Here is a 57,671-nt window from a genome sequence, read left to right on the forward strand (position 1 = left end):
CAGCATCAGATTGTGCAGCCATTGAGTGAGTTAATGGATGAAGATCCTGCTTATCGTTTTGATGTGCAGGAAGCCCGAATTATTTTAGAGGGTGGCACCGCTTGGCATGCGGCTTTGCGTGCTACCCCTGAAGATATTCAGCACATCCGCGATTGTTATGACCAAATTACCCATTTTCAGTCTTTGGGTGATGATGAGCAAGCGGCACGTGCCGATGCCAATTTCCATCTGGCGATTGCAGAAGCTTCGCACAATCTGGTGCTGATTCAAGTCATGCGTGGCGTGTTCGATTTATTGCAATTTAACGTGGCATTAGGACGACGCAAAGTCTATTCCGAAGCCCACCGTTTTGACCAATTGCATGAACAGCATTTACAAGTGATTGATGCCATTGAGCGCCGAGACCCCGAAGCCGCACGCAAGGCTGTGTGTGGGCACATAGAGTTTGTAGTTCAGCAAGTACGTTCGATTGATGAGGAAGAAGCTCGTCGACAACGTTCGAGCCGTTTAAACAGGATATAACCATGATTATTTCTTCTGCAAATGATTATCGCGAAGCTGCGCGACGTCGTTTACCGCCATTCCTTTTCCACTACATTGATGGTGGGGCATATGCAGAATATACCCTGAAGCGAAATGTAGAAGATCTTTCTAAAATTGCCTTAAGGCAACGTGTTCTGAACGATATGTCAGCGCTGAGTCTTGAAACCAAACTGTTTGATGAAACCCTGTCGATGCCGGTGGCTTTATCGCCTGTCGGTTTAACAGGGATGTATGCACGTCGTGGTGAAGTGCAGGCGGCTGTCGCAGCAGATAAAAAAGGTATTCCATTTACTTTATCGACTGTATCGGTGTGTCCGATTGAAGAAGTGGCACCCGCGATTCAACGTCCAATGTGGTTCCAGTTGTATGTGCTGCGTGACCGTGGTTTCATGAAAAATGCCTTGGAACGTGCCAAAGCAGCAGGCTGTTCAACACTAGTATTTACCGTGGATATGCCAGTTCCAGGCGCGCGTTATCGTGATGCGCACTCAGGGATGAGTGGTCCGAATGCTGCGATGCGTCGTTATATGCAGTCTTGTTTCCACCCACATTGGGCGTGGAATGTAGGCTTGATGGGACGTCCGCATGATTTGGGTAATATTTCTAAATACTTGGGCAAACCGACAGGTTTAGAAGACTATATCGGTTGGTTAGGCACCAACTTTGACCCATCGATTTCATGGAAAGACCTTGAGTGGATTCGTGAGTTCTGGGATGGTCCAATGGTGATCAAAGGCATTCTTGACCCAGAAGATGCCAAAGACGCAGTGCGTTTTGGTGCCGATGGTATTGTGGTATCGAACCACGGTGGTCGTCAACTCGATGGCGTTTTATCTTCTGCACGTGCCTTGCCACCAATTGCCGATGCCGTGAAGGGTGATATTAAAATTCTGGCTGACTCAGGCATTCGTAATGGTCTAGACGTGGTGCGTATGCTGGCAATGGGTGCGGATACCTGTATGCTGGGTCGTGCTTTTGTTTACGCATTAGGTGCAGCGGGCGGTGCGGGTGTTTCCAATCTTTTAGAACTGATTGATAAAGAAATGCGTGTTGCCATGACTTTAACTGGCGCGAAAACCATTGCGGATATTACTGAGGATTGCTTGGTACGTTTAGAGCGCGAATTGGCTTAGCCCTTAACTTTTAAATATCAAATTCGAGTCGTTTCTTTAGTTTGATACGCGTAAATGTCATCTGCAATTGTTCGATGCAGGCTTACATATATAAAGTAATGTTTCTGCGAGGATAATATTTTTCAGAAAGTATTTGACGAGTTTTGAGGATCTTACGTTGCTTTAATCGCACCTCAGGTTTTGCCTACTTTTCCCAAAAGAAAAGTTGGTCGAACCTGAGCAAGATTGAAATATATTTCAATCGAAGTGCAAGACAAAGTAGGTTAATTCCTAAATATAAATAAAACTGAAATTACTCCGCCGCTATGAATGCTTTAAAGCCTGAACTGCATAAGCATTCATCCATAGGATAACCAATATGCAATCCCATTCAGATTCACAACAAACCATTCAAAAACTCATCCAGATTGTTGGTAAACAACACGTTTTGACTCAAGAAAGTGAAACGCGCTTGTACCGCCAAGGACGCCGCTATGGTGCAGGTCAAGTGCTTGCAGTGGTGGTGCCCGGGACGTTATTAGAACAATGGCAAGTGTTACAAGTGGCTGTGGCGGCAGACTGTATTGTCATTATGCAAGCTGCCAATACAGGATTGACAGGAGGCTCGACTCCATTTGGTGATGATTATGATCGTCCTGTCGTACTGATGAGCACGCGACGTCTGGCAGGCATTCAAATTATCCGTGATGGGCAGCAAGTGATTTGCCTACCTGGAGCGACATTAGACCGATTAGAAAAAGAACTAGCACCGTTTAATCGTGAACCGCATTCAGTCATTGGGTCTTCTTGCATCGGGGCATCGGTCTTAGGTGGGGTGTGTAATAACTCAGGTGGTGCGTTGGTACGTCGTGGTCCTGCATATACCGAATTGGCACTGTACGCGCGAGTGAATGATGCTGGACAATTGGAACTGATCAACCATTTAGGCGTGGACTTGGGACGTACACCTGAAGAAATTCTTTCACGTCTGCAAAATCAGCAATATCAAACGGGCGATGTGCAGCATAACCCAAGCTGTTGTGCTTCTGATCAGCGTTATGCACATGATGTGAAGCAGGTGGATGAAGCCACGCCAGCACGATTTAATGCTGATCCATCCCGTTTGTTTGAAGCATCGGGGTCGGCAGGAAAAATCTGTGTGTTTGCGGTTCGGCTAGATACTTTTGAGAAGATCCCAAGTCAGGTGTTTTATGTCGGCACGAATGCGCAGGATGATCTGACCGAAATTCGTCGTTTTCTGTTGACTGATTTACCACGCTTGCCGATTGCAGGTGAATATATTCACCGCGTGGCGTATGACATTGGTGCTGAATACGGTAAAGATACTTTTGTCTTTATTGAAAAATTTGGCACCGCCAAAGTGCCTGCGGCTTTTGCCATGAAAGATAAAGTCGATGGCTATTTAGAAAAAATCGGCATGAAAGGATTGTCGGATAAAGTCCTGCAATTGATTACCAAGTTTATGCCGAATCATTTACCTGAACGCATGAACCAATTTCGTGATCAGTATGAACATCACCTGATTTTACGCATTGAAAATCAGGATGTGGAGCAAGTACAGCAATTCCTCAGCGGCTATTTCGCGCAGCGTGCGACGGGTAGTTTCTTCCACTGTACGGATGAGGAAGGTCGTAAAGCCTTTTTACATCGTTTTGCGGTAGCAGGTGCAGCCATTCGCTACCGTGATACCCATCGGAGTGAAGTCGAAGATATTGTGGCGCTGGATATTGCTTTGCGCCGTAATGATCGTGAATGGGTGGAAACTCTACCTCAAGAAATGGACGAGCTGATCGTGCATAAACTGTATTACGGTCATTTCTTATGTCATGTGTTCCATCAGGACTATATTGTTAAAAAAGGCGTTGATCCTTTGGCGATGGAGCATCAGATGTGGCATTTGCTGGATGGTCGCGGTGCTGAATATCCTGCGGAGCACAATGTCGGACATTTATATGTGGCGAAACCTGCTTTAAAACAGCACTATCAAAAACTTGATCCAACCAATAGCTTTAATGTCGGCATTGGACAAACTTCGAAGTTAAAATACTGGAAGTAAACACAGCAGATTTAAAGTTGTGATAAAAGTGTAGTCAACTCGCAATAGAGTTTGGCTACACTTTTTTATTGGCTGATTATTTAGAGAATCAGCCACATACAGCCATAAACAAAATAAAAAATCACGTTAAAGTATTATGCAACAAGTTGCAAAGCTAATAAATGATAAGGATTCGCCATGACAACACCATATGCAAATCTTTTAAAACCCCTGCATTTGGGTTTTACCACCATCAAAAACCGTGTGGTGATGGGATCCATGCATACGGGTTTAGAAGACCGATTTTATAACTATCCTAAACTGGCTGCCTATTTTGGTGAACGAGCGAAAGGCGGGGTCGGACTGATTATTACCGGCGGGATTTCGCCAAATCGTCAGGGCTGGTTACTGCCCGCAGGCGGCACCATGAATACCATGGGGGATATTGCTCCACATCGCTTGGTGACGCATGCTGTGCACAAGCATGGCGCTAAAATTCTGATGCAAATTTTGCATTCAGGGCGTTATGGTTATCAGCCTTTTGTGGTGTCTTCTAGTCCGATTAAATCACCAATTTCACCATTTAAACCGCGTCAAATGAGTGAAAAGCAAATTTTGGCGACCATTCAAGATTATGCAGAATGTGCACATTTAGCCAAACTGGCAGGCTATGATGGTGTGGAAATTATGGGTTCAGAAGGCTATTTGCTGAATCAGTTTTTGAGTCGTCATGTCAATCAGCGTCAAGATCGCTGGGGCGGTTCGATTGATAACCGTATGCGTTTTGCTGTTGAAATTGTCAAAGCCATGCGTCAAAAAGTCGGTGAAAACTTCATTATCTGTTTTCGTCTGTCTTTGCTAGATTTAGTACATGATGGTAACACCATGCAAGAAGTGGTGACCGTCGCACAGGCGCTAGAGAAGGCAGGGATTACTTTGCTGAATACAGGGATTGGTTGGCATGAAGCGCGTATCCCGACCATTGTTACCTCAGTACCACGTGCAGCCTTTGCTGACTACACCGCAGAGGTGAAAAAGCATGTTACGGTTCCTGTGATTGCTTCCAACCGCATTAATATGCCTGAGACTGCAGAAGAAATTTTGGCTCAAGGCAAAGCCGATATGGTGCAGATGGCGCGCCCATTCTTGGCAGATCCGTATTGGGTGAATAAAACCGCCACCAATCGGGTGGATGAAATTAATACCTGTATTGCCTGTAATCAGGCATGTTTGGACCATACTTTTAAAAATCAACGTGCAACATGCTTGGTCAATCCGCGTGCGGCATTTGAAACAGAATTGGTTTATGTCAAAACCAATAAGCCGAAACGCGTTGCGGTAGTCGGTGGTGGTGTTGCAGGTATGTCTGCGGCAACCGTAGCAGCAGAACGCGGGCATCAGGTCACATTATTTGAAGCCAGTCATGAAATCGGTGGTCAATTTAATTTAGCCAAGGTGATCCCAGGCAAAGAAGAATTTCACGAAACCATTCGATACTTTAAAGTGCAATTGCAGAAAACAGGGGTAGAGCTGCGTTTAAACACCAAAGCCAACCGTGAGCAATTAGAGCGCGAAGGCTTTGATGAGGTGATTATTGCGACAGGTGTTGTACCACGTGCCTTAAAGATACAAGGCAGTGATGCACCGAATGTGCTGTCTTATGCTGAAGTGTTGCGTGGTGCTGCGGTGGGTCAACGCGTTGCGGTGATTGGTGCGGGGGGAATTGGCTTTGATGTTTCGGAGTTTTTACTGAAACCTCCACATCAGCCTCAGCCGCAACCTTTAGCGGATTGGAAGCGAGAATGGGGCGTCGATGCTGAAGCCAACTACAGAACTGAAGGGGGGTTACAGCATCCTGAAGTTGAAGCCCCTGTGCGTGAAATTTATTTATTACAACGTAAAACCACGCCATTAGGGATTGGACTGGGGAAGACCTCGGGGTGGGTGCATCGTGCACAATTGAAAAAGCATGCAGTACGCATGTTACGTGGTGTGCAGTATAAAGCGGTGACCAGTGAAGGTTTATGGGTGGAGATGAACGGGCAAGATCAATTGCTTCGTGTCGATACGATTGTGGTGTGCGCAGGACAAGAATCTGTTAAAGATTTAATGCCGCAACAAGCACAAATGACTTTAGCCAACTACCATATTATTGGGGGAGCAAAACTTGCAGCAGAGCTTGATGCGAAGCGTGCAATCCGTGATGGTGCTGAAATTGCAGCCAAACTTTAAGGAATTGATGAAACAATATGCACTTGAGTACTTTAACGCTATTTTTTACTTGTCTAAACTGAAAAAGCTTAGTATTCTTGCGCACATGGAAGCGTGGCAGAGCGGTTTAATGCACCGGTCTTGAAAACCGACGAGGGTGTGAGTCCTCCGTGAGTTCGAATCTCACCGCTTCCGCCAAATTCGAAAAGCCCCTGTATTTACAGGGGCTTTTTTTATGCCTACTGTTTTAAGTGAATTGCTGGGAGTTGAAGAGTTCGGCTTATTCACGATTATTGCTGAATGAATTTTATGGGTTGTGAAAATAATGAAGAGGGCAAACCTAGACATACGGCTTGAGGTTATAAACCATCATCCATAATAAGAATTTAAGCCACAATTGGCACTCTTTCACCATCATTAAATGGCTCTCGTATCTCTACATAAAAAAGTTAAATTAGCAGCATAGAGCAGAGTTCCATGCTTCTAAAGGTCTGAAGGGGAGGACCCATCTCTTCAGACCTTGTTTTATTTCCAATCAGCAGTTTATCAAAACCGACAAATTGAAAAGAATAAAATAAGAAAATTAAAATGGTTGGTTCTAATGATTTCTATTTGTTGAAAACATGAAAATAGCGCTGATATTTTTCAAAACAGGAAACAATTTCTGTTAAATGTATGTCGATCTACCAATCAATCTTAGCTTCACAGAGTCACGCATTTGGATATTTTAATGAAGCTGTTTCAACAGCAGTGATAGATGGTTTAGTGAAAAAGGCGACTGTAATTAGGGTATGTAAGCTAAGCTAAAAATAGGAAGTGAGTCCTTTGTAATTTTGATATGATCAGCATGAACATTGTGAGATTGCGTAATCAGGGAGGTCAGCATGAGATCAAATGTTTTACTGGACAAATGTAATTGGTCTTTGCTGCGTATCTTTCGGGTGATTGTTCAAGAAGGTAGCTTAAATAAAGCGGCAGTTAAATTGTTTTTAACCCAGTCTGCGATTAGCCAAAGTTTAAAAAGACTAGAAGAGCAGATTGGTGAAACACTGATTATTAGAACAGGGGGGAAATTCTATTTAACCGCTACGGGCGAAATTGTGTTTGAAGCCAGTATGATGATTTATAGTCAATTGCTGGATTATGAAGAGCGCCTTAATACGGAAAAAAATAGCTTATCAGGTACCATTAAACTGTTGGTTTTAAGTCGTATTGAATCAAGACGTTATGATCAGTTATTGCATGATTTTCATCAGAGATATCCATTGGTGGATTTTCAGGTCGATGTATTAAAAAGCAAGGAAATTCAGCAGCTGTTATTACAAAAGATTCCCGCACTTGGAATAGGAATTAATCAAGTATTACATCCAAAATTAAACTATCACACCTTAATTAATCAAAAATATGCATTGTTTTGTAGTGAGAAACACGCGTTATATACAGAGGATGTTCAAACCATTGATCAAATTAAGGGGCATGGATTTATTTCTTTCCAAAGTGAACAATTAAATAATCCCAGTTCACCATTAAGTGAAGTGCGAGAAACGATTTTAAAAAATAATAAACTACTGGTTACCACCAATAATATGGATGAAGTGATTCGTTTTATTAAAAGTGGTATAGGTATAGGCTTATTACCTAAAAATATTATAGAAAAAAATGAAAACTATCATTTATTTAAACAACTGCCACCATTTCCTTATGTCTCTATTATTCCTATTTCATTGGCATGGCATAAAGATAGAGAATTGTCCTTAATCGAGCAATATTTTATCAATGAACTCAGAAGTGTATTTGCAGCGCACCAATCGAAGCATAATGCGTAATCTTTGATGATCAAATTAGTTTAGGTCAGTTTTTTGATGATTTATTTTGAGCTCGTCACGAACTCTTGCGATATGTTTTGTATGAATCATAACAATACAGTCCCTTAAATATATTCTGCTTAAATATCGATCATTATTTTCTTAAAATAAAAGTAAGCTTTAAGAGTTTATAAAAAAGCCTGTTTTGACTGAGCATTACACCCTTAAATTGGGCTTTATTTTTGTCATAGAAGATCAATTCATCAACACTTTTTCATGAAAATGGTTCCTGTGGTTTTATCGAAATTGGTTCTATGCTTTTGCAAAAAAAGACTGAGAATGAAAAAGCAATATAAAAATCATGGAATTGATTGGAATAAAATGATGAAAAACAAGCTTGTATATGGTTTATTGGCAGCACTTGCGGTTTCTCAAGCGCAGGCAGAGACGGCTGCTGAACCCAGCTTTTTGAATAGTTTCTCTAGCAGTGGTAGCGTGGCTTTGTTAACAGATTACTATTCACGGGGCTATTCACAGAATCAGGGCAATCCAGCAGTACAAGGCTTTTTAAGACTGGATCATACTTCGGGATTCTATGCACAACTGTTCGCCTCTAATATCGATTTAGATATTGGCAGCAGCTTAGAGTTGGATTATTACTTGGGTTATGACTACTTGGTGAATGATCACTTTAAGTTGAATGTCCAGTATTTGGATGTGAACTATCCTGGCGCAGATAAAACGATACCAAGTCCAGATTATGAAGAATATTCCGTCAGTGCGATTGGGATGGGGTTGCTCAAAGAAGAGGATGAGCTGAATTTCTCGTTCTATTATTCGCCTGAATATTCCTTCCAGACGGGTAAGGAGTTACGTTACGAACTGAGTTATTTCTACCCAGTGGCAGAGAGCTGGAGTGCTTATGCCCAAGTCGGCTATAACCAATTTTCCAGCAAGGATGCTTATGCTGTGCTGTGGGCAACGGATAAAAAAGAGTCTTATACCGATTACAAAATCGGTGGAAACTATAGCTATAACGATTTTATTTTTGACTTGTATTATGTTGATTCTAATATGAATAAGGATCTATCTAATGCTGATGATGCAGTGATTTTTAGTATAACTAAGGAGTTTTAATCGCGACATCATGATTTAAAGATTGTATTTCGAATTTTAAAAAGGATTACGCTGGAATATTCAGGGTAGTCCTTTTTTAATGAAAAATTTATGATTTTAATCAAGGGTTTTATTGAATTGAGCTGGATGGATATGGAGTATATGTGAGTGATATTAGATTAAAATTTCAGCATTTTTAATTTGAGATGTGCCATTTTGTAACAATTGAAATAGTGCTCTAAAATTATCCAGAGATGTTTTTAAATGTTTCAGTGGTGGATTTTATTCCATTTTTAATTTTTATATATTTCAGTTGTTTGAATAATTTTGAATGTGGCGTTTATCTATTTTACTTTGGTTTATTGGATTATTTCTTTAGCATGCGGTAAGCATGCAAGTGCTATTCAATTTAAGGGTATTAGTTTTTCTAATGTCGCGCTTAAAAATATATCGCTTGTTGCTGTTCGGTTTTTTTTCTAGAGTGAATTTACGAAATTAGGTGTCATTCATGACACATAAAAGTATTTATAAAATGGATGTTCTAGTAATGAAAGCGAATGCGGAACGGTTGTGGCAAATGCTGATGGAAATGGCAAAAATTGGCGCAACAGATAAAGGTGGAAACACACGTTTGGCGTTATCTGATGAAGATGTTGCTGGGCGTTCCTTGTTGATTGAATGGGCAAAAAAGATCAATCTTTCAATTCATTATGATGAAATTGGAAACCTGATTTTAAGACGTGCAGGTCTTTCTGCAACTGCTTTACCGATTGTGATGGGCAGCCATTTAGATACACAGCCTAAAGGTGGTCGTTTTGATGGTATCTATGGTGTATTGGCAGGTTTGGAAGTCTTGCTGCGCTTGAGTGAAGAAGAGATCGAGACTTACCATCCGCTGGAAGTAGTGGTGTGGACCAATGAAGAAGGCGCACGTTTTACCCCAGCCATGATGGGTTCTGCTGTATTTACAGGCTTATTATCTAAGCAAAAGGTTTATGAAAGTACAGATAAACAGGGGGTTACTGTTTATTCCGAATTACAACGTACTGGTCAACTGGGCGAAACACCTTTAGCACGTCCGTTCAAGGCATATTACGAAGCGCACATTGAACAAGGTCCAGTTTTAGAACAAAACCATGTAGCCATTGGTGTGGTCACAGGTGGACAAGCGATTCTCTGGTTAGATGTTGAAACCAAAGGTAAAGCAGCGCATGCGGGCACAACCCCAATGTCGATGCGTAAAGATACCATGGTCGGTTCAGCAGCGATGATTGTGGAATTGGAACAAAATATCCGCAAACGCTTCCCTGAGGGATTGGTCACTTTTGGTGAAATGCAGGTAGCGAATTCATCACGCAATACTATTCCAGGTCAAATTCAATGGACCATTGATTTGCGTAATCCGAATGATGCGGCTTTGAAAGAAATGGAAGTGGAAACACGTAAAATTCTGCACACCCTTGCCGAGCATCATGATTTAGATATCAGCATTTCGGAGCACTGGTTCAGTCCTGCGACATATTTCGATAAGGCCTGTGTCGAGACCGTACAAAAAGCTGTAGATAGTTTGGGGTATTCCAATCAGAAAATCGTGAGTGGTGCAGGACACGATGCAATTAATATTGCCAAGCACTGCCCAACGACCATGATTTTTATTCCATGCATTGATGGTTTAAGTCATAACGAAGCCGAAGATGTCTATGCGCTAGATGCGGCTCAAGGTGCAGATGTGCTATTAAATGCCATCCTCAATTATGATGCCATGCAGGCGGAAACCAGCGAAACTCACTGCGCGCAAGCAGTTTAAACAGCAAGATCAACGAATAAACCGTAGAATGCAGCCGCCAGGATTGGTGTGCCGCACAGCGTAAGGAAGGAAACGTATGAACTCGAAATTACCAGTAGAAGTTGATATTCAAGATATTTGGCAAAAAGACAAAGACCATGTGATTCATCCATGGACAGATTTCACGACATTTAAAGAAGAAGGTTCTTTAATTATGTCGAAAGGTGAAAATGTCTTTGTTTATGATGCACATGGCAATAAGTACCTCGATGGTATTGGTGGTTTGTGGTGTGTCAACGTGGGTTATGGTCGTCAAGAAATTGCTGATGCTGTATCTGCACAAATTATGGAACTTCCATACTTCTCACCATTTGGTCATCAAACCACTGCACCAGCTGCAAAATTAGCTGCAAAACTGGCTGAACATGCACCTGAAAGCTTAAATCATGTGTTCTTTGGTTGTGGCGGTTCAGTGGCGAATGATACGGCAGTCCGTTTAATTCACCATTATTTCCATCAAATTGGTCAGCCTTCAAAGAAAAAATTGATTGCGCGTAAAGATGCGTATCACGGCAGTACTTACATCAGTATGAGTCTGACAGGCATTGAAGCAGATCACATTGGTTTTGAAATTCACAACCAATTGGTACATCACGTTTCATGTCCGAACCCATACCGTAAGCCTGAATCGCAATCGATGGAAGATTTCTGTAATGAAAAAGTACAGGAACTAGAAGATACGATTTTAGAACTGGGTCCAGACAATGTTGCAGCATTCTTTGCTGAACCAATTATGGGTGCTGGTGGCGTGATTGTACCGCCTGAAGGCTACCACGCGAAAACTTTAGCGGTATGTAAGAAATACAATGTGTTGTATGTGTCGGATGAAGTGGTGACTGCATTTGGTCGTTTAGGTCATATGTTTGCTTCTGAAGAAGTGTTCGGCATTGTTCCAGACATCATTACTTGTGCCAAAGGTTTGTCCTCAGGTTATCTACCTTTGGGTGCAACCATTATTTCTGATGAAATTTATGAAGCAATCAGCAAACCGCATCACAAGGGTGGTTTATTGACACATGGCTTTACCTATTCAGGTCACCCTGTGAGCTGTGTTGCGGCGCTGAAAAATATTGAAATCATTGAACGTGAAAAAATTTGTGAGCACGTGCAAGATGTCGGTGTGTATTTCGAAGAGCAGCTTAAAACTTTAGCTGACTTGGAAATTGTCGGTCAGGTACGTGGCAAGAAATTCATGATGTGTATTGAAAACTTGCGCAACAAAGAAACCAAAGAATTGTTTGATGGTTCAGTGGGTGTAGGTAAGCGTATTGCTAATCATTGCCAAAAATTAGGTTTGATTGTACGTCCAGTCGGACACATGAATGTACTTTCTCCACCGTTAATTTTAACGCGTGAACAGGTTGATTTTACGGTCAAAACATTACGTCATGCGATTCAAAATACCATCCAAGAGTTAAAAGCTGAAGGTCATTTATAAGTTTTACTGTCATTCACTTAAGCACAACCTGATTCAACAGAATCAGGTTGCTCGGAAGTTGTCAGTCTGAGAAACAGGCTAGGACAGAAATAAGATTAAAAATAGTCAAAAGCGAAATGGAACAAGAGTTGTGCTGTGCTGAAGAGACTGAATCAGTCTTGGAAAATGCCATCATGCTAAAGCGAGTAGGAAGATGAAAAATTATATCAATGGACAATGGGCTGCAACGACAGGTTCTACTGAAATTGCGGTGATCAATCCGCGTAGTGAACAAGCACTCGCGCATTTCATTGCAGCGTCACCCCATGATGTAGATGCTGCGGTTGAAGCAGCAAACCAAGCTTTGGCAAGCTGGAGCAATACCAGTGCAGCAGAACGTGCAGCATGGCTGAATAAAATTGCAGATGCGATTGAACAGTCAAAAGATAAATTGGTTGAACTGTCACATCACAATAATGGCAAGTCAATCAGTCAAGCCAAAGTTGATGTCGATAACAGCATTAAATGCTATCGCTACTATGCCGATTTAGTACAAAAATTTGCCTTTAGCAAAACCAGTCAAACCGATCATGGTACCGAACTCACGCATCAACAAAACCCAGTGGGTGTAGTGGCTTTAATTACCCCGTGGAATTTCCCTTTAATTACCAGTGCATGGAAAATTGCACCTGCTTTGGCTGCGGGCTGTACACTGGTATTTAAACCTTCTGAATTGGTGCCATTACCAGAACTTGAATTCATCAAACTGCTCAATCAAATTGATTTCCCGCAAGGCGTATTTAATTTGGTGTTGGGTGATGCGGTTGCAGCTGAACATTTGGTGCGTCATCCAGAAGTACAAAAAGTCTCTTTCACGGGCAGTACCGAAATTGGCATTCAAGTGATGCAAGCCGCTGCAAGTTCAGTTAAACGTGTGACCTTAGAATTGGGCGGAAAATCAGCATTCTTGGTGTTAGATGATGCCGATATTGATGATGCGGTTGAAAAAGCCGTGGGCGGGATGTTCTATAACGCAGGTCAAATGTGTTCTGCCATGTCGCGTGTGTTGGTGCATGAATCAATTGCTGAACCGTTTTATCAAAAACTGAAGCAAGCCACTGAATCCATTTTATTGGGTCAAGAAGCCGAGGGTCAGTTCAGCATGGGTCCAATGACCACGCACAAACAATTCAAAAAAGTGCATGAATATTTAGCCATTGCAGAGCAAGAACAACTCACAGCATTGATTGATGCGGAAAACATTCAATGTCCTGCACAAGGTTTCTATATTCGTCCGCAAATTTATATCAATGTTCCGACAGACAGTCGTCTGTGGAAAGAAGAAATTTTTGGTCCAGTCATGTGCTGCCGCACATTTAGCACCGAAGATGAAGCAGTCGCTGTGGCGAATGATTCGGAATTTGGTTTGGCGGCAACCATCATGACGGGATCTGTCGATCACGGTAAAACGATCGCGAAACGACTCCGTGCAGGACATATCTGGATTAACTCTTTCCAAATGATTCACCCAAGTTCTTTATGGGGTGGGTTTAAAAAGAGTGGTACTGGGCGCGAGCTAGGTGAATCCGGTATGCAAAGCTATTTAGAGGAAAACGTGATTACGATTTAGCTGTAATTTTCAAGGTTATTGAAAAGGAAATGGATGTCCTTTTTCAATAAGTGTGCTGTTTGGTGGAACAACTATTGCACGAAAAAAAGTGCTTGCATTGCTACAGGAGTAAAAGCATGGAAGGCGAGAATCATCAAAGGAGTCTCTCCCTTTGGCAAGTTGTTGTCATTGGGGTTGCCTATATGGCACCAGCGACGGTATTTGATACCTTCGGTATTATTTCAAGAGTCACCAATGGTCAGGTGCCATTAGCTTATTTGCTGGCACTGTTCGCCATGCTGTTAACCGCATTAAGTTATGCGCGTTTTAGTCGACTTTCACCTAAAGAAGGTTCGGCATATACCTATACCACTGAAACCTGCGGTAAAACCATGGGCTTTTTTGTCGGCTGGTGTTCATTATTAGATTACATGTTGCTACCGCTGATTAATGCTTTGTTGGCTGGTTTTTATTTAAATTCACTGTTCCCTGATGTGTCCTATACCGCTTGGGTGCTGATCATGGTGGGACTGGTGACACTGATTAACAGCTTCCGCATTAATATCCTTGCCAATTTCAGCTTTGTTTTTGTCCTCGCGACCTTGGTCATGATGCTGGTATTCATCTATTTAGTCGTGACAGGAATGGGGAATGCTCAAGGCTATAATGATGTGATGACCATAAAGCCGATGTTCAGTGGTGATCCAGAATTGGCAACATTGGTTGCTGGTGTGTCTTTGGTCTGCTTCTCTTATTTAGGTTTTGATGCGGTATCGACTTTGGCGCATGAAACCAAGGATCCGACCAAGACCATTCCTAAAGCAATTATTTGGACCACATTGTTAGGCGGTGCGATTTTCATCACGGTGTCTTGGTTTGTTACGCTGAAATTTCCGACCTTGGCGCAATTTAACAATCCAGATGAAGCTTTGCCTGAAATTGCCTTGATTGTGGGTGGTGCAGCATTTCAAACTGCGTTATTAAGCGTACAAATTATGAATGCCTTTGCTTCTGGTTTGGCAACGCATGCCAGTGCTTCACGCTTGATGTACATTATGGGACGTGATGGTGTCTTCAATAAGAAGGTTTTCGGCTCAGTGAGTCAGAAACTCGGAACACCGCTGTATTCAATTTTCTTTGTTGGCTTAATTTCTTTACTCGCAATTTATGTCGACTTGGCAACAGTAGTCAGTTTCGTCAGCTTTGGCGCCTTGATTGCCTTTACCATGGTGAATTTCTCGGTATTTATGAAATTCTATGTGATCCGAAAGGAACGCTCAGGCTTTAAGAATGTGTTTATGAACCTGTTCTTACCACTGGCTTCTGTATTTTCACTGTTGGGTTTATGGATTAATCTGGAAATGTCAGCGTTAGAGTTTGGTGGTATCTGGTTATTCGTGGGCGGTGTCTTGGTTGTATACAAGAAAATTAAAAAGCAGCCGATTTCCTTAACGTCACCTGCGGAAGAAATTTCAAACGGTTAATTAAGTGTCAGTGAACAACTTTAATTCACTAAAGCAAATATTTGGAAACATGCAAGATTAAAGAGAGTGTAAAAATGGAACTTGTGGTAGAAAAGCAACACGCAATGAAATCGCCTAAGCAACAAGGCTATAGCATGCCAGCAGAGTGGGCTGCTCAAGAAGCAGTTTGGATGATTTGGCCGTACCGTACCGATAACTGGCGTGATAATGCCCAACCAGCACAACAAGCATTTGCTCAAGTTGCAGCAGCGATTGCACAAAAGACCCCAGTCTTTATGGCAGTTCCTGTGACTGAAATGGAAAAAGCACGTCAGATCATGCCTGCTGAAGTGACCTTATATGCGATGGAAAGTGATGATGCGTGGACGCGTGATACAGGTCCATCGATTGTGAAAAATGCACAAGGTGAGCGTATCGGCATTGATTGGATTTTCAATGCGTGGGGCGGAGAAAATGGCGGTTTGTATTTCCCATGGGATCAAGATCAGCTGATTGCCAAGCAAATTTCTGCAATGCATGAACTTGACACCTATTCAGCACCTTTGGTGTTAGAAGGTGGTTCAATTCATGTCGATGGTGAAGGCACGTTGTTAACCACAGCAGAATGCTTACTCAATCCAAATCGTAACCCTGATTTAACCCAAGAAGAAATTGAAGAGATTCTGCAAGAATGCTTAGGCGTGACCAATTTCATCTGGTTACCTGAAGGGGTATTCAACGATGAAACAGATGGACATGTCGACAACATGTGCTGTTTTGTTCGCCCAGGTGAAGTGGCATTGCACTGGACTGACGATGAAACAGATCCACAATATCCTCGTTCTTTGGCTGCACTCAAGGTCTTGGAAAATACGGTTGATGCGCAAGGTCGTCGTTTGAAAGTCTGGAAATTACCAGCACCAGGTCCACTGTATGCACGTGAAAATGAAACCAACGATGTACAAAAGGGCAATGCGATTGAGCGTGTCGAAGGCAATCGTTTGGCAGGTTCTTATGTGAATTATCTGATTAGTAACCAGCAGATTATTTTCCCGTTATTCGATGAAAGCACAGATCAGCAAGCACAAGAACTGTTCCAGCAAATGTACCCTGACTATTTAATTACAGGTGTACCTGCACGTGAAATTTTATTGGGTGGTGGCAATATTCACTGTATTACCCAGCAAATTCCTGCTTAATATTTGGGGGGATATCCTCCCGTATAGAGCAAAAAAAGCCATGCATCAGCATGGCTTTTTTATGTGTGGAGATCGAGAAAGCTGGAATCTGTTTATAGGTTTGCATATTTAAAAAATGTGCTATTTGTATGGACTTGTATATACAAATATATGTGGGGTAATATAAGATAAATTTGATTATTTTGTATGGGTTTAGCAAATGCCAAGAGGGAAGACACAACACGATTTAGAATTGTCTTTACAAGATGATAGTCCAGTACCCTTATATTTACGTGTCAAACAAATGATTTCGCAGAAAATCTATGAAGGCACATGGGCAGTCAATAAAAAGATTCCTTCTGAAAGTGAATTGGTGAATTTGCTGGGCTGTAGTCGCATGACTGTGAATCGTGCTTTACGTGAACTGACCACTGAAGGCTTATTGGTTCGAATTCAAGGCGTGGGTTCTTTTGTCGCCGAAGGTCAGGGGCGTACCGCATTATTTCAGATTAACAATATTGCGGATGAAATTATTGCCCGTAACCACAAGCATCATGCCGAAGTGTTGGTACTGGAACAAATCCAAGCCAACCCTGAACAAAGCCTGTTGATGCAGGTGCGAGAAGGTCAGAAACTCTTTCATTCGATTATTGTGCATTATGAAAATAATGTACCTGTACAGATTGAAGACCGCTTGGTTGATCCGAACATTATTTCGGATTATTTAAGCCAAGATTTTACTAAAATCACCCCAAATGCTTATTTAATGTCGAAAGCCCCTGCAACGGAAGGTGAGCATGTGGTTACCGCCATTCAAGCTGCTGCACAAGAATGCAAATGGCTGAAAATCAATAAAACAGAACCTTGTTTATTGATTCGTCGTCGCACATGGTCGAATAAACAACTCATCTCCAGTGCCCGACTGATTTATCCGGGCAGTCGTTATTATCTGGAAGGTAAATTTACCCCATGATTCAGTTGCTCACGCCAAGCGACTACCGAAAAATGCGCTGGAAAAATGGGGCAGGCTACACCTTAGAACTGGCACGCAGTACAGGGGAAAATCTGGCTGAATTTGATTGGCGCATTTCCATGGCAGATGTCACTACATCAGGTGCATTTTCCCCATTTCAAGGCATGCAGCGCATACTGACTGTATTAGAGGGCGCAGGTATTGCCTTACAGGTCGATGGAGAACGTCATACCCTTCAGACCTTGCAGTCGCTCCCCTTTAGTGGAGACAGTATGGTCAGTTGTGAACTATTGGAAGATCCCATCCGAGATTTTAATTTAATCTATCAGCCCGAGCGCTATGCTGCCCGTTACCAATGGGTTGTCAGTCATGAAGCGACTGAATTTTTTTCCTCGGCAGATATCATCTTCATTTTTAACCCAAGTGTAGAACCTTTAGCCGTCCGTATCGATGGTAAAATTTTCCAGCTTGGGCAACAACATAGCCTCTATCTTCATTCCAATATAAACGTGAAACACCTTATATTGCCAAGGTCGACTTTGCGGCAATGTTGTCTGATTGAACTCACGAAAATATGATCTATTCTGTGTCAATGAAACACATACAATTTGTGGTTGTATGTGTTTTTTTATTTTTATAAAAAATAAAACCAATAAATACATATGGTTATTTTAATTTTGATAAAAAATATTAAAAAGCATCTTTTCAATCATTTTGTTTTGTATAGTATATGGATGTATATACAAGTTAGTACATTATTGTACAGATAAGGCAGAACAAATCTGCTGAAAAAATTAAAGGAAGGAGTCCGATTGTGACAGCAGCAACAACAAAATTTCGTGATGTAGAAATTCGCGCACCACGCGGTACAAAACTGAATGCGAAAAGCTGGTTAACTGAAGCACCACTGCGAATGTTAATGAATAATCTTGATCCTGATGTTGCAGAAAATCCAAAAGAATTGGTGGTTTATGGCGGTATTGGTCGTGCTGCGCGTAACTGGGAATGCTTTGACAAAATCGTTGAAACTTTGAAAAATTTAGAAGATGACGAAACCTTATTGGTGCAATCGGGCAAACCAGTCGGTGTATTTAAAACGCATAAAGATGCGCCACGTGTTTTGATTGCCAACTCAAACTTGGTGCCACATTGGGCTAACTGGGAACACTTTAACGAACTTGATGCCAAAGGCTTGGCTATGTACGGTCAAATGACCGCAGGTTCGTGGATCTATATTGGTAGCCAAGGCATTGTACAAGGTACTTATGAAACTTTTGTTGAAGCAGGTCGCCAACACTACAACGGTGACTTAACAGGTCGTTGGGTGTTAACTGCTGGTTTAGGGGGTATGGGCGGTGCGCAGCCATTAGCAGCAACTCTTGCAGGCGCATGCTCACTCAATATCGAATGCCAACAGGCGAGCATCGATTTTCGTTTACGCACTCGCTATGTCGATGAGCAAGCGACGGATTTAGATGATGCTTTAGCGCGTATTGAAAAATACACCAAAGAAGGTAAAGCGATTTCGATTGCTTTACACGGTAATGCAGCAGAAATTTTACCTGAATTGGTTCGTCGTGGTGTTCATCCAGATATGGTGACGGATCAAACCAGTGCACATGACCCACTGAATGGTTACTTGCCAATTGGTTGGACATGGGAAGAATATCGCCAACGTGCGAAAACTGAGCCTGAAGCTGTAGTAAAAGCAGCGAAACAATCGATGGCAAAACACGTACAAGCCATGTTGGATTTCCAAAAAATGGGCGTACCAACTTTTGACTATGGCAACAACATTCGTCAAATGGCACAAGATGAAGGCGTAGAAAACGCTTTTGATTTCCCAGGCTTTGTTCCAGCGTATATTCGTCCATTGTTCTGCCGTGGCGTAGGTCCATTCCGTTGGGTGGCACTTTCAGGTGACCCTGAAGACATCTACAAAACAGATGCCAAAGTTAAAGAATTGATTCCTGATGATGAACATTTACACCGTTGGTTAGACATGGCACGTGAACGTATCAACTTTCAAGGTTTACCAGCACGTATTTGCTGGGTCGGTCTAGGCTTACGTGCAAAACTCGGTCTGGCATTTAATGAAATGGTACGTAGTGGTGAGCTTTCTGCGCCAATCGTAATTGGTCGTGACCATTTGGACTCGGGTTCGGTATCTAGTCCGAATCGTGAAACTGAAGCAATGCAAGATGGTTCAGATGCAGTATCAGACTGGCCTTTACTGAATGCCTTGTTAAATACAGCGGGTGGTGCAACTTGGGTGTCGTTACATCATGGCGGTGGTGTCGGCATGGGCTTCTCGCAACATTCAGGTGTAGTAATTGTATGTGATGGTACGGATGAAGCAGCAGCGCGTATTGCACGTGTATTGACTAATGATCCAGCAACTGGCGTGATGCGTCATGCAGATGCTGGTTATGACATTGCAATCGACTGCGCAAAAGAGCAAGGGTTACACTTGCCAATGATCACTAAATAACATCATTCTTGAACATTAGTTACGATGCTTTTTCACCAAGATAAAAGCATCGTAATACAAAAATATTAAGCATTACAGGACGCCAAAATGGAACTTTTAATTCAACCAGGCAAACTTACTCTCGCAGAACTTCGCCATGCCTATTTAAATCCGATTAAAGTCAAACTGGATGAAAGCGCAGCGCCAGCCATTGAGGCTAGTGTGGCGGTTGTCGAAAAAATTGTGAATGAAGGACGGACTGCTTACGGCATCAATACCGGTTTTGGTTTACTGGCATCTACGAAAATTGCACCAGAAGATTTAGAGCAGTTGCAACGTTCATTGGTACTTTCGCATGCGGCGGGTGTGGGTGAACCACTTGATGATGCGATGGTACGTTTAATTATGTTGCTGAAAGCGAATAGCTTGGCACGTGGTTTTTCAGGCATTCGTCGTAAAGTGATTGATGCCATTTTGGCTTTAATCAATGCAGAAGTGTATCCGCATATCCCACTAAAAGGCTCAGTGGGTGCATCAGGTGACTTGGCACCATTGGCACACATGTCTTTGGTATTACTGGGCGAAAGCAAAGCACGTTATAAAGGCGAATGGTTACCAGCGGTTGAAGCACTGAAAATTGCTGGCTTAGAGCCAATTTCATTGGCGGCTAAAGAAGGTTTAGCATTATTAAATGGTACGCAAGTATCGACAGCTTATGCCTTACGCGGTTTATTTGAAGCAGAAGATTTATTTGCTGCGGCAACTGTTTGTGGTGGTTTAAGCGTAGAAGCAATGCTGGGTTCTCGTGCTCCATTCGATGCGCGTATCCATGCGGTGCGTGGTCAGCGTGGTCAGATTGATGTTGCAGCGGCTTATCGTGATTTATTGACTGAATCGAGTGAAATTGCGCACTCTCATGAAGATTGTAGCAAGGTTCAAGATCCATACTCACTCCGTTGCCAACCACAGGTGATGGGTGCGTGTTTAACCCAAATTCGTCAAGCCGCTGAAGTGTTAGAAATTGAATCCAATGCAGTCTCGGATAACCCATTGGTATTTGCTGTTGAAGGGGATGTGATTTCAGGGGGGAACTTCCACGCTGAACCTGTAGCAATGGCGGCAGATAATTTAGCTTTGGCGATTGCAGAAATTGGTTCACTTTCTGAACGTCGTATTTCGATGATGATGGACCGTCATATGTCACAACTTCCGCCATTCTTGGTGGCAAACGGTGGTGTAAACTCAGGCTTCATGATTGCACAAGTTACTGCGGCAGCTTTAGCAAGTGATAACAAAGCTTTGGCGCATCCTGCAAGTGTGGACAGTTTACCGACGTCTGCCAACCAAGAAGACCACGTTTCTATGGCACCAAATGCGGGTAAACGTTTGTGGTACATGGCAGATAACGTGCGTGGCATTTTGGCGGTGGAATGGCTAGGGGCATGTCAGGGCTTGGACTTCCGTGAAGGCTTAAAAAGCTCACCTAAACTCGAGCTTGCACGTAAAATTTTACGTGACCAAGTACCGTATTACAGTGAAGACCGCTTCTTTGCTCCAGACATTGAACAGGCGAGTGAATTATTGGCAAGTGGCTGTTTAAATGAATTGCTTCTACCAGAGTTATTACCAAGTTTGTAAAAATGTGATGAACAAATACGGCCACATGATGTGGCCGTAACTTAATAAATTTCCTCAAGGATTGGAGATAAGAATGTCACAACAGGCATTATTATGCTCCAGCATTTGCCATTGTATTCATGCTGTTCATTGTAGCGAAGATGGGGTATTTCCCAGTTGCCCGTCCTGCAATTAATGTGGGTGCTGGCTGGCTGTTTTTACTGTGGATTGCTGACATCACTTGGGTGAAACCAAAGCAAAATACAGTCAAAGTTGAGCAGCAAGACTTACCAAATAACCTTGAAATGGAAAGCTAAACACGATGCGACCCAATTTGTCACGCTTGGGTCGTTTGAGGAATGACGAATGAAAAAACTTTGGCACAACTGCCACATTGCAACCATGCAAAATGGACAATATTCCAGTATTGAACAGGCAGCCATGGTCACTTCTGGACAGCACATTCACTGGATTGGCGCTGAGCAAGATCTACCTGAGGATGATTATGCCGAAAGAATCGACCTGAATGGTGCCTGGGTAACGCCGGGTTTAATCGATTGTCATACCCACAGTGTTTTTGGTGGCAACCGCAGCGTAGAGTTTGAAAAACGTTTGCAAGGTGTGAGTTATGCTGAAATTGCAGCTAGTGGAGGCGGTATTGCCAGTACTGTGCGTGCAACCCGTGAAGCGACAGAAGAACAACTATTGGCTTCAGCGTTAAAGCGCATTCGTTGCATGCAACGAGATGGGGTCACCACCATTGAAATCAAGTCTGGCTATGGGCTGGACTATGTCAATGAGCGCAAAATGCTGCGTGTGATTCGACAGGTGGCAGAAGTATTACCGATGACGGTGAAAAGCACCTGCTTAGCAGCACATGCTTTACCGCCTGAATATAAAGATCAAAGTGATGCCTATATTGAGCACATTTGTACCGAGATGTTGCCTAAACTACATGCCGAAGGTCTGGTCGATGCGGTCGATGCTTTTTGTGAATATTTAGCTTTTTCACCAGAACAAGTAGAACGCGTGTTTAAAGCAGCCCAAGCTTTGAACCTGCCAGTGAAACTGCATGCTGAACAATTGTCTGCCTTGGGTGGTTCAAGTCTAGCTGCACGTTATCACGCGCTTTCGGCAGATCATTTGGAATATATGACCGAAGATGATGTGAAAGCCATGGCAGCTGCAGGCACGGTCGCGGTGTTATTGCCGGGGGCATTCTATCTGTTAAGAGAAACCCAATTGCCACCGATGCAAAGCCTACTGGAACATGGGGTGCGTATTGCCTTATCCAGTGATTTGAATCCAGGCACATCACCTGCATTGTCATTGCGCTTAATGCTGAATATGGGCAGTACCTTATTCCGTTTAACCCCTGAACAGGCTTTGGCAGGAGTGACTATTCACGCTGCACAAGCATTGGGCTTACAAGATACACATGGCAGCCTAGAGCAGGGCAAAGTCGCGGACTTTGTGGCTTGGGATATCGAGCATCCATCAGAAATTGTTTATTGGTTAAGTGGCGATTTACCGAAACGTATTATCCAACATGGTACAGAAGTTCAATTCTAAACCAATGACCCTATATGAAATAGAGTAAGTAAAATGAATGCAAACTTTACATGGCAAGGTCGACATGATGGGGATGGGGAGGAACATTTACGTATTCACCAAATCATCAATCGTCATCCAAAGGCTGAATATGCCCTGATTGGTTTTAGTTCAGATGAAGGGGTAAAACGCAATAAGGGACGAATTGGCGCGGCAGAAGCCCCCAATGCGATTCGTGCACAATTGGCGAATTTGCCCGTACATCAAAGCATGACCTTGCAAGATTTGGGTAATGTCATTTGTGAGCAGGGTCAGTTGGAACAGGCACAAGCAGCTTTGGCTAATGCAGTACAAAACTGTTTGGAAAAAGGCATGAAGCCGATTGTGCTGGGTGGTGGTCACGAAGTTGCTTTTGGTAGCTTCTCGGGATTGTTTCAGTATGTGCAACAACATCAACCACAGCAAAAAATTGGCATCATCAATTTTGACGCGCATTTTGACCTGCGCGAAGCCGAGCAGGTGACCTCGGGTACGCCATTTTTAAATGCAGCACAACTTTCGGCACAACATCAGCAAGATTTTCATTATTTGTGTATTGGTGTTGCCAAACATGCCAATACCAAAGTGTTGTTTGATACCGCGGATCGTTTGCAGTGTGACTATATTTATGATCACGACTTACAAGTCGCTCAATTGCCTAGCTTGATTGAGAAAGTTCAAGCCTTTATGACGAAAGTCGATGTGCTGTACGTGACCATTGATTTAGATGTTTTTCATGCCAGCATTGCGCCTGGGGTCAGCGCCCCTGCGGTGAAAGGCATTGATTTGAATGTCTTTGAACCTTTATTTCAAGCGATTAAAAAGACTGGAAAAATTCGGGTGTTTGATGTGGCGGAGTGCAATCCGCAGTTTGATTTGGATAACAGAACCGCCAAACTCGCAGCCTATCTGATTTTTAACTATCTATTTGATTAAACGCATTTGATTTGAATCTAGCTGTTCTGCGCTTGCAGTAAGTTTTCTTGAAATCGCTCATCTTTAAAAGCTGGGCGATTTTTTATGCGGGTGTGTATTTGGTTTTTATCTTTGAAATAGATTCATAACATTGCCAAAGGCTGCACAAGAATACATAAAGCATCGAAATCCATCATCAAACTGCGGATTTCATTTTGTGCATAATTAGTTCAGAATAGGTTTTAAACCATGATTGAGTTGCGACTTTAGGAACAGTGTATGAGCGTGATTTTACCCGTAGCACAACGTGGAGAAGACATATTAAAGCTGAAAGCTGCACCTGTTGCTGAAAGCGAATTTAATAGTGATTGGCTTCTGCAATTAGCATCTGCCATGCACGCCACCATGCTAGAACGCAATGGGGTAGGTATTGCGGCACCACAACTGTATATTTCCAAACAAGTTATTATTGTGGCTTCGCGTTCTAATCCACGCTATCCGGATGCGCCTGAAATGGATGCGGTGGTAATGCTCAATCCGCAGATTCTAGAATTTTCCGAAGCCACGTGTTTTGGGGAAGAAGGCTGTTTAAGTGTGCCCGATGAACGTGCTCAGGTCGAGCGTGCACAAAGCATTAAAGTGCTTTATCACACCCTAGCAGGTGATGTCATGGAAACCGTGTTCGAAGGGTTTCCCGCACGGATTGTGCAGCATGAAATTGATCATTTAAATGGGATTTTATTTGTCGATCGATTGACTGCCTAAGCTATTCAGCATTGTTGTACGCGTCTTTATATTTAAATTGCTGCGGTGTTTGTCCCAAATGTCGCTTGAACATGGCACTGAAGGCACTGGGGTTGGTGTAACCCAGCGACTCCGAGATCTGTGCAATCGATTCGCCACTGGCAATTTTACTCAAGGCTTGGGCAATGTGTACTTGTTGCAACCATGCCCGATAGGACAGCCCGGTTTCCTTTTGAAACATCCGCATCAGGGTTCTTGAACTGGTGCCAATTTCATCTGCCCACGTGTTTAAGGCTTTATGATGTTCCGGTGCTTGTAACAGCGCTTGGCAAATGCTCATCAGGCGTTTGTCCTGCGGCCACGGAATCTGAATCGGAAGCGAATTGGCTTTCTGAATTTCATCAAAAATCAGAATTTGTAATGCACGAGAAAGCTCATCAGAACTGAGTAATTCGGATGCAGGAATGTGCTCAATCGCATTTAAACGAATCAGCAGTTCATGCAATAACTTGGTGACTCGAATAATAAAACACTGCTGACCCAAGACTGACGCGGCTTGGGCTTCGACCAGTGCCGTATTCATTTTGACCCGACTTAGTGACCTTACACTATGTTCTACATAGGCAGGAATCCAGAGCGCGCACATTGGCGGAATCAGCCAGACATGCTTTGGGGTAAACACTTGAATAATCCCTGTTGAGGCATAGAGAAACTGTGCTCGTGAATGATGATGAGCAGGGGTAATATCTCGGTAATTATGCTCAGAGGAACGTCCAATCACCAGTTCAGACATTTCCGTTTCAATCAGTGAATCTGAAATTTTCATGAAATTTGTCACTTAGACAGGGATTATTGGAAGATAACGCTATGAATGACATTTTACAATATTGCTTGAAATATCAATGATTGGAGTTTTTCAGCTATGACGTCTTCAATGCAGGCGAAGGAAAGCATGGATGAAGCTGTGACAAGTCTTCAGCCACAAGGCATGATTGTAAAAATTGTCGGTGCAGTGGCACTGGCACATTTACTGAATGATTTGATTCAAGCGGTTCTGCCTGCGATCTATCCGATGCTGAAAACCAATTTCTCGCTGAGTTTTGCCCAAGTTGGACTCATTTCATTGGTCTATCAAATTACGGGTTCATTGTTACAACCTTGGATTGGGCTATATACCGATAAACATCCCAAACCGTATTTGTTGCCGCTCGGCATGCTGGTGACCTTGAGCGGGATTTTATTGTTAGCATTTTCACCGAGTTTTACGGTACTGCTGATTGGGTCGGCTCTGATTGGCGTTGGCTCATCCACTTTCCACCCAGAAGCTTCGCGCGTGGCACGAATGGCATCGGGCGGGCGCTTTGGTACGGCACAATCGACCTTTCAGGTGGGCGGCAATACAGGTACTGCGATTGGACCGTTGTTGGCGGCACTGATTATTGTGCCGTTTGGACAACATGCAGTGGCGTTGTTGATTGTGTTTGCCTTGCTTGCCATTTGGGTGTTGTTCGGCGTGAGCCGTTGGAGCATCAACCACAGTAAAAAACAATTGGCTGCCAAGGCACAACAGGTGCAAAGCAAATTGCATGGACGTCAGTTGGTGATTGCACTCTCGACCATCTGTGTGTTGATGTTTGCCAAATTTACCTATATTGCCAGTATTAGTAATTATTTTACTTTTTACTTGATGCATAAATTCCAGATCAGTCTGCAATCGGCACAGTTACATCTGTTTGCCTTCTTGGCTGCGGTGGCATTGGGAACCTTTGCAGGTGGACCGATTGGCGACAAAATTGGACGTAAAGCGGTGATATGGGTGTCTTTTGTTGGCATGGCACCGTTCGCTTTAATGATGCCCTTTGCCAATCTGTTCTGGACTACGGTGCTGTCGGTCATGACTGGTTTGGTGTTGTCTTCTGCCTTTGCTGCCATGGTGGTGTATGCGCAAGAAGCTGTGCCAGGTCGAGTCGGTATGATTGCAGGTTTAATGTTCGGCTTAATGTTTGGCGTGAGCGGGATTGCCGCAGCAGGGCTGGGCTATTTGGCTGACTTAAACGGCATTGAATGGGTGTTTGGTGTGTGCTCTTTGTTACCTTTACTCGGGTTTGCTACCGCCTTTTTACCGAAGACCCAAGCAAATTAAACTGATTACAGCAGAACTTTACATTCAGACGCGCTATCTTATGAGAAGAATAAGATAGCGCGTTTTTCTTTTGGCTGTTCATTGTAATCCAAAAAACAATTCAATGTTGGATTGAGCGCTTTAATTCTGGAGGATGAATGCCATGACTGATTCCGATACTCACTTAAGATTCACTTTAGGTTTGGAACAACTCCGCTTTGATATTGATGGGCAGCATTTTCAGGTCAATAAAGGCTTAGGTTTTATTCAGGCGAACAGTATGCGTCATGGGGTACTGGATGAACTTGCGATTGAACTGATGATTTATGTGATTGAAGAAATATTAGAATCGGTTCCCGTCCAGTATGCCCAACCCAAAAGTGCAATCAGTACGGATGCTTTATTTCAGCAAGTTCTGAGTTTATTTTTCCCAAATCAGTACAGTATAAGTCGTGTACAGCTTGAAAGTGGCTTTAATGCATTTCTTGAGTGTCGGGAATATTATGTGTGTAAAGTAGCTGAGCAGGGCGTATTCAGTCTGGTTTACTTTATATTTTTACGCGAGATGATGCATCACTGGAATGTGGTCGACATAACGTTCGTCGAGTCGCTTGAAACGGCTAAGTCACTTTAAAAACGTAAAAAATAGGGAATGACAGACAGTAAAATACCAATGCCACTGAGCAAAACATTGCTTTCTATAAAATAAGGAAAAACCATCAAAATCAGACCTGCAACAAAGGGCATGGTCATTTTTTGTTTTTTGCCATAAAGAAAATAGCCTAAACCAATTGAGCTAAAGATTACGCCTAGAAAGAGTTGGGTAGTGTTCATGATGATATTTCGTGCATTGTAATTCTCTGGTAGATATTATGCCAGGATTGTTAAAAGAAGATATAAAAACTAAGAGTGCCATGATGCAACTTTATAACAAGAACTTAAAACTTCCATCGCGTGATTTGCGTAGCAATATGACCGATGCAGAACAATGGCTATGGCAAAGATTACGCCGTTAGCAAATTTTAAAAATTAAAGCGCCAGCGGTTGCTCATGGAGAGTTCAATAGTGAGTGGTTATTGCAACTGGCTTATGCGATGCACGCCACCATGCTTGAGTGTAATGGTTTAGGGATTATAGCTCCGCAAGTTTATATCTCTAAGCGAGTGATTATTGTCGCTTCTAGTGCTAATCCTTATTATCCAGATGCCCTTGAAATGGATCCAGTAGTGATGGTGAACCTTGAGATTATAGAGTTTTCTCAAGCGACTTGTTTGGGTGAAGAAGGGGATTTGAGTGTGCCAAATGAACGTGGAGAGGTGGAAAGAGCACAAGTAGTCAAAGTGCGTTATTACACTTTACAAGGTGAAGTGGTTGTGAGGGTTTTCCTGCACGTCTTGTTCAGCATGAAGTTGCTCATTTAAATGGTGTGTTATTTTTGGACAGGTTGATTTAGTAATACTTATTATCCAATTTTTATTATTGGATGCATGTTATAGATGCTTTGGATATCGAGCTGGAAATGTTTGATTAAGTGAGTATGTACTTCGTAGAGTGTTGAAAATTACTAAAGCGGAAATATTGTTATGAACTTCACCATGTGAATCTGTATATAAAAGTGCCATTGAATTGATTTAACCAAGATTTGACTGATTCATGATGTCGGAAAACGGATGTTTCTGGAAGGGATTGATGATGTGACTGATGATGTCATAGCTTATTTTGGGTTGATCCCGCACAGCATTTGGATCACGCAAAAATGCACAAAGATCGAGTCTTGCATGTTTATCAAAATCTTTAGGATTTGATTGAAAAGCATAAAGAGCTGTAAGACATTGAACCTATATTTCAATGATATAGGTTCTAAATGATTGAGATGTTTTACCTGAGTAAGGTTTAAAATCGCGCTAAATATAGTTAGATGGACTGTCGCTTTCAGGGCGAATTTAATTAAAAGTTTATTTATACTGGGCATCTTGGTTTATGAAGAATATTTAGAATGAAGAATAAAATACTTGGTTTAGCGTTGATCTGTATGGTTTCGCAGTCACTTTTTGCAGCTCCATTTGTACAACCTATTATTCAGGGCAAAATTTACAGTAATTGGGAGGTGCCTATACGTTCATTAGGTAAGCCGAAAAGTGTCATTAAAGGGAAACTAGATGAATGTAATGGTGGTTATTTCCCTGATGAGTACGATTATGGCAGTTTTAAAATTTTAGATACGGGCGTTATTAAAGAAGTTTATTTAAGTCAAAATAATGAACTACTGTTTCACAGTCAAAAAATTCGTGGTGGAGTAGATCAAAAGAATTTTATGCAACAATTTAAAAAATATGAATTGTGGATAGACACTGAAAACAAGAATGTTGTTTATAGTGGGCTTGCTGAAAGTGGAAATGATTCTATAGAGTTCGTCTTTAAAGATGGAAAACTTCTAAAATATAAATTGTTCTTTGATGATTGTTAATTTTTTGAGAATGGTAAGTATAGAAATAGATTAATGGCTGAAATATGAGTGTTTTAGCCAATTTAAAATATATTTTAGAGGCGGCAGAAGTGAGTCAGAGATAGTTGAGTTTTTTTAAAATAAACTTATAGATATGACCCCAAAAGATCATAAAAACTCCTCCACAACTGAACGCTAAGAAGATAGCTATAGTTACATAAGAGACTTTACTTTTAGCTTCATATAATTTCATGAGCTGGCGGTCTTCCCATTTATGTTGAAATTCCCTTTTGGCAACAGAGTCAACCCAAATTATATTTTTAATCATAAATTTATCGTTTATTTTTATAATATCTGCTTTTTTTATTTGATGGTTTAGAGCTTTGTCTTGATCATGAGTACAGATAGTTTCCAAATAGCTTGAACAGTCAAAAAGATAGATTCTTTTTTGATTTTCAGTGATGAATATCGTATCTAATTTATTAAATTTTCTAATACTGAATTCATAACTCATGTGCTTATCTGTTTCGAGATGCTGATGCGGTGTTATTTTAATTATCTTATTGGGTATGAGAAGTTTATGAATGCTTAAAGACATTATGAGAAGAAGGAATGCTATAAAGATGAAAGCAATAATAGTTGCTAGGTTCTTTTTATGTTCTTGATTTAATTTTGAATCTATAATCATTTAAAATTGAATGGGGGCGAATTCTATGAATATTAAATTTTACTACAATTCCTAAAATTTAAAAAATTAAGCTTTCAAGTTAATAACGTAAAAACAGTTTTATTAATGGGTTAAATCCATTTAGAAGCTGATATCTTATGTACATAGCTTCTACAATATTTAATTTTGATTGATATAAAAAATCCCCTCCAATGAGGGGATTTTCTTTATCGCTTAAGCAATCGAATCATCTAAATTCGGTGCTAACCAACGTTTTGCCACATCCAGTGACCAACCCTTACGCTTCGCATAATCCTCAAGCTGATCTTGAGAAATCTTGCCCACGTTAAAGTATTCACTTTCAGGGTGCGAATAATAGAAACCACTGACAGAAGAAGGCGGCATCATCGCGAAATGTTCAGTTAACTTGGTCCCAATTTTCGCTTCAGAACCTAACCAGTCGAACAATGCCGCTTTTTCAGAATGTTCAGGGCAAGCAGGGTAGCCTGGTGCAGGACGAATACCGACATACTTCTCTTTAATCAGTTCGTCATTACTCAAGGTTTCATCAGCTTTATAGCCCCAGAACTCTTTACGAATACGCTCGTGTAAGTGCTCGGCAAAAGCTTCAGCAAAACGATCCGCTAAAGACTGAACCAAGATCGCAGAGTAGTCATCACCTTTGGCTTTATATTCGTTTGCCAACTCTTCCGCACCGAAAATTGACACGGTAAAGCCGCCCAAATAATCTTGCTGAGTCGTTGTCGGCTTAATGTAGTCGGCCAAAGACAAGTTTGGTTTGCCTGTCACTTTGTCAGACTGCTGACGTAAATGTTCGAAAGTATGAGTAACTTGCTGACCTGCTTCATCAAACACGCTGACCGTATCTGCACCTGTACGTTGTGCAGGGTATAAACCAAACACTGCACGCGCATCGAAACGATTATTGTCGATAATGTCTTTGAGCATCGCTTGCGCTTGGTTGTACAAATCAGTTGCAGCTTCACCGACCACTTCATCTTCTAGGATTTTCGGGAATTTACCCGCCAAGCTCCAAGAAATAAAGAACGGAGTCCAGTCAAAATATTCAACCAGTGTCGCCAATGGATAGTTGGTAATGACTTGCGTACCTAAAGCATTTGGCTTTGGTGGTACATAGTTGTCATCAATCTTAAAGCCATTTTCAACCGATTCTGTATAGCTCAGTTTCGCAGCTTTCGGTTGCTTGTTGGCTAAACGTTCACGAATTTTGGCATATTCAGCACGCTGTTCTGCAATAAAGTTGCCACGCATTTCTTTCGAAAGCAGGGTGGTTGCTACACCCACCGCACGCGATGCATCAGCCACATAAATCACCGCATCATTTGAATATTGCGGGTCAATTTTCACTGCGGTATGCGCTTTAGATGTGGTCGCACCACCAATCAACAATGGAATGTTGAAGCCTTTACGTTGCATTTCTTTGGCAACAAACACCATTTCATCCAAAGATGGAGTGATCAAACCCGACAACCCGATGATGTCACATTTCTCATCAATCGCGGTTTGCAAGATCTTCTCGGCAGGCACCATTACGCCAAGGTCAACAATATCGTAACCATTACAGCCAAGGACCACGCCCACAATATTTTTACCAATATCGTGTACGTCGCCTTTTACGGTCGCCATCAACACTTTACCTTTAGACTGGCTGCCCGTTTTTTCCGCTTCGATGTACGGATTCAGCCAAGCAACGGCTTGTTTCATTACACGTGCAGATTTCACTACTTGTGGTAAGAACATTTTGCCCGAACCGAACAAGTCACCGACCACGTTCATGCCATCCATCAAGGCGCCTTCAATTACATCTAGAGGACGCTTGGCTTTGAGACGTGCTTCTTCGGTATCTTCATCAATATACGTGGTGATGCCTTTGACTAAGGCATATTCAAGACGTTTTTCAACCGATTCATTACGCCATTCAAGGTTTTCTGCTTCACGCTGTGCACCGCTGTGACCACGGAATTTTTCAGCAACTTCGAGTAATTTCTCAGTTGCATTTTGACCTGATTCACCTTGGTTCTGGTTCAAGACAACATCTTCAACCGCATCTTTCAGTTCTTGTGGGATGTCATCATAAATCGCCATTTGGCCTGCGTTCACAATCCCCATGGTCATGCCTTGTTTGATGGCATGGTAAAGGAATACCGAGTGAATCGCTTCACGTACAGGTTCATTGCCACGGAAGGAGAAAGATACGTTCGACACACCACCTGAAATCATGGCATGTGGTAAGTTTTGTTTGATCCAACCTGTTGCTTCAATAAAGTCCACAGCATAGTTGTTGTGTTCTTCAATCCCTGTTGCTACCGCAAATACGTTCGGGTCAAAAATAATGTCTTCAGCAGGGTAGCCAATTTCATTGACTAAGATGTCATAAGAACGCTTACAGATTTCACGCTTACGCGCAGCAGTATCTGCCTGACCGACTTCGTCAAATGCCATCACAATAATGGCAGCACCATATTGACGGCAAAGGCGAGCTTTTTCGACAAACTCGTCATAACCTTCTTTTAAGGAAATTGAGTTGACAACAGGTTTACCTTGCACGCATTTCAAACCTGCTTCAATGATTTCCCATTTAGATGAGTCAATCATGATCGGCACACGTGAAATATCAGGCTCAGAGGCAACGAGATTTAAGAAATGCACCATCGCAGTTTGCGAATCGAGCATACCTTCATCCATGTTGATGTCGATGATCTGCGCGCCTGCTTCAACCTGTTGTTGCGCAACTTCTAAAGCTTCAGCAAAGTTTTCTTCACGAATTAAACGCAGGAACTTTTTCGAACCTGTGACGTTGGTACGTTCACCCACGTTCACAAATAGTGAGTGATCGTAAATGTTAAACGGTTCTAAACCACTTAAACGGCACGCAGGTACGGTTTCAGGCACTTGACGTGGCTTAATGTCTTTCACGGCATTGTAAATGGCACGAATGTGGTCTGGCGTGGTACCACAGCAACCACCGGTGATGTTAATCAAACCGCTTTCAGCAAATTCTTTTAAGAAAGCCGCTGTTTGCTCTGGGGTTTCATCATATTCACCAAAAGCATTTGGCAAACCTGCGTTTGGATGCGCAGAGACAAAGGTATCTGCAACATCTGCAATGGTCTTGATGTGTGGACGCATGGCATCTGCACCCAAGGCACAGTTAAAACCAATCGACAGCAAGTCACCATGACGTACTGAGTTCCAGAACGCTTCAGCCGTTTGACCTGTTAAGGTACGACCAGAGGCATCGGTAATGGTGCCCGAAATCATGATTGGCAGTTCACGACCAATTTGCTTGAACACTTCCTTCACCGCAAAGATCGCTGCTTTACAGTTCAAGGTGTCAAACACGGTTTCAATCAGGATGATGTCCGAACCACCTTCAATCAACGCATGCGTTGCTTCGATATAGTTTTCTTTTAGTTCATCAAAGGTAATGTTACGGAACGCAGGGTCATTTACATTCGGTGAAATAGAGCAGGTACGCGATGTAGGTCCCAATACGCCCGCTACAAAACGAGGCTTGTCTGGCGTTGAATACTTTTCACAAGCCGCTTTGGCTAAACGTGCCGCTTCACGGTTAATCTCAGGAACCAAGTCTTCCATATGGTAGTCAGACATGGAAACGCGAGTGCCGTTAAAGCTGTTGGTTTCAATAATGTCTGCACCCGCATCCAGATAGGCTTCATGAATGCCTTGGATAATTTGCGGCTGAGTCAGCACCAAAAGGTCATTGTTACCTTTGAGGTCATGTGCCCAATCGGCAAACCGCTCACCACGATAATCTTCTTCTTCAAGCTTATGGCGCTGGATCATGGTGCCCATTGCACCATCAATAATCAATATACGCTCGGCGAGAAGCTGTTTAAGGGTGGTAAGCGTGGACATAAATAACCCCAATACACGACAAATCTTGAAATGGCGCATATTTTAGCAGAACTCAGGCTTATTTTGAGTTTAATTCAGCTTTTTGACTGCTGGGTTAGCAGTATTCATGCAAAAAAACAGGTTTAAATTGACTTTTCATAGAAATGAAATATTACACAGGCAAGATGAATCCATTTCTTTTTCAAGGTGAAAGCTTATCGTCGGTCGATAATTTTTTTTACAATTCAGAAAATCAACTACTTTTTTTGATGAAATATTTTTTTGTTATAAGTATTTGAAAAAAACTGATTTACAGCAAAAAATCATCCCCATGATAGGGCAGAATGATTTAAAACAGGTCAATTGTTAAAAATTTGGCTTTATATGACACCTGTTTGTCATATAATTGTCATAATTTAATTTAACAATAAGGGGATTTTATTATCCTCTTAACCGTCTGCATGAATTCAAAAATTCCTCCCGTCCAAGATCGTATGCATTCTGCATCGAACAAATCGACGAACGTGCATGTTCCAACACCGAAATTTTTTATGCCGGTGTTTTTTACGGTCATCATTGCGACCCTAATTTATATCGGGTTCCAAGTCTCTGCTGACTTGTCGCATGTACCACCGTTAAGTTTGTATTCAGTTATTCTTTTAGCGACGGCATTACTCATTGCTTTGGGCTTTGAGTTTGTGAATGGTTTCCATGACACAGCCAATGCGGTTGCGACAGTCATTTATACCAATGCCTTGTCTGCACCAGTTGCGGTCATGTGGGCTGGTTTTTGTAATTTCCTTGGGGTAATGGTTGCTAGTGGTGCGGTTGCTTACGGCATTATCGCGTTGTTACCTGTTGAGCTGATCATGAACGTGAGTTCAGGTGCTGGCTTTGCCATGGTATTTGCCATGCTCATTGCTGCCATTTTATGGAACTTAGGTACGTGGTTCTTAGGTATTCCAGCATCAAGTTCACACACTTTAATTGGTTCAATTTTAGGTGTGGGTATCATGAACTACCTATTACACTCAGGTAGTGGTGCCAGTGGCGTAGACATGGACCAAGTCATTAAAGTGGGTAAAGCACTGTTGTTTTCTCCTTTAATTGGTTTTGCATTTGCGGCAGTGGTGTTCTTGTTGGTGAAAACCATCTTCAAGCGTCAGCTAGAGTTGTTCCAGCCACCAGAAGGCAATAAACCACCACCACCTTTGATTCGTGCCATTCTGATCTTCACCTGTACAGGTGTGAGCTTTGCACATGGTTCAAATGATGGTCAAAAAGGCATGGGCTTAATCATGTTGATCTTGATTGGTTTGGTACCATTGGCGTACTCACTCAATAAGAACCTTGATCAGGCGCATATCCAGTCATTTGAACAGTTGTCATCTCAGGCGGCTGTGGCAATGTATCCTGCGCATGCAGACATTACAGATGAAAAAGCACGTCAAACCATTACCACGTACATTCAAACCAAAGAAATTACACCTGAAGTGGTGCCTGCTTTGGCAAGCTTGACCGATCATTTGGGTGACCGAGTTGCACAATATGGTGACTTGAAAAACATTCCTGAAGCTGCAGTTTCTTCTATTCGTAATGACATGTATTTGAGTACTACTGCATTTAAGCGTTTAGATAAAGCAGATCAAATTCCAGCAATGTCTGAAGCAAATCAGAAAGTGGTGAAAGAGTACCGTAGTAGTTTAGATAGCTTCTTACAGTACATTCCGACTTGGGTAAAAGTCGCTGTTGCACTGGCTCTAGGGCTTGGTACGATGGTGGGCTGGAAACGCATTGTAGTGACTGTCGGTGAACGTATTGGTAAGCACCACATGACGTATGGTCAAGGCATGTCAGCGGAGCTTGTAGCGATGTCGACCATTGCGGCGGCAGACGGTTTTGGTATGCCAGTATCGACTACACACGTTCTGAACAGTGCGGTTGCAGGTACTATGGTTGCCAATAAGTCAGGTCTCAATTTTGCAACTGTAAAAACCATTCTTTCGGCATGGATTTTTACACTTCCTGCCACTATTTGTTTGTCAGGTGGTTTATACTGGTTATTCCTCCAGTTCGTTGCTTAACTTGTTTTAAGAAACGAAATTAAAGCGCTGCATGGTCAGCGCTTTTTTTGTGCCTGTGCAATCCATCGATTCGATGGTTTGGATTGTAAGATGCTGTATTACTGTTGGATCAAGAGTAGTTATTTACGTGCATTCGACAGGTAGAGCACTGCATATAACATTCAAAGTCTAGAGTAGTTGAAGCTGATGAATTGAAGTGCTAAGTGCTTCGATACAGCAAGATCAGCGTTGATGACTAGGCTGTAGCTAAGAGCAAATAATGCTTGTTGTATAACTTGTTTAGACTTCAATTGAATCGAAATAAAAAAGACCTCAAGTGGTACTTGAGGTCAAATGTTCATACAAAAGTGATGCGGCTATTTTTATTTGGTTATTCTAGATCGATAATTTGCCCATGTGCATTGTGATGCACCACAGTGATTTTGTGCTGTCGAGATTGTTCAAGTTTATGGCTGCTAAGCTCAAAATAATCGGCATATTGCTGGGTTGAAAGAGGTTGCTCATCTGACTCAACTTTAACACTCGCAGACGGCATAAAGCGGCTCCAGAGTAATAAGCCCACACTACACATCATAAGCTCCAAACCACCATATTCAAGGCTGATGCTCAGGGCATTTAATAGATGATGTACGGCTGTACTTTTCTGTAATTGTATGAGAATCCAGACCAGTAAGAAGGGGCGCCAGAGCATCAGCCAAGCACCCCACATTAAGGCAGTGGTGGTGTTGGACATATAGCGTTTATGCCATGGTAATAAATGACGCAAATCAATCACTAAATCATGTTGTGATTTCATTCTAAGATACTCTAAAAATAAGGTGTGTTATAAACGAATGCCACGGTCTGGGCTGACCCAGCGCGCACGTTTATCTTCGCCACGTAATAGCACTTTTGGAAAAGCCATAATGGTGGCACTGATGGTAATCAGCCAGAACACAAACGGATACCAAATCATCCAATAGTAATTTTTACCTAAGTTCGGTTCATAGCGACTATCCATCCATTTGCTTAAAGCAAACTGAATCAGACAGGTTGCACCCAGTAAGACTCCACTGCCATAAGGTAGAAACGGAGAGCTAATTCCGCTGAGTGCAGCAATTGGGAACATCAAATGAATGACCCATAGAATGGCCAGTAACAACATCAAGTATGACCAGACTAAGGTCAGGCAAAGCTCTAACATCAGTGGCCATAAAAAGTTGAGTTTCGGTTGAACGAAGACATCCAGATTTTTAATGAGTACTTGCGCGCCACCCATCGCCCAACGCAGACGTTGTTTCCATAGTCCGGATAGCGTTTCAGGCATGAGAATCCAGACCAATGCATTCGGTTCAAACTGAATGTCCCAACCTGCACGTTGCAATTTCCACGTGATGTCGATGTCTTCAGTCAACATGTTTGGAGACCAGTAGCCCACTTGATGAACCGCACTTTTACGGAAAGCAGTAATCACGCCTGAGACGGTAAATAAGCGTCCAAAGCTACGCTGTGCACGTTTAATCATGCCGACAATAGATGAGAACTCACCGACCTGAATTCGTCCCAAAAGCGTAGAGCGGGTACGAATACGCGGATTGCCTGTCACGGCAGCAATTTTGGGATTGGCGATAAAATGTCGCATCATCCATGTTGCGGCATGTGGATCCAGCAGGGCATCGCCATCGATTCCCAACAAAAATTCTGCTTCGGTGACCAGACTGCCTGCTTGCAACGCCATGGCTTTGCCTTGATTTTGCGCTAGATGCACTACACGTAAACGTTCATGCTGATGCGCCAGTCGGTTTAGGACTTCCGCAGTATTGTCCGAGCTACCATCATTAATCGCAATCACTTCAAAATTGGGATAGTCGAGTTTTAAGGCATGACTAATGGTTTCTTCAGCATTGTCTCCCTCATTAAAACAAGGGATTAATACCGCAACCAAGGGAGAGTGGTTCAGTGCTTCAGGTTGTTGATAAGCGGGTTGTTTACGTTCTTTGGCATAAAAAATTAGTGCGCCTAACATCCATAGGTAAGACATAAACAAGGGGTAATAAAACACAAAGTTGAGTGCGTGACGCAGCCACAAATTGAAATCAGGAAACATGCTCAACTCCCGTTATGGCACTAATTGAGAAGATTGGGTTGCAAAGACATCATGCATGACTTTCGGATCGGGATGTCCTTGAATCGGATCATCTGGATAGTAGCCAACATGCATAACACCTTGTGAATAAAGCGATTGAATGGTGGATGCCAATTCCTGCGAAGAGACTTTTTGGCTGGTTCTCCAATTGGTTGCCTGTAATTCAAAAACGGTCTTTTTCATGCCATTCGGAAAGCTTTTAACCCGCTGTACAAGGTCGCGATAAAACTGGTCGGCATCAGGCGCTTGTTCCATATAAGACATGGCCATAATCGCAGTGAAGTCATAACGCTTTAGCGATTGTTCCAACGATTGTGAATACCAGTTTTCTGCATACGGCTTCAGTGCGACTTGCGCATAGAGATTGCGTGCAGTCAGTAGAAAAGGTTCGTATTGACGGACTTCACCCGCTAACTGCATGGCAAAATCATCGATGGTTTTGGTTTTATATGCTGTCCATTTCTGCAACAGTACATCATCGGCGCGGATTTGTGCTAAATCAGTCGGCAAGCCTTGCGCAGCATATGCCTTTAACGCATTTGGGCTGGCATCTTCATAGTCGGATAGGGTGGTATCGTCATGGAATAAAATGCCGTTAAATGGGGTGGATTTTGCCAAGTCTTGGTAAATCTCACGAATGGTTTGCCGTGCTTGAGCTGAATAAGGCGATAAGCGCAGATAGCCCATATTGAGGTGATCTTGACTGACTTGTTGCGTGACTACGACCTCTTTGCTGATGGGATCCGTTTTGGGTAATTCCCAAGCCAATAATGGCATCCATGCATAGACACGACTGACTTGAGTGCGGGTCTGAATCTGCCATGCCACATGATTAAACAAATCGGCACGCATTGGTAAATGGCGATTCGGGAAATACACCATGTTGGCAGAGCCATCACCATCTGAGTCAGAAAATGCTTGTAAATAAACGGTATTTACCCCCATAGCACGAATGCGATCCAGCAAAATGCCTAGATTACGTTCTTGCTGTTTAGGATCGGGGTCATACACATAGTCCAGATCAATATGCATGATTTTTTGTGGGCGGTTGTTATCACCCAGATTCATTTCACGATTTTTAATTTCCTGTGCCAGATCCGCTGTGCTCATATTGCCTTCAATCAAAATGCGGTTCAGGGTTTGCAAGGAACCGCGCACATGATCCGGACCATCATCTAGGGTAATGGTAATCGGCATGCCCAACTGTTTGGCAATCTTCACATCCTGCATGTTATAGCGACCATAAGGCCAGACCATGACACGGGGGGCTTTTAAACCGTGGGCTTGGAGTATTGCATTATTCTGTTTTAAATCTTGGGTAATACGGCTGGTATATTGCTGATCATTTTCATAACGTTGATGTTGTGCATCATATTTACGGGTAATGGCAGCAGGCTCGGAATTGCCTTGTGGATTGGCATTAATACCGCGATGTAAATTAAAACTATGATTACCAATTTCGACCCAGCCGCTGTCTTGCATTTCTTTTAGTTCTGACCAAGTCAGAATCTTGTCACGTGAAATGACATCATCGCCAAAATGTACAGGTTGATTGGCTTTCGGAGTGAGCCAAGAACCCACCACGGCAAGTACCACAGGAATATGTTTGGCTTTCAGAATAGGAAAGGCGTGGGTGTAGAAAGATTGATAACCATCATCTACCGTCAGTAATACAGGTTTGCTCGGCAAGCGGTATTTGCCTTGATGTGCCTGAATGAGTTGATCAACATTCACAAAGTGAAAGCCATTGTTTTGAAGCCAATCCAAGTGTTGGCTAAATTGCTGTGGCGTCACCGCATAGTCAGGAATTAAGGCATTCTTTTGATCGGTAATCTCATGATAGCCAATGATGGTTAGGGTCGAAGGATCAACTTTGGGGAGTTCTGCTGCTAGAGTGACGGTTGCAGCCAGTGTGCTGAACACGCCGAAAGAGAGGGACAGTAAAGGAGATGCGAAGCGAGCAAGCATAGCAATATCTTCTTAAAAACGATGCAATTTTTACGGGAGATTAGTGATCACAAAAACTCAAAATTGTTTTTATTTCTGAGAGTCGACTAAGGTCTTTTGTTCATCGCGCATTTATAAATTCTGAACCTGAACGTTTTCTTAAAAAATATTATTTTTAAATGATGGATACAGAACAATAACAATCAGCGGTAATTGTAGAATGCGGATGCGGGGAATACGGAATTTTTTGATCGTAATTTATTTGCATAGGTTTATTAGAAAAAAGCCCAGTGATTACACTGGGCTTTTTCCAAGATTAAATAGAATCAATCAATCTTGGGTGATTTTTTGCAGAATTTGTACCAGCACATCAAATTCACTTTGTAGTGGTGTGCTCTTACGGGTAATTAATGCCAAGGTGCGGCTTGGTGCATCTTGAATTGGTTTCACCACCAAGTCTGAGTTGGCTTTAAGCATATTGGTATGTAGCGCAATTTCAGGCAATAAGGTAAAGCCCAAGTTTGCCGATACCATCTCAATTAATGTGGGTAATGAACTTGCCTTTAATCGATGATCATTTTTACGCTCGCCAATTGGGCAGGCACTTAAGGCATGATCACGTAAGCAATGTCCTTCTTCAAGTAACATCAAACGCGATAAATCCAAATCTTCCAGTGTCGCTGCTTGCGCTGAACGTTGGTCAGATTTGTGGCACACCAAGAACAAGTCTTCTTTGGCAATTTCGGAAACTTTTAGTCCACGGGTATCAAATGGCAGCGCCAGCAACACCATGTCTAAGTTGCCATGTTCCAGTTTTTCAACAATTTTTTCGCTTTGTGCTTCATGCAAATGCAACTGAATTTTAGGCAGTTGTTTATGCACTTCATCCAGCAATTTCGACAAAATAAACGGTGCAATTGTTGGAATCACACCTAAATGCAAGTCACCAGTCAAAGGCTCACTCATTTCACGACTTAAACGCATTAAGTCCTGAGCATCAGCAAGTAGAACACGGGCTCGGGCGACGACTTGTTCGCCAAGTGGAGTTAAACGTACATTTTGGCGATCTCGTTCAACGAGTACGCCACCCAATAAGCGTTCAAGTTCCATGATCCCACCCGACAAGGTCGATTGGGTCACGAATGAACGACGCGCCGCTTCAGTGAAGTGCAACGTTTCAGACAGCGTTACAAGGTATGACAGCTGTCTCAGGGATGGTAATGCAGCCATAGTGTCCTAATGTTTAAGATTTAAAGTGATGAGCAAATAATCCGCTAAGATGAGGAATGAAATGCGGAGGGATATCATGCCCCATTCCATCAATTAATTCAAACTTAGCGCCTGTAATTGCTTTTGCAACAGCTTTACCATGACTCGGTGGGAGTAAACGATCACGCGAACCATGAACCACAAGGGTGGGTTGTTGAATCTGCTTATCCAGATGTAGCAAGGAGCCTGTACATAATATTGCTAAAAACTGTTGAAGTACACCCGCTGGGTAATAACTTCGTTGATATAATTTGCGGGCAGTTTGCATGGTTTCCAGTTGATTGATATAACCAGGCGAACCAATAATATTAAAGACTTTTAGGCTATGATTGATAATTCCTTCCTCGTCATTCGATTCAGGTTGACCTATTAGGCTAAACAGTTGTTTCGGAAATGGTGGAGGGAGCAATGGTTGATTGTTACTGGTGAACACCAATCCCAATTTGCTGACTTTATCAGGATTTTTTGCTGCTAAAATTTGTGCAATCATTCCACCCATGGATGCACCCAGCACAAAGACATTTTCCAGTCCCATGCGTTCAATTAACAGTGCGGCATCATCTGCCATATCGTGTAAATTATACGGTGCGCCTTGATTTTCTAAACCCAGAGCAAAACGGCCCATCAATTTAATAGTATTTAGGCGTGGACCTTGATGGCGAATTTTAGAAGATAGCCCGATATCACGATTATCGTATCGCACTACACGATAACCATGATCAATCAGGGTTTTACAAAAGAAATCGGGCCAAAATAATAGTTGAGCACCTAAGCCCATAATCAATAAGATGGTCGGGTGATCTGCTTCTCCGCCGACTTCGACGTGTAATTCAATACCATTCCCCAAGTCTACCTTGGTTTCATGCATAAACGGGGTATAAGGTGAATTTTTGAATTGTAATGCGCTATTCATTCTTCTTTCTCCCCTAAAGAGGACATTCAAAAATGTGAACGTCCTCTATATATTGAACTTAAACTGATACAGGAATCAAGTCTGGAACCAACTTAGTCAATGCTAAACGTTGTTTCGCAGCTGTAGCACCTAAAAGCACAAAACCACGCAGTGTGCCTGTGCTGTCAAATGCTTTAGCCAACATGCCATCATCAAACTCTTCAGTTTCCCAATTGACCTCTGCATCAATCGGTGCAGGCAGCACTGTGAGCGGTGCCGCAGGTGTTTTTACTGCTACAGGCATCGCAGGGTAATGTACTGGAGTCTGCTCACCATTTAAGGTTTTAGCTAATGCGCGAGCTTGTTGCATAATTGGCATGACATAAGGCAGTAGTGTACCGTTCACTTCAGCACAGTCACCTACGGCATAAATATCCGCTTGATTGGTTTCCAAATGGCTATTGGTGAGTACACCACGACTGGTGTGAATATTACCTGTCTTAGCCAAACTGATATTCGGTTGTAAACCAATTGCAGAAAGCACGATATCTGCAACCACGGTTTGCCCATTGGCTAAAGTGACCAGATAGTCGCCATTGTCGACTTTAGATACTTTCTCTACTGTCGTGCCTAAAACAAAATGAATGCCTGTTTCTTCCAGATTCTCTTGGAAGGCTGAAGCGATGTGTGCTGGGAGTAGACGTCCTAAAGGTTGGGTAGCCAAGTCTATGACTGTGGCGAAATGACCTGTATGCTGCAAATCATTGGCAAACTCACAACCAATTAATCCTGCGCCTAAAATCACTACACGTTTGTCTTGACGTTTATCAAGATTTTCACGGAACAGTTTGTAGTCATTTAAAGAGTTGACCACATGAATATCATCACTGCCATCACCTGCAATCGCGAGGCGAATTGGGTTTGCACCCACGGCGAGAATCAGTTTGGCGTAGTCTAAAGTACTGGTTTGACCATCTTTTTCTAAAATGAGTTGATGTTGCTCACTACGGATTTCTTTCACCCAAGTATGCGTTTCAATACGCATATTCAGTTGTGCACTCATTTTCTCAGCATCGCCAAGCGCAATTTGTTCAGGAGATTTTTTGCCTGTTAATGCATTTGATAAGGTTGGCTTTGCATAATTACTGGCTTCATCCGCAGTAATCATAATTAGTTCTTGTTCTGCATTGAGTTTGCGGAATTCACGTGCCACAGTATAGCCAGCCATGCCTGAACCAATGATAACGATAGGCTGCATTTCTTTCTCCCAAAATAAGCTGTAAAAAAAGACCGCTAAGTGGGTCTTTTAGTTATTATTAAATTTCAATCATTTCAAAGTCGGCTTTAGAAACACCACAATCAGGGCAAGTCCAGTCATCAGGAATATCTTCCCATTTCGTGCCTGCAACGATACCGTCTTGTGGCCAGCCTTCTGCTTCGTCGTAAATCCATCCACAAACGATGCATTGATACTTTTTCATCTGATTCTCCAATTCTGATCGGGTCAATTTAGATCAGCAATAACTCATATACCGCATGGCTCTAATGATCTAATTGCTAGCGTTATTTTCGCCTAAATTTTTACGCAGTTCTAGGACGAATGTAAAGCAAATATCGGATTTTAATTAGAGAATCCTGAATCTGAATAGCTAAGTAGGACAAAACTTATCAATTTAAACATGGCTTTGAATTTTTGTTAGGCAAACTTGAATTGCGCTATAAAAACGGACGGTTTGAAGTTTTATCCGACTAAAGTCGAGCAGATATAAAAACAATAAATTGCTATATTAGAATCATATAAGTCTATAGTTAATATTTTATATAAAAATTATTTATATAATTCAATTATTTGTAAAATTAGTCTAAAAATATCCTCACCTGAAAGTCTGGCGATTATCTATCCTGAAAGTTGAATACACGGTAAAATTCTCCTATTCCTTTTGTACTTAATTCTCTCCCATGAAAAATTTGTCTGCTGTATTGTGGTCGCACATTCGTACTGTCCAAAATTTCCCTAAACATGGGATTTGTTTCTATGATTTAACACCGTTGTTCATGAGCAATATCGGTCCATTAGCCGATGCATTGATTGCCAGTATTCCAGAAGAGCAGTTGGCTGAAGTCGAAAGTTTTGTGGCAGTAGAAGCGCGTGGCTTTGTACTGGCAAGCCTATTGGCACAGCGTTTAAACAAAGGGCTGTTATTGGTACGTAAGGCAGGTAAATTACCACCACCAGTGGTAGGTGTGGGTTATAGCCTAGAGTATGGTGTAGACCGTTTAGAGATTGCTGCAGATATTCAGCCGCAAAAAGTGATTATTGTGGATGATGTCCTTGCGACAGGTGGTACGCTGAAAGCTGTGAAGCAATTGATGGATAAATGTCATCATCAAGTATTGGGTGCGAGTATCTTTTTAGATCTGCCTACATTACATACAGATTTAGGCTTTAAGGTTTGGACTGTGCTAGAAGAAAGTTCAAAGCCTGTAGAAACTGCTGTCGCTTAATTTAGTAATATTTTAAAAAAGCCAATTAGTGCGAACTGATTGGCTTTTTTATTTCCACTAAAAAATAAAGGTCTGTTCCATATAATGAATCAATTGATTGAGATGTTCAGGTGCTGCCAGTCGATGATGTCCACCTTCAACCGCATCGACTTGCATAAACGGTTCTAAAAAAGCCGTGGTGGCGTACATATCTAATACTTCATCTCCAAGTTCAATATACGCAATTTGCGGAATATCATGCTCTAAATCTTGTTCGGTTATGGCAGGATAATCTTCCCTAAAATCAGGCATTAAACTTGGGTTGGCGATGATGCAGGGTATACGGTGTTGCAAAGACATTTTCAGTGCCCAATATCCGCCCAAACTATGACCAATCAATAAGTTCGGTTTAATTGGTAGATAAGGCATTTTTATAAAACTCGGCAACAGTCGCGTAGTTCAGATTTCTATAATCTACATCAATACAGTATTTTTTAGCAGAATCAATTGCATGGAACTTGGTTGATTCTTTAGATGAGTCTAGTCCATGCAAAAAAAGAATTTTCGATTGATCTATATTCATTGTTATCGCGTTCATACGGTCTCTTTTCGCAAAGATAGAACGAATTAAAAACGTTCACTTTCAACTATTTCAAACTTTTTTTATTGTACGAATCTTCAGGCGGCTTTGATCTAAGCATTTGGTCTAAGATTTTTTTGAGTTGTAAAAAGCATAGTTTTAAGTGAACAATAAATAAAACAATAACATGTATGGAAATGAGTGAATTGGGAACGGAATTTTTTAAATAATTTCTAACGATTTATTTTACTGCGCTTGCAAAATATTCAGTAGTTTGGAAGAAGGAATTCATAAGGAGAACAATAAAATGGTAGAGCATCTACGTTATCACATCACTATTGATGCAAGTCCTGAAAAAATATGGAATATTCTTTGGTCACCAGACACTTATACAGAATGGACAATTTATTTTGCAGAGGGATCGAAAATTGAGTCCGATTGGACTGTAGGCGGTAGAACTTTATTTCTGGATCATAGTGGCGATGGGCTGATCACCACGATTTTGGTTTATATCCCGAATCATTCAGTGATTTTTCAATATCAGGGGTTGTTACAAGGTGGAGTGGAAGATGTCAGTAGTCCTGAAGTGCTAGAATGGCAGGGGGCATTAGAACAATATACATTGGAAGAAGTCGATGGAAAAACCGTGCTGACAGTAGAATTGGAAACAACTGAGGCTTATCAAGATATGATGGAGCAAGCCTTTGAGCATGGATTAAAACGGGTGAAAGAATTGGCAGAACAATAGCTATAACTGATCACCCGTAAAATGCAAAATTGTGGGTCATATATTTGTTTGTGAGAAATCGTACGAATTTATGAAGGAATCTGCTATGCTATTGCACTTCATTTTTTAGTAATTTTTTCGAGGCAGAGATGACGCAAAACAACGCTCAATCGACTTCAGAACAACCTATTTCCGAAAACGATTTAATTGCACAGCGTCATGCCAAATTAAAGCAAATTGAAGAACAAGCCAAACAAACGGGCGTTAGCCCGTGGCCAAATTCATTTAAGCGCGAACATTATGCGCAAGATTTACAAGAACAATTCCAAGATCAATCGAAAGAACAGATTGAAGCGGCTGAACATGTTTATGTAAAAGTTGCTGGTCGTGTCATGTTAAACCGTGGATCATTTATGGTGATTCAGGACATGACGGGGCGTATTCAGCTTTATGTTGCACGTAAAGAATTAGACGAAGCAACTTTAGCAACGATTAAAGGTCTTGACCTTGGCGATATTATTGCAGTTGAGGGTTATATTGGTCGTTCAGGTAAGGGTGACTTGTATGTACATATTCAACATTTTGAATTACTGACCAAATCTTTACGTCCACTGCCAGATAAGTTCCATGGTCTGAATGATACGGAAGTAAAATACCGTAAGCGCTATCTTGACCTTATCGTGAATGAAGAAACGCGTAAGACGTTTGAGATTCGTGCCAAAGTCGTTGCGGGTATTCGTACATTTTTAAACAACGAACGTTTCATGGAAGTTGAAACGCCAATGATGCATGTGATTCCTGGTGGTGCTTCTGCGCGTCCATTTGAAACACATCATAATGCTTTAGATATGCCATTGTTCTTGCGTATTGCGCCAGAACTTTATTTAAAGCGTTTGGTGGTGGGTGGTTTTGAGCGGGTGTTCGAAATTAACCGTAACTTCCGTAATGAAGGTGTTTCAACACGTCATAACCCAGAATTCACCATGATTGAATTCTATCAAGCCTATGCAGATTACAAAGACTTGATGGCATTAACTGAAAATATGCTGGAAAAATTGGCTTTGGATATTTTAGGTACCACAGATGTACCATATCAAGGCGAAGTGTTCAGCTTTAAAGGTCCGTTCAAGAAAATTTCCATGTTTGATGCGATCTTGGAAAACAACCCTGAGTTTACGCCTGAAAATGTCAATGATCGCGAATTCTTGGCGAAATTTACCAAAGAAGTATTGAAAGAAGAAGTTAAACCAGGCTTTGGCTTAGGTAAATTGCAAACTATCGTGTTCGAAGAAACGGTTGAGACAAAACTACGTCAACCAACCTTTATTACCGAATATCCTGCTGAAACTTCACCTTTAGCACGTCGTAATGATCATAATCCACACATTACAGACCGTTTTGAGTTCTTTATTGGTGGTCGTGAATTGGCAAATGGTTTCTCCGAGTTAAATGACCCGATTGACCAAGCTGAGCGTTTCCAAGCGCAAGTTGAAGAAAAAGATGCGGGTGATGATGAAGCGATGCATTACGATGCAGAATTCGTTGAAGCGTTAGAATATGGTTTACCTCCAACTGCGGGTGAAGGGATTGGTATTGACCGTTTGGTGATGTTATTTGCTGATGCACCAAGTATTCGTGATGTGATTTTATTCCCACATATGCGCCGTAAAGATTAAGTCTTGATTTGACATCAGTAAAAACCCGCTTCATGCGGGTTTTTCTTTGCAATTAACAACAAAAATCATTACTCAGGTTGCAATCTTATATCAAAGAAAATATGGTAGTCAGCAGAATTAAGTAACGAGAAAGTCACGATAATGTATTTAAAAAAATCTTTAGTTTCGGCGTTGTTTATGTTGTCGGCGTCATCGGGTTTTGCGCAAGGGATTGTCGTGAATAATGAAGATTTACGTTCAGATTTGAATTGGTTAAATCAACAAGGTGTCATTCAAATCAGTACTTCTACATGGCCAATGAGTGGCGATGAAATTCAACGAGCTTTATCTCAAGCACGTGTTAGCCAACCAGCACAACAAAAGGTGCTGGATTCGGTTCTGGCTAGTTTGAAAGCAGATAATCATATGGCAAAAGTGAGCTTATATGCTGCAACGGATGCAAAGCAGTTTCCGCAAGCCTTTGCTGAAAGTAATAAAGCGCAGTATGTCGGTGCTCTAGAATTAAATGCTGGCGGAGCAAACTGGGATGCTAAATTACGAATTAATGCAGAAAAAGATCCTTTGATTGATAGTGGGCATGATGTCAATGTTGAGGGATCATATTTGGCGGGTAAACTTTGGAATCAATGGCTGATTGCTGGGCAAATGCCGACCTATTGGGGGCCAGGTCATGACGGTAGCCTTATTCGTGGTGATGCAAGTCGTCCTGTGTATGGTTTGACCATGCAGCGTGCAGACCAAAGTGCATTTGAGACGAAGTGGTTGTCTTGGATTGGGCCTTGGCAATATCAAGCCTTTGCGGGACAACTTGATGATTATGATGCGATTCCAGATGCAAAACTCATCGGCTTGCGTTTAACAGCACAACCCTTGCCTTATTTGGAATTAGGTGCATCTCGTATGATCCAAATTGGCGGTGAAGGGCAGCCAGATAGCTTAAAAGCGTATTGGAATGCATTCATTGGTAAAGATAATGAATGTAATGAAAGTGGTTGTATTGGTGAAGGGAATGCTTCGAATCAACTCGCGGGTTTTGATGCTCGTTTAAATTTAAATCAGTGGTTGAATACCCCATTAAGCCTGTATGGACAATATATTGGTGAAGATGAAGCAGGTGGTTTACCATCTAAAAAAATGTATTTGGCTGGTGTAGATTATTCTTCAAACTTTAAAAATATGCCATTTCAACTGTATACAGAATGGGCAGATACCCGTACCAATGGTGATGTCAAAGGTATCACATATAACCATCATCAATATACCGATGGTTATTACCAGCATGGTTTCCCACTAGGTCATGCGATGGGCGGGGATGGAGAAATGTATTCTGTTGGCGGTAATATCCGTTTTGATCGTATGAATCGTGTCTCTGGTCGTGTATTGTTCGCAAAAGTGAATCAGTCAAATTTGGATATTAATCAGGCATTCCCTGAGAAAGATGAAGTGAAAGCATTGGATCTGACGTGGTCACATTATATTCGCCCAGATATTCCTTTGAAATTCAATGGTTGGGTGAGTGATTCTGATGTACATGGTGATGATGCAGGTCTTTCTGTTGCAGTAGATTTACCATTAGATCCAAAAGCTTGGGGTTATTAATTTTTGAAGTTAAAAAAACCTCACGACTGTGAGGTTTTTTTATGTATGAATGGCAAGTTGTATTCTGACTTTTATCGATAATTTATGTTCAACAATAAACTGTTTAATCGATTGTACTGACTTAGCAATAGACCTGATTTTGATTGCAATTTAATAAATACCTAGTGCTCTATTGTGTCTATCTCTTTGAGTAGGAATTCCTCAATTTATGAGGTTACGTATTGTTATTTCATATTCTCGGTTTGGACAGTTGTGGGTAATTTCGACAAGCATACTCAGCGAGTCTGTATTCGCTCAAATATCGAACTATACCTAATTTGATTCCCATTTCATTCATGTTGAGCAAATAAATGATAAGCGGTTCCAACTTCCCAGAAAGGTTCTTGTAAAATCAGTAATGAGTTTTGTTGATGGATATGTTCAGTCACATGGCGAATGATGAAGCGGGATTATATTTTCTCGCTATCCAAAACAGAGATTCTGAAGGGGAGAGTCTATCGTTTAGTTATTTCGCTGATCAGCGCGGATCTTTGGATGAGACCGAGAAAGTCTAATTTTATAAAAAGAAGTTGTTTAACCTAGGCATAATCTAGAAATTTATCCCGTGTCGAAACACGGGATAGAACAACATTAAATTGGTAAATCAAACCAGATAAACTGACTGTCCTTTAAGGCTTTAAGCTCAGTTTCTTCAGCAAATGCTAGCGCATCGCCTGCTTGTAATTTTTCACCTGAGATTTCGATTTCACCTGAAATCACATGGACATAATTCAATTTCTGTTTGGCTTTGATCACCAAGTTATGAGCCGTTTGCAAAAAAGCAGTTTTGACTTCTGCTTGCTGACGAATGTGCATCGCAGCATGCTCATCTGGACCTGCAATCACATGCCATTGATTCGGTTGTAGCTTAGGATCACACTGGATTTGCTGGTAGTTAGGTTCAGCATTGCGGACATCAGGGTGGATCCAGATTTGCAACATGTGTACAGGAATATCTCCCTGATTGATTTCACTATGTTGTACGCCTGTACCCGCACTCATCAATTGCCATTCGCCCGCAGAAATATGACGCTCATTGCCCATACTGTCTTTATGGGAAATCGTGCCTTCAAGTACGCAGGTCAAAATTTCCATATTGTCGTGTGGGTGCGTGCCAAAACCATTGTGGGCTGCGATCAAGTCATCGTTAATAACGCGTAATACACTCACGCCCATGTATTTAGGATTGTACCAACTCCCGAATGAAAAACTGTGCTTGGATTCTAGCCATCCTGCTTTGACATGACCGCGATCTTCACTACGATGTAAATAACTTTGCATGACCGTTATCCTGTTTAAATTTATGCTTGAGTTCATCATAGTGTTTCATTGTTAAAGGTTAAATATCATTAAGGCGACAAATCATTCTATATTTGCAACAAATGGGTGAATAAAATTATTGGCATAAAAAAGCCTGCAGAAGCAGGCTTTTGGGATAGAGGATTAAAGAATCACTCAAGGAATTTAACTGTTACGCCAGAACGTACTTTTTTACCTAAATCATTGGCATCCCAGTTGGTTAAACGGATACAACCGTGTGATGCAGTTTTAGAAATTGCAGACGGGTTTGGTGTACCGTGAATACCAAAAGATTTTTTGCTTAAACCAATCCAGATATTACCCACTGGACCATTCGGACCTGGTGGTAAAGACAGCGGTTTTAAGTTTTTACCTTGAACGAAGTTACTTGGCGAATAGCTGTACCATGGATTTGGTGCCACACCTGTCACTTTATAGGTTCCCGTTGGTGATGGGGTGTCTGAGCTACCAATCGTCGCAGGGAAAGATGCAATCATTTGATTACGGCTATTAAATAGGTACAGTTGTTTTGCACCTTTGTGCGCCACAATTAAATGAATGTCTTCAGGTAATTCATTGCGAATATTGGTCACAATGATTTTTTCACCTGCTTTTTTAAAAGTTGCTTTAGGATTCAGTTTCTTCAAGAAATCTTCATCCATGTGGAATTTTTCACCCAGCATTTCAGTGACACGGGTATAGTACAAACCTTTCATTTTGGCTTGTAGAGCATAGTCACGAGGAATTGAGTCAGCATATGGACCTTGAAGGTCTGCATTTGTAATGGTGTATTCTACAAATGCTGGTCGATTACCTTGTTTAGCATTTAAGGCATCCCAAGTTTCTTGGGTTAAGGTGCCTGTTGGTTTTAAACCATTCATTTGTTGGAAAGTAGCAAGTGCTTTTAAGGTGTTCTTACCACTGGTACCATCAATTGCACCTGGCGAAGCATGTGCGTTGTTCAGCATCACCTGAGTACGTGCATAGACAGGAAATTGACCTTTGCCAATATTGTCATACCAAGCTGCATTGTTTAAGCCATCAAGCGTCCAAGATGCTTTGGCAGCAGGTGAAGAAGTTGAAGCTGCAGTTGTTGTACTTGAAGCTGTTGAGCTAGTAGCAACTGGTGCGCTTGCAGGTGCTGCACCAATATCTGCAGTGTTATCTTCAGTTTGTTGAAGATTTTGCAAGGTTTGCGAAGCTTTATTTAAATCCTGTTGTTCTTGAGGCGTAATTTGCGCATCAGCATTGATATCTTGAGCTGAAGAAGCAGAGCCTATCGCAAGAGGATTAATTGGATCTTCTACGGCAGTATTGGCAACGACTTTGGGATTTAATGGTTGTTCAGCAGTAGTAGCTGTGGCAAAAGCTGTGCCAGCAAAAATGCAACTTAAACTCATGGCGAGTAGCGTGCGAACGAACATGTAATTCAACCTTAAGAATTATTCATTTACTAAGTGACAAACGACGCAAGTATTGCAGAAAAAATGGGTAGATGCAGTATTTGTTTTGTGTAAATGTGCGATTCTAAGTGAAGAACATTGCATTTTAATTGTGCGAGAAGTTATTAAAATTTAGTCCTTTTTGTTATGATGTCGCAAAGATTAAATTAAGTTAGGAAAGTCAATGGCGACCTTAAAAAATGATCGTTTTCTGCGTGCCTTATTGCGTGAGCCTGTTGATACTACACCTGTTTGGATGATGCGTCAGGCAGGGCGCTATTTACCAGAGTATCGTCAAACACGTGCCAAGGCGGGCGACTTCCTTTCTTTATGTAAAAATACAGAATTTGCCTGTGAAGTAACTTTGCAACCATTACGCCGTTATGACTTGGATGCAGCAATTCTATTTTCAGATATTTTAACAGTTCCAGATGCACTGGGCTTAGGGCTGTATTTTGAAGAAGGTGAAGGTCCAAAATTCCACAAAACTGTTCGTACTGAACAAGATGTCATGAATTTGCCAGCATTTAATGCAAAATCTGATTTGGATTATGTTATGAATGCCGTCTCGACGATTCGTTCAGCCTTAGGTGGACAAGTGCCTTTGATCGGCTTTTCGGGCAGTCCATGGACGCTGGCAACTTATATGGTTGAGGGTGGTTCAAGTAAAGATTTTCGTTTCACTAAGCAAATGATGTATGCGCAACCAGAAGTATTGCATGCCTTGCTTGATCGTCTAGCAATTGCTGTAATTGATTATTTAAATGCGCAAATTGATGCGGGTGCACAAGCTGTTCAGATTTTTGACAGTTGGGGCGGTGCATTAGCCCATCGTGAATATATAGAGTTCTCTTTAAATTACATGCATAAAATTGTTTGTGGTTTAAAACGTGAAAAAGATGGTCGTAAAATCCCCGTGATTTTATTTACCAAAGGTGGTGGTCAATGGTTAGAGCCGATGGTGGCTACAGGCGCTGATGCCTTTGGTTTGGATTGGACTACACCACTTTCAACTGCTCGACGTGTTGTAAATGGACGTGCTGCCTTGCAAGGTAACTTAGACCCTGCGACCTTATATGGCTCATCACAAACCATTCAAAAGGCGACAGAAACCATGCTGGATGAAGCTTATGCCAACGGTGAGAAAACGGGTTATGTCGCGAATTTAGGGCATGGCATTACCCAATGGGTAAATCCAGATCATCCAAAAGTGTTTATTGACACAGTACATGAATACAGCGCTAAGTATTTATAACAGGGCTGAGTTTTACTGTGTTACGCATCACTCAATCTTGTTTTGAATTTTCCTCTAAGGCAGCTTCGGCTGCCTTATTTGGAATTTTATTGTTAATGGCTTTTGTAGTAACGGCACCATTAGGCTATGAACAGCATTTTGGTTTTTATCGTTATGACTATTTATTGTTTTATGCGCTAATTATTCAATGTTGTTTGTTGTATTTAAAATTGGAGTCGTGGGCTGAAGCTAGAGTGATCGCGCTTTTCCATATCATGGCGATGGGCATGGAAATCTTTCTCACGCATCCTGCGATTGCATCTTGGCAATATCCGCAACCCGCCATTTTTAAATTGTGGACAGTGCCTTTATTTGCAGGCTTTATGTACTCCGCAGTAGGCAGTTTTTTTGCACGTTCGTTACGTTTATATAATGTGTCGTTTGATGCACTACCTCAATTTAGCCATATGCTGGTTTTAGCTGTATTGTCTTATATTAACTTCATGAGCAAATTCTTTATTCCTGATATCCGCTATGTATTGTTTGGTTGGAGTGTGGTGATGTTCTGGAAAACCAAAATTCGTTTTGAGTTGCAACATCACATTATTCAACTGCCGATGTTACCGATTTTATGGTTATTGGCTTTTATTATCTGGATTGCTGAAAACGTCAGTACCTTTTATAAAATCTGGTTATATCCAAGTCAGGTGGATGCTTGGCATATGGTGGGTTGGGGCAAATTAGGTTCGTGGTATCTGTTGTTATTGTTAAGTTTAGTTCTGGTGCTGAAAATACTTGGAACACGGGATTTACACGGCTGTTGGAAGCTAAATAATGATTGATTTCAGTTGCTTAAAACGAATTTTATAACTTTAGTATAAATTGTTTTGCGTTATTAGAGATATACGGATAATCTAAGTTTGTGTAATCCATCATTACATGTAAATAATTAGAACACTCAGAGAAAAATTCTGGAGAAGTGCAATGTTAAAAAAAGTAGCGTTAGCAGCAGTATTGGCAATAGGTTCTACAGCAGCATTTGCAGATAACGATGCGGGTTGTGGTATTGGTTCTGAGATTTGGGCTGGTCAATCAGGTAAAGTGGCAAAATTACTTGCTGCGACAACAAACGGTCTATTTGCTAACCAATTATTCGGGATTACGTTTGGTACTTTAGGTTGTAGCGGTTCTGGTACAGTAACTGCACAGGTTGTCACTTTCACTAATGAAAATGCAGAATCACTTGCACGTGATATGGCTGTTGGTCAAGGTGAGAGCTTGAACGTATTGGCTGAGTTAATGAATATCAAAGCAGAAGATAAAGCGCATTTCTTTGCAGTATCTAAGCAAAACTTTGCAGAAATTTACTCTACAGAGAATAAAGATTCCTACAAAGTTTTAACTTCTTTACAAGCTGTAATGGCGAAAGATGAAGTTCTCAAAGCTTACGTCTAATTGATTCTTATAAAACCCTGTCAAAACGACAGGGTTTTTTATATCTAAAAAAATTAAGTTTGAATGAAAAAAATTGCATTAGTTACGGCTTTATTCAGTTCTGGTATGGCATATGCCCTAGAACCAACATCTTCCATTCCTTATGTGCAAATGGCGACACAGAAACATCTGGCGCAAGACACGACTTGGCAAAGACTCATGTATGCTGATGCTAAGGGTCACAGTGAAGTGAGTTATGTAGGCTACTTTCTCAGTCCTGATGGTGGTAAGCATTTACAAGATGAATTAAATGCCAATATCAGCGCCTTATTTTTATCCGCAGCACCGAATCAATCGGTGCGTTGTCGATTTCCAGCCCGTAGCCAATGGTTGATGCAGCAGCTGGATATTCCTGCGACAGCTTTACCTCAAGTTGAATGTCCTGAACTGGACAAGTGGATTGGGGAAATTAAACCTTATAAAGCCACGCTGATTTATGCGACGGACTTTATGGGCAATCCAAGTTCGATGTTTGGTCATACCTTACTACGCCTCGATCCGAAAGACCAAAAGCAATTAAACCTTGTATCTTACGCAGTAAATTATGCTGCAACAGTAGCAGGTGCAGATGGCTGGTCATTTGCTTGGAAAGGTCTAACAGGGCAGTATCCAGGTGAATATTCCTTAATGCCCTATTACCGCAAGGTAAAAGAATATGGTGACTTGGAAAGCCGTGATTTATGGGAATATGAACTGAATTTAAGCCCTGCAGAAACTCGATTTTTGGTACAGCATATTTGGGAAATGCAGCATGTGAGTTTCCCTTATTATTTTGTTAGTGATAACTGTGCTTACCGTCTATTGGGTTTGATTGATTTGGTACGACCAGAACTTGATCTCAAACAGCAGTTTAAAGTGGCTGCGATTCCGATGCAGACCATTAAAGCCATAGATCAACAAGGCATTGTCAGTGAAACTGTTTATCGTCCAGCACTGGAAACCCAGTTACTGGCGCAAGCCCGACAGCATGGGCAGAGTCTTGCGAAAACGGCACATCAGGTGGCATTTGCAGAGCAAAAGCAACGCGTGGACATTTTGGAACCTTATTCTGCAGTGGATCGTGCCAAAATTTTAGAAATGGCGTATGACGATTTGTATCTACAATTTGTGGCGCGAAAAGTCGATGTGGCTTTTGCTCAACCGAATTTACGTGAATTATTAACTTTACGTAGTGAAATTGATCTAGATAAACAGCGCCAAGCACCTGAGCGACCACGCATGGATCCGACCCAATCGCATGATGCACGAAATTTCTCTGTAAAAGCAGGCACTGTTCAAGGTGATGAGTTTATAGAACTGGGACATCGACAGGCTTATCACGATTTGATTGATCCGCAAGGCGGCTATCGTGTTGGTACTCAACTTTTATTCTGGGATGGATCGATTCAATTCCGTCAGGATGAATTGAAAATAGAGCATTTCGATTTTCTTACCGTGAATTCCTATAACCCGATTACGGCATTTAAAACACCGCTCACGTGGGGATTTAATTTAGGCTGGCAGCAAGAAGCACTCACTTCATCAGGCAAGTTTAGCGAGCAGGATCAACACGGTGTAGTAAGTTTAAAAACCCAAATGGGTTATAGCTATGCCGATGCCAAACGAGAGAATTTGTGTTATGCCCAAATGCAAACCTATCTGCAAGGTGGAAAGTCTTTAGATAAAGGCTGGCGCTTGGGTATGGGGCCAACGGTAGGTTGTCAGAATATTTGGACAGATCGAATCAACTCGATTGTGCAAGCCGAATTGCCGTACTGGGAAGATTCACATCAATGGCAAGTCCGTTTGAACTCTCAAGTGCAATATGCACTGAATGCGCAGAATGCATTAAGAGTGGGTTGGGAATACCAAGTACAAGATCATCAGGACTGGAATAAGCTGAGTTTTGGTTATGTACGGTTTTTCTGAATAAGATAATGAAAAAAAGGCACTTTCAAAGTGCCTTTTTTTGCAGTCTATTTTATTTTTTGATCAGTTGACCCTGTTCATCGATGAGTAATTCTCCATCTTCTTTGCTAAAACTACCACGTTGTGGGGCAGATAGAATCTCTAAAACAACTTCTGAAGGGCGGCATAATCTTACGCCAAGCTCTGTTACGACGAAAGGACGATTGATTAAAATAGGATATTGCAGCATAAAATCAATGAGTTGCTCATCTGTGTGGGCAGACTGTTCGAGCTGTAACTCTTCATAAGGCGCTACATTTTTTCGTAAAACTTCGCGAACTGATAGACCTGAACGCTTGATTAAATCGATCAATTCCTGTTTAGTAGGCGGGGTTTTGAGATATTCGATAATTTCTGGTTCTTGGCCTGTATTTTGTATCAGACCAAGGGTATTTCTGGACGTACCACAAGCAGGATTATGATAGATCTTAATCATTTCGACATCTTTTTTTCGTTAAAATAAACTCTGTTGCATTTATATATGGATATCCGTATATTTGCAATCATTAATTTTGGGCTGCAAAATGGATCAAACTGATTTCTTTAAATGTCTCTCTGACCCAACTCGCTTGGATATTATGAAGTGGGTAATGGCAAGAGAAAATGTCTGTGTATGTGAGCTGACGGAACTGTTACAACTGAGTCAGCCTAAAATTTCACGGCATTTGGCTTTATTAAGAAATTTGTCGGTATTATTGGATCAGCGTCAAGGGCAGTGGGTGTATTACCGAGTGAATCCAGACTTACCAGAATGGGCGAATGAAGTATTATCCATTATCGCAAAGACAGCACAGACCAATCCGCAGGATTCTTATTTGAATTCTACCGTTAGTGTTCATTGTGAATAAGCATCTCAAGTTAATGATTTAGACTTTTTATAGATAAATTTAGAGCTGATCTTTATCTCTTCTTTTTGATTTAGAAAAGTTTACAAGGGTTAAAGCCATTCGGGCTTTTATCAGCTCGAATTTAACAAAACGATCATTAAAATCTCCCAGATTGAGAATACTCATGTCGACGTCCAGACTTTCTT

The 57,671-nt window shown here is 41.8% G+C and carries 47 protein-coding genes, 1 tRNA gene and 4 pseudogenes (2 of these 52 cut by a window edge); 37 read left to right on the top strand and 15 right to left on the bottom strand.

Annotation, left to right across the window (positions count from 1 at the left end):
* The 20 genes and pseudogenes from lldR to def form a co-directional block, all read left to right on the top strand.
* Positions 1-522, top strand: partial view of a transcriptional regulator LldR gene (gene lldR, locus MKI85_RS00290; protein WP_241623884.1) — the 3' portion only. It extends 222 nt beyond the left edge of the window; the window shows 522 of its 744 coding nt (coding positions 223-744); its start codon lies beyond the left edge, outside the window; it ends in the stop codon at positions 520-522.
* A 2-nt stretch (positions 523-524) separates the two neighbouring features.
* Positions 525-1,676: an FMN-dependent L-lactate dehydrogenase LldD gene (gene lldD, locus MKI85_RS00295; protein ID WP_241623886.1), complete on the top strand. Its 1,152-nt coding sequence runs from the start codon at positions 525-527 to the stop codon at positions 1,674-1,676.
* 358 nt (positions 1,677-2,034) lie between these two features.
* Positions 2,035-3,732, top strand: a complete 1,698-nt coding sequence (dld, locus tag MKI85_RS00300; protein WP_241623888.1) for a D-lactate dehydrogenase — start codon at positions 2,035-2,037, stop codon at positions 3,730-3,732.
* A gap of 177 nt (positions 3,733-3,909) precedes the next feature.
* Positions 3,910-5,943 carry an NADPH-dependent 2,4-dienoyl-CoA reductase gene (locus MKI85_RS00305; protein ID WP_241623890.1) on the top strand — a complete coding sequence of 678 codons (2,034 nt, stop codon included), beginning with the start codon at positions 3,910-3,912 and terminating at the stop codon, positions 5,941-5,943.
* A gap of 87 nt (positions 5,944-6,030) precedes the next feature.
* Positions 6,031-6,120: transfer RNA gene (locus MKI85_RS00310), tRNA-Ser, on the top strand.
* Between the two features lie 686 nt (positions 6,121-6,806).
* Complete coding sequence (locus MKI85_RS00315) at positions 6,807-7,748, top strand: LysR family transcriptional regulator (protein ID WP_241623892.1); 942 nt, start codon at positions 6,807-6,809, stop codon at positions 7,746-7,748.
* A 360-nt stretch (positions 7,749-8,108) separates the two neighbouring features.
* Positions 8,109-8,864 (top strand): TorF family putative porin, encoded by a 756-nt coding sequence (locus MKI85_RS00320; RefSeq protein ID WP_241623894.1) that lies wholly within the window; start codon positions 8,109-8,111, stop codon positions 8,862-8,864.
* 526 nt (positions 8,865-9,390) lie between these two features.
* Entirely contained in the window at positions 9,391-10,650 is a 1,260-nt protein-coding gene (locus tag MKI85_RS00325) for a Zn-dependent hydrolase (protein ID WP_241624416.1), read from the top strand.
* Between the two features lie 76 nt (positions 10,651-10,726).
* The gene (locus MKI85_RS00330) at positions 10,727-12,127 is read left to right on the top strand and encodes an aminotransferase (RefSeq protein ID WP_241623896.1); all 1,401 of its coding nucleotides are present in this window, start codon (positions 10,727-10,729) and stop codon (positions 12,125-12,127) included.
* A 193-nt stretch (positions 12,128-12,320) separates the two neighbouring features.
* Positions 12,321-13,736: an aldehyde dehydrogenase family protein gene (locus MKI85_RS00335; protein ID WP_241623898.1), complete on the top strand. Its 1,416-nt coding sequence runs from the start codon at positions 12,321-12,323 to the stop codon at positions 13,734-13,736.
* A 116-nt stretch (positions 13,737-13,852) separates the two neighbouring features.
* Positions 13,853-15,199, top strand: a complete 1,347-nt coding sequence (locus tag MKI85_RS00340) for an APC family permease (RefSeq protein WP_241623900.1) — start codon at positions 13,853-13,855, stop codon at positions 15,197-15,199.
* Positions 15,200-15,273: 74 nt separating this feature from the next.
* Entirely contained in the window at positions 15,274-16,377 is a 1,104-nt protein-coding gene (gene aguA / locus MKI85_RS00345) for an agmatine deiminase (protein WP_241623903.1), read from the top strand.
* Positions 16,378-16,576: 199 nt separating this feature from the next.
* On the top strand, positions 16,577-17,329 hold the full coding sequence (gene hutC, locus MKI85_RS00350; protein WP_241623905.1) for a histidine utilization repressor: 753 nt from the start codon (positions 16,577-16,579) through the stop codon (positions 17,327-17,329).
* Positions 17,326-17,907, top strand: a complete 582-nt coding sequence (locus MKI85_RS00355) for a HutD/Ves family protein (RefSeq protein WP_241623907.1) — start codon at positions 17,326-17,328, stop codon at positions 17,905-17,907. The genes hutC and MKI85_RS00355 overlap by 4 nt, the downstream gene beginning before the upstream one ends.
* A gap of 236 nt (positions 17,908-18,143) precedes the next feature.
* The gene (gene hutU, locus MKI85_RS00360) at positions 18,144-19,820 is read left to right on the top strand and encodes a urocanate hydratase (protein ID WP_241623910.1); all 1,677 of its coding nucleotides are present in this window, start codon (positions 18,144-18,146) and stop codon (positions 19,818-19,820) included.
* Between the two features lie 87 nt (positions 19,821-19,907).
* Positions 19,908-21,437 carry a histidine ammonia-lyase gene (gene hutH / locus MKI85_RS00365; RefSeq protein ID WP_241623912.1) on the top strand — a complete coding sequence of 510 codons (1,530 nt, stop codon included), beginning with the start codon at positions 19,908-19,910 and terminating at the stop codon, positions 21,435-21,437.
* 92 nt (positions 21,438-21,529) lie between these two features.
* Positions 21,530-21,733 (top strand): annotated as a pseudogene (gene proY / locus MKI85_RS00370) (proline-specific permease ProY); the annotation flags it as partial.
* 49 nt (positions 21,734-21,782) lie between these two features.
* Complete coding sequence (gene hutI / locus MKI85_RS00375) at positions 21,783-22,988, top strand: imidazolonepropionase (RefSeq protein WP_241623914.1); 1,206 nt, start codon at positions 21,783-21,785, stop codon at positions 22,986-22,988.
* 33 nt (positions 22,989-23,021) lie between these two features.
* The gene (hutG, locus tag MKI85_RS00380) at positions 23,022-23,942 is read left to right on the top strand and encodes a formimidoylglutamase (RefSeq protein ID WP_241623915.1); all 921 of its coding nucleotides are present in this window, start codon (positions 23,022-23,024) and stop codon (positions 23,940-23,942) included.
* Positions 23,943-24,200: 258 nt separating this feature from the next.
* Complete coding sequence (gene def / locus MKI85_RS00385) at positions 24,201-24,686, top strand: peptide deformylase (protein WP_241623918.1); 486 nt, start codon at positions 24,201-24,203, stop codon at positions 24,684-24,686.
* A gap of 1 nt (position 24,687) precedes the next feature.
* On the opposite strand, the gene MKI85_RS00390 is transcribed toward def, so the two are convergent.
* A complete protein-coding gene (locus tag MKI85_RS00390) occupies positions 24,688-25,485 on the bottom strand; it encodes an AraC family transcriptional regulator (RefSeq protein WP_241624418.1) in 798 nt (265 codons plus the stop codon).
* A 102-nt stretch (positions 25,486-25,587) separates the two neighbouring features.
* Here MKI85_RS00390 and MKI85_RS00395 point away from each other — a divergent pair, with 102 nt between their 5' ends.
* Positions 25,588-26,808, top strand: a complete 1,221-nt coding sequence (locus MKI85_RS00395; protein WP_241623920.1) for an MFS transporter — start codon at positions 25,588-25,590, stop codon at positions 26,806-26,808.
* Positions 26,809-26,950: 142 nt separating this feature from the next.
* Entirely contained in the window at positions 26,951-27,421 is a 471-nt protein-coding gene (locus MKI85_RS00400) for a hypothetical protein (RefSeq protein WP_241623922.1), read from the top strand.
* Here the strand turns inward: MKI85_RS00400 and MKI85_RS00405 are convergent.
* Complete coding sequence (locus MKI85_RS00405) at positions 27,418-27,621, bottom strand: amino acid transport protein (protein WP_241623924.1); 204 nt, start codon at positions 27,619-27,621, stop codon at positions 27,418-27,420. The two genes, MKI85_RS00400 and MKI85_RS00405, sit on opposite strands and share 4 nt — an antisense overlap.
* Before the next feature lie 38 nt (positions 27,622-27,659).
* Between MKI85_RS00405 and MKI85_RS00410 the strand changes: the two genes are divergently transcribed.
* The 4 genes and pseudogenes from MKI85_RS00410 to MKI85_RS00425 all read left to right on the top strand — a co-directional run bounded on the left by MKI85_RS00410 (position 27,660) and on the right by MKI85_RS00425 (position 29,254).
* Positions 27,660-27,803 (top strand): hypothetical protein, encoded by a 144-nt coding sequence (locus MKI85_RS00410; RefSeq protein ID WP_241624441.1) that lies wholly within the window; start codon positions 27,660-27,662, stop codon positions 27,801-27,803.
* A 3-nt stretch (positions 27,804-27,806) separates the two neighbouring features.
* Positions 27,807-28,240, top strand: a pseudogene (locus MKI85_RS00415) (peptide deformylase).
* Positions 28,241-28,314: 74 nt separating this feature from the next.
* A pseudogene (locus MKI85_RS00420) lies at positions 28,315-28,585 on the top strand (glutaminase); the annotation flags it as partial.
* Positions 28,586-28,783: 198 nt separating this feature from the next.
* A complete protein-coding gene (locus tag MKI85_RS00425) occupies positions 28,784-29,254 on the top strand; it encodes a hypothetical protein (protein WP_241623926.1) in 471 nt (156 codons plus the stop codon).
* Between the two features lie 94 nt (positions 29,255-29,348).
* Here the strand turns inward: MKI85_RS00425 and MKI85_RS00430 are convergent, their stop codons facing one another.
* Positions 29,349-29,747 carry a hypothetical protein gene (locus MKI85_RS00430; protein ID WP_241623928.1) on the bottom strand — a complete coding sequence of 133 codons (399 nt, stop codon included), beginning with the start codon at positions 29,745-29,747 and terminating at the stop codon, positions 29,349-29,351.
* 387 nt (positions 29,748-30,134) lie between these two features.
* Positions 30,135-33,821: a methionine synthase gene (metH, locus tag MKI85_RS00435; protein ID WP_241623930.1), complete on the bottom strand. Its 3,687-nt coding sequence runs from the start codon at positions 33,819-33,821 to the stop codon at positions 30,135-30,137.
* 440 nt (positions 33,822-34,261) lie between these two features.
* Here metH and MKI85_RS00440 point away from each other — a divergent pair, with 440 nt between their 5' ends.
* Positions 34,262-35,884 carry an inorganic phosphate transporter gene (locus MKI85_RS00440; protein WP_241623932.1) on the top strand — a complete coding sequence of 541 codons (1,623 nt, stop codon included), beginning with the start codon at positions 34,262-34,264 and terminating at the stop codon, positions 35,882-35,884.
* A 370-nt stretch (positions 35,885-36,254) separates the two neighbouring features.
* On the opposite strand, the gene pgaD is transcribed toward MKI85_RS00440, so the two are convergent.
* The 7 genes from pgaD to rubA form a co-directional block, all read right to left on the bottom strand.
* Complete coding sequence (pgaD, locus tag MKI85_RS00445; protein WP_241623934.1) at positions 36,255-36,680, bottom strand: poly-beta-1,6-N-acetyl-D-glucosamine biosynthesis protein PgaD; 426 nt, start codon at positions 36,678-36,680, stop codon at positions 36,255-36,257.
* A 27-nt stretch (positions 36,681-36,707) separates the two neighbouring features.
* Positions 36,708-37,970, bottom strand: coding sequence for a poly-beta-1,6-N-acetyl-D-glucosamine synthase (gene pgaC, locus MKI85_RS00450; RefSeq protein WP_413350628.1), 1,263 nt, complete (start codon positions 37,968-37,970; stop codon positions 36,708-36,710).
* Between the two features lie 12 nt (positions 37,971-37,982).
* On the bottom strand, positions 37,983-39,977 hold the full coding sequence (gene pgaB / locus MKI85_RS00455) for a poly-beta-1,6-N-acetyl-D-glucosamine N-deacetylase PgaB (protein ID WP_241623938.1): 1,995 nt from the start codon (positions 39,975-39,977) through the stop codon (positions 37,983-37,985).
* A 309-nt stretch (positions 39,978-40,286) separates the two neighbouring features.
* On the bottom strand, positions 40,287-41,186 hold the full coding sequence (gene oxyR / locus MKI85_RS00460; RefSeq protein WP_241623941.1) for a LysR family transcriptional regulator OxyR: 900 nt from the start codon (positions 41,184-41,186) through the stop codon (positions 40,287-40,289).
* A gap of 13 nt (positions 41,187-41,199) precedes the next feature.
* On the bottom strand, positions 41,200-42,138 hold the full coding sequence (gene estB / locus MKI85_RS00465; RefSeq protein ID WP_241623943.1) for an esterase EstB: 939 nt from the start codon (positions 42,136-42,138) through the stop codon (positions 41,200-41,202).
* Positions 42,139-42,196: 58 nt separating this feature from the next.
* Positions 42,197-43,375, bottom strand: a complete 1,179-nt coding sequence (locus MKI85_RS00470) for an NAD(P)/FAD-dependent oxidoreductase (RefSeq protein ID WP_241623945.1) — start codon at positions 43,373-43,375, stop codon at positions 42,197-42,199.
* 58 nt (positions 43,376-43,433) lie between these two features.
* Entirely contained in the window at positions 43,434-43,598 is a 165-nt protein-coding gene (gene rubA / locus MKI85_RS00475) for a rubredoxin RubA (RefSeq protein ID WP_100241419.1), read from the bottom strand.
* 478 nt (positions 43,599-44,076) lie between these two features.
* Here rubA and MKI85_RS00480 point away from each other — a divergent pair, with 478 nt between their 5' ends.
* Positions 44,077-44,622, top strand: coding sequence for an adenine phosphoribosyltransferase (locus MKI85_RS00480; protein ID WP_241623947.1), 546 nt, complete (start codon positions 44,077-44,079; stop codon positions 44,620-44,622).
* 57 nt (positions 44,623-44,679) lie between these two features.
* Here MKI85_RS00480 and MKI85_RS00485 read toward each other — a convergent pair.
* Positions 44,680-45,184, bottom strand: a pseudogene (locus MKI85_RS00485) (YqiA/YcfP family alpha/beta fold hydrolase).
* A 304-nt stretch (positions 45,185-45,488) separates the two neighbouring features.
* On the opposite strand from MKI85_RS00485, the gene MKI85_RS00490 reads away from it, so the two are divergent.
* From MKI85_RS00490 to MKI85_RS00500, 3 genes are all read left to right on the top strand, one after another.
* Positions 45,489-45,929 (top strand): SRPBCC family protein, encoded by a 441-nt coding sequence (locus MKI85_RS00490; protein ID WP_241623949.1) that lies wholly within the window; start codon positions 45,489-45,491, stop codon positions 45,927-45,929.
* A 128-nt stretch (positions 45,930-46,057) separates the two neighbouring features.
* The gene (gene lysS / locus MKI85_RS00495; protein WP_241623951.1) at positions 46,058-47,584 is read left to right on the top strand and encodes a lysine--tRNA ligase; all 1,527 of its coding nucleotides are present in this window, start codon (positions 46,058-46,060) and stop codon (positions 47,582-47,584) included.
* 141 nt (positions 47,585-47,725) lie between these two features.
* Positions 47,726-49,183: a capsule assembly Wzi family protein gene (locus MKI85_RS00500; protein ID WP_241623953.1), complete on the top strand. Its 1,458-nt coding sequence runs from the start codon at positions 47,726-47,728 to the stop codon at positions 49,181-49,183.
* A gap of 630 nt (positions 49,184-49,813) precedes the next feature.
* On the opposite strand, the gene MKI85_RS00505 is transcribed toward MKI85_RS00500, so the two are convergent.
* Positions 49,814-50,503 (bottom strand): pirin family protein, encoded by a 690-nt coding sequence (locus MKI85_RS00505; RefSeq protein ID WP_241623955.1) that lies wholly within the window; start codon positions 50,501-50,503, stop codon positions 49,814-49,816.
* 170 nt (positions 50,504-50,673) lie between these two features.
* Complete coding sequence (locus MKI85_RS00510) at positions 50,674-51,945, bottom strand: L,D-transpeptidase family protein (RefSeq protein ID WP_241623957.1); 1,272 nt, start codon at positions 51,943-51,945, stop codon at positions 50,674-50,676.
* Between the two features lie 202 nt (positions 51,946-52,147).
* Between MKI85_RS00510 and hemE the strand changes: the two genes are divergently transcribed.
* The 4 genes from hemE to MKI85_RS00530 all read left to right on the top strand — a co-directional run bounded on the left by hemE (position 52,148) and on the right by MKI85_RS00530 (position 56,599).
* Positions 52,148-53,218: a uroporphyrinogen decarboxylase gene (gene hemE / locus MKI85_RS00515; RefSeq protein ID WP_241623959.1), complete on the top strand. Its 1,071-nt coding sequence runs from the start codon at positions 52,148-52,150 to the stop codon at positions 53,216-53,218.
* Between the two features lie 26 nt (positions 53,219-53,244).
* A complete protein-coding gene (locus MKI85_RS00520; protein WP_241624420.1) occupies positions 53,245-54,039 on the top strand; it encodes a DUF817 family protein in 795 nt (264 codons plus the stop codon).
* Between the two features lie 142 nt (positions 54,040-54,181).
* The gene (locus MKI85_RS00525; RefSeq protein ID WP_241623961.1) at positions 54,182-54,652 is read left to right on the top strand and encodes a DUF3015 family protein; all 471 of its coding nucleotides are present in this window, start codon (positions 54,182-54,184) and stop codon (positions 54,650-54,652) included.
* A gap of 63 nt (positions 54,653-54,715) precedes the next feature.
* Entirely contained in the window at positions 54,716-56,599 is a 1,884-nt protein-coding gene (locus MKI85_RS00530) for a DUF7840 domain-containing protein (protein ID WP_413350634.1), read from the top strand.
* 52 nt (positions 56,600-56,651) lie between these two features.
* Here MKI85_RS00530 and arsC read toward each other — a convergent pair whose 3' ends face one another.
* Positions 56,652-57,074 carry an arsenate reductase (glutaredoxin) gene (arsC, locus tag MKI85_RS00535; protein WP_241623963.1) on the bottom strand — a complete coding sequence of 141 codons (423 nt, stop codon included), beginning with the start codon at positions 57,072-57,074 and terminating at the stop codon, positions 56,652-56,654.
* 88 nt (positions 57,075-57,162) lie between these two features.
* Between arsC and MKI85_RS00540 the strand changes: the two genes are divergently transcribed.
* Positions 57,163-57,486, top strand: coding sequence for an ArsR/SmtB family transcription factor (locus MKI85_RS00540; RefSeq protein ID WP_241623966.1), 324 nt, complete (start codon positions 57,163-57,165; stop codon positions 57,484-57,486).
* A 163-nt stretch (positions 57,487-57,649) separates the two neighbouring features.
* A protein-coding gene (gene arsB / locus MKI85_RS00545) for an ACR3 family arsenite efflux transporter (RefSeq protein WP_241623968.1) crosses the window boundary here: on the top strand, positions 57,650-57,671 show its 5' end (the start). The gene runs 1,028 nt beyond the window's last position; only the first 22 of its 1,050 coding nucleotides appear in the window; its start codon is at positions 57,650-57,652; its stop codon lies beyond the right edge, outside the window.

It is taken from the genome of Acinetobacter zhairuonensis, assembly GCF_022601715.1.
Lineage (GTDB): Bacteria > Pseudomonadota > Gammaproteobacteria > Pseudomonadales > Moraxellaceae > Acinetobacter.

Excerpts from the sequence above, each read along its gene's own strand:
- lldD (WP_241623886.1), top strand. The coding sequence starts at position 525 with ATGATTATTTCTTCTGCAAATGATTATCGCGAAGCTGCGCGACGTCGT.
- dld (WP_241623888.1), top strand. The coding sequence starts at position 2,035 with ATGCAATCCCATTCAGATTCACAACAAACCATTCAAAAACTCATCCAG.
- MKI85_RS00305 (WP_241623890.1), top strand. The coding sequence starts at position 3,910 with ATGACAACACCATATGCAAATCTTTTAAAACCCCTGCATTTGGGTTTT.
- MKI85_RS00315 (WP_241623892.1), top strand. The coding sequence starts at position 6,807 with ATGAGATCAAATGTTTTACTGGACAAATGTAATTGGTCTTTGCTGCGT.
- MKI85_RS00320 (WP_241623894.1), top strand. The coding sequence starts at position 8,109 with ATGATGAAAAACAAGCTTGTATATGGTTTATTGGCAGCACTTGCGGTT.
- MKI85_RS00325 (WP_241624416.1), top strand. The coding sequence starts at position 9,391 with ATGAAAGCGAATGCGGAACGGTTGTGGCAAATGCTGATGGAAATGGCA.
- MKI85_RS00330 (WP_241623896.1), top strand. The coding sequence starts at position 10,727 with ATGAACTCGAAATTACCAGTAGAAGTTGATATTCAAGATATTTGGCAA.
- MKI85_RS00335 (WP_241623898.1), top strand. The coding sequence starts at position 12,321 with ATGAAAAATTATATCAATGGACAATGGGCTGCAACGACAGGTTCTACT.
- MKI85_RS00340 (WP_241623900.1), top strand. The coding sequence starts at position 13,853 with ATGGAAGGCGAGAATCATCAAAGGAGTCTCTCCCTTTGGCAAGTTGTT.
- aguA (WP_241623903.1), top strand. The coding sequence starts at position 15,274 with ATGGAACTTGTGGTAGAAAAGCAACACGCAATGAAATCGCCTAAGCAA.
- hutC (WP_241623905.1), top strand. The coding sequence starts at position 16,577 with ATGCCAAGAGGGAAGACACAACACGATTTAGAATTGTCTTTACAAGAT.
- MKI85_RS00355 (WP_241623907.1), top strand. The coding sequence starts at position 17,326 with ATGATTCAGTTGCTCACGCCAAGCGACTACCGAAAAATGCGCTGGAAA.
- hutH (WP_241623912.1), top strand. The coding sequence starts at position 19,908 with ATGGAACTTTTAATTCAACCAGGCAAACTTACTCTCGCAGAACTTCGC.
- hutI (WP_241623914.1), top strand. The coding sequence starts at position 21,783 with ATGAAAAAACTTTGGCACAACTGCCACATTGCAACCATGCAAAATGGA.
- hutG (WP_241623915.1), top strand. The coding sequence starts at position 23,022 with ATGAATGCAAACTTTACATGGCAAGGTCGACATGATGGGGATGGGGAG.
- def (WP_241623918.1), top strand. The coding sequence starts at position 24,201 with ATGAGCGTGATTTTACCCGTAGCACAACGTGGAGAAGACATATTAAAG.
- MKI85_RS00395 (WP_241623920.1), top strand. The coding sequence starts at position 25,588 with ATGACGTCTTCAATGCAGGCGAAGGAAAGCATGGATGAAGCTGTGACA.
- MKI85_RS00400 (WP_241623922.1), top strand. The coding sequence starts at position 26,951 with ATGACTGATTCCGATACTCACTTAAGATTCACTTTAGGTTTGGAACAA.
- MKI85_RS00405 (WP_241623924.1), bottom strand. The coding sequence starts at position 27,621 with ATGAACACTACCCAACTCTTTCTAGGCGTAATCTTTAGCTCAATTGGT.
- MKI85_RS00410 (WP_241624441.1), top strand. The coding sequence starts at position 27,660 with ATGCCAGGATTGTTAAAAGAAGATATAAAAACTAAGAGTGCCATGATG.
- MKI85_RS00425 (WP_241623926.1), top strand. The coding sequence starts at position 28,784 with ATGAAGAATAAAATACTTGGTTTAGCGTTGATCTGTATGGTTTCGCAG.
- MKI85_RS00430 (WP_241623928.1), bottom strand. The coding sequence starts at position 29,747 with ATGAGTTATGAATTCAGTATTAGAAAATTTAATAAATTAGATACGATA.
- metH (WP_241623930.1), bottom strand. The coding sequence starts at position 33,821 with ATGTCCACGCTTACCACCCTTAAACAGCTTCTCGCCGAGCGTATATTG.
- MKI85_RS00440 (WP_241623932.1), top strand. The coding sequence starts at position 34,262 with ATGAATTCAAAAATTCCTCCCGTCCAAGATCGTATGCATTCTGCATCG.
- pgaD (WP_241623934.1), bottom strand. The coding sequence starts at position 36,680 with ATGAAATCACAACATGATTTAGTGATTGATTTGCGTCATTTATTACCA.
- pgaC (WP_413350628.1), bottom strand. The coding sequence starts at position 37,970 with ATGTTTCCTGATTTCAATTTGTGGCTGCGTCACGCACTCAACTTTGTG.
- pgaB (WP_241623938.1), bottom strand. The coding sequence starts at position 39,977 with ATGCTTGCTCGCTTCGCATCTCCTTTACTGTCCCTCTCTTTCGGCGTG.
- oxyR (WP_241623941.1), bottom strand. The coding sequence starts at position 41,186 with ATGGCTGCATTACCATCCCTGAGACAGCTGTCATACCTTGTAACGCTG.
- estB (WP_241623943.1), bottom strand. The coding sequence starts at position 42,138 with ATGAATAGCGCATTACAATTCAAAAATTCACCTTATACCCCGTTTATG.
- MKI85_RS00470 (WP_241623945.1), bottom strand. The coding sequence starts at position 43,375 with ATGCAGCCTATCGTTATCATTGGTTCAGGCATGGCTGGCTATACTGTG.
- rubA (WP_100241419.1), bottom strand. The coding sequence starts at position 43,598 with ATGAAAAAGTATCAATGCATCGTTTGTGGATGGATTTACGACGAAGCA.
- MKI85_RS00480 (WP_241623947.1), top strand. The coding sequence starts at position 44,077 with ATGAAAAATTTGTCTGCTGTATTGTGGTCGCACATTCGTACTGTCCAA.
- MKI85_RS00490 (WP_241623949.1), top strand. The coding sequence starts at position 45,489 with ATGGTAGAGCATCTACGTTATCACATCACTATTGATGCAAGTCCTGAA.
- lysS (WP_241623951.1), top strand. The coding sequence starts at position 46,058 with ATGACGCAAAACAACGCTCAATCGACTTCAGAACAACCTATTTCCGAA.
- MKI85_RS00500 (WP_241623953.1), top strand. The coding sequence starts at position 47,726 with ATGTATTTAAAAAAATCTTTAGTTTCGGCGTTGTTTATGTTGTCGGCG.
- MKI85_RS00505 (WP_241623955.1), bottom strand. The coding sequence starts at position 50,503 with ATGCAAAGTTATTTACATCGTAGTGAAGATCGCGGTCATGTCAAAGCA.
- MKI85_RS00510 (WP_241623957.1), bottom strand. The coding sequence starts at position 51,945 with ATGTTCGTTCGCACGCTACTCGCCATGAGTTTAAGTTGCATTTTTGCT.
- hemE (WP_241623959.1), top strand. The coding sequence starts at position 52,148 with ATGGCGACCTTAAAAAATGATCGTTTTCTGCGTGCCTTATTGCGTGAG.
- MKI85_RS00525 (WP_241623961.1), top strand. The coding sequence starts at position 54,182 with ATGTTAAAAAAAGTAGCGTTAGCAGCAGTATTGGCAATAGGTTCTACA.
- MKI85_RS00530 (WP_413350634.1), top strand. The coding sequence starts at position 54,716 with ATGAAAAAAATTGCATTAGTTACGGCTTTATTCAGTTCTGGTATGGCA.
- arsC (WP_241623963.1), bottom strand. The coding sequence starts at position 57,074 with ATGATTAAGATCTATCATAATCCTGCTTGTGGTACGTCCAGAAATACC.
- MKI85_RS00540 (WP_241623966.1), top strand. The coding sequence starts at position 57,163 with ATGGATCAAACTGATTTCTTTAAATGTCTCTCTGACCCAACTCGCTTG.